General features: G+C 36.6%; 50 protein-coding genes and 1 tRNA gene (2 of these 51 running past the window's edge). 20 read left to right on the forward strand and 31 right to left on the reverse strand.

Annotation, left to right across the window (positions count from 1 at the left end):
- Window positions 1-798, reverse strand: the 5' portion of a protein-coding gene (locus ACMAYS_RS06590) for a CheR family methyltransferase (RefSeq protein WP_392990856.1). Its footprint begins 1062 nt before the window's first position; 798 of the gene's 1860 nt are visible here — the first part of the coding sequence; it begins with the start codon at window positions 796-798; its stop codon lies beyond the left edge, outside the window.
- A gap of 169 nt (window positions 799-967) precedes the next feature.
- A complete protein-coding gene (locus ACMAYS_RS06595; protein ID WP_412462967.1) occupies window positions 968-1600 on the reverse strand; it encodes an NAD-dependent epimerase/dehydratase family protein in 633 nt (210 codons plus the stop codon).
- A 92-nt stretch (window positions 1601-1692) separates the two neighbouring features.
- Between ACMAYS_RS06595 and ACMAYS_RS06600 the strand changes: the two genes are divergently transcribed.
- A complete protein-coding gene (locus ACMAYS_RS06600; RefSeq protein ID WP_412462968.1) occupies window positions 1693-4527 on the forward strand; it encodes a hypothetical protein in 2835 nt (944 codons plus the stop codon).
- A 36-nt stretch (window positions 4528-4563) separates the two neighbouring features.
- Here the strand turns inward: ACMAYS_RS06600 and ACMAYS_RS06605 are convergent, their stop codons facing one another.
- The gene (locus tag ACMAYS_RS06605; protein WP_392990850.1) at window positions 4564-5943 is read right to left on the reverse strand and encodes a M48 family metallopeptidase; all 1380 of its coding nucleotides are present in this window, start codon (window positions 5941-5943) and stop codon (window positions 4564-4566) included.
- Window positions 5944-6121: 178 nt separating this feature from the next.
- Here ACMAYS_RS06605 and ACMAYS_RS06610 point away from each other — a divergent pair, with 178 nt between their 5' ends.
- The 4 genes from ACMAYS_RS06610 to ACMAYS_RS06625 all read left to right on the forward strand — a co-directional run bounded on the left by ACMAYS_RS06610 (window position 6122) and on the right by ACMAYS_RS06625 (window position 15152).
- On the forward strand, window positions 6122-6598 hold the full coding sequence (locus ACMAYS_RS06610; protein WP_392990848.1) for a hypothetical protein: 477 nt from the start codon (window positions 6122-6124) through the stop codon (window positions 6596-6598).
- Window positions 6595-7392 (forward strand): hypothetical protein, encoded by a 798-nt coding sequence (locus ACMAYS_RS06615; RefSeq protein ID WP_392990846.1) that lies wholly within the window; start codon window positions 6595-6597, stop codon window positions 7390-7392. Before ACMAYS_RS06610 ends, ACMAYS_RS06615 begins: the two co-directional genes overlap by 4 nt.
- Window positions 7393-7530: 138 nt before the next feature.
- Window positions 7531-11583 carry a tail fiber domain-containing protein gene (locus tag ACMAYS_RS06620; protein WP_412462969.1) on the forward strand — a complete coding sequence of 1351 codons (4053 nt, stop codon included), beginning with the start codon at window positions 7531-7533 and terminating at the stop codon, window positions 11581-11583.
- Window positions 11580-15152 (forward strand): fibrinogen-like YCDxxxxGGGW domain-containing protein, encoded by a 3573-nt coding sequence (locus ACMAYS_RS06625; protein WP_412462970.1) that lies wholly within the window; start codon window positions 11580-11582, stop codon window positions 15150-15152. Before ACMAYS_RS06620 ends, ACMAYS_RS06625 begins: the two co-directional genes overlap by 4 nt.
- 1 nt (window position 15153) lies before the next feature.
- Here the strand turns inward: ACMAYS_RS06625 and ACMAYS_RS06630 are convergent, their stop codons facing one another.
- Window positions 15154-15897 carry an acyl-[acyl-carrier-protein] thioesterase gene (locus ACMAYS_RS06630; protein WP_392857330.1) on the reverse strand — a complete coding sequence of 248 codons (744 nt, stop codon included), beginning with the start codon at window positions 15895-15897 and terminating at the stop codon, window positions 15154-15156.
- Between the two features lie 144 nt (window positions 15898-16041).
- Here ACMAYS_RS06630 and ACMAYS_RS06635 point away from each other — a divergent pair, with 144 nt between their 5' ends.
- The 3 genes from ACMAYS_RS06635 (at window position 16042) to recJ (ending at window position 19544) form a co-directional block, all read left to right on the forward strand.
- Window positions 16042-17385 carry a hypothetical protein gene (locus ACMAYS_RS06635; RefSeq protein WP_412462971.1) on the forward strand — a complete coding sequence of 448 codons (1344 nt, stop codon included), beginning with the start codon at window positions 16042-16044 and terminating at the stop codon, window positions 17383-17385.
- A 145-nt stretch (window positions 17386-17530) separates the two neighbouring features.
- Entirely contained in the window at window positions 17531-17776 is a 246-nt protein-coding gene (locus ACMAYS_RS06640; RefSeq protein ID WP_021265840.1) for a hypothetical protein, read from the forward strand.
- A gap of 46 nt (window positions 17777-17822) precedes the next feature.
- Window positions 17823-19544 (forward strand): single-stranded-DNA-specific exonuclease RecJ, encoded by a 1722-nt coding sequence (gene recJ / locus ACMAYS_RS06645; RefSeq protein WP_412462972.1) that lies wholly within the window; start codon window positions 17823-17825, stop codon window positions 19542-19544.
- Window positions 19545-19575: 31 nt separating this feature from the next.
- Here recJ and ACMAYS_RS06650 read toward each other — a convergent pair whose 3' ends face one another.
- From ACMAYS_RS06650 to rsgA, 5 genes are all read right to left on the reverse strand, one after another.
- Complete coding sequence (locus tag ACMAYS_RS06650) at window positions 19576-20112, reverse strand: peptidylprolyl isomerase (RefSeq protein WP_103218989.1); 537 nt, start codon at window positions 20110-20112, stop codon at window positions 19576-19578.
- 9 nt (window positions 20113-20121) lie between these two features.
- Window positions 20122-20865, reverse strand: a complete 744-nt coding sequence (locus ACMAYS_RS06655; protein ID WP_103218988.1) for a hypothetical protein — start codon at window positions 20863-20865, stop codon at window positions 20122-20124.
- 19 nt (window positions 20866-20884) lie between these two features.
- Window positions 20885-21973 carry a hypothetical protein gene (locus ACMAYS_RS06660; RefSeq protein ID WP_392990836.1) on the reverse strand — a complete coding sequence of 363 codons (1089 nt, stop codon included), beginning with the start codon at window positions 21971-21973 and terminating at the stop codon, window positions 20885-20887.
- A 45-nt stretch (window positions 21974-22018) separates the two neighbouring features.
- The gene (locus ACMAYS_RS06665; protein ID WP_103218986.1) at window positions 22019-22480 is read right to left on the reverse strand and encodes a PilZ domain-containing protein; all 462 of its coding nucleotides are present in this window, start codon (window positions 22478-22480) and stop codon (window positions 22019-22021) included.
- A gap of 133 nt (window positions 22481-22613) precedes the next feature.
- Window positions 22614-23600 (reverse strand): ribosome small subunit-dependent GTPase A, encoded by a 987-nt coding sequence (gene rsgA, locus ACMAYS_RS06670; RefSeq protein ID WP_103218985.1) that lies wholly within the window; start codon window positions 23598-23600, stop codon window positions 22614-22616.
- A 115-nt stretch (window positions 23601-23715) separates the two neighbouring features.
- Between rsgA and ACMAYS_RS06675 the strand changes: the two genes are divergently transcribed.
- The 3 genes from ACMAYS_RS06675 to ACMAYS_RS06685 all read left to right on the forward strand — a co-directional run bounded on the left by ACMAYS_RS06675 (window position 23716) and on the right by ACMAYS_RS06685 (window position 24904).
- A tRNA-Arg gene (locus ACMAYS_RS06675) sits at window positions 23716-23792 on the forward strand.
- A gap of 19 nt (window positions 23793-23811) precedes the next feature.
- A complete protein-coding gene (locus ACMAYS_RS06680) occupies window positions 23812-24450 on the forward strand; it encodes a hypothetical protein (RefSeq protein WP_412462973.1) in 639 nt (212 codons plus the stop codon).
- An 82-nt stretch (window positions 24451-24532) separates the two neighbouring features.
- Entirely contained in the window at window positions 24533-24904 is a 372-nt protein-coding gene (locus ACMAYS_RS06685; protein WP_392990832.1) for a hypothetical protein, read from the forward strand.
- A 2-nt stretch (window positions 24905-24906) separates the two neighbouring features.
- Here ACMAYS_RS06685 and ACMAYS_RS06690 read toward each other — a convergent pair whose 3' ends face one another.
- The 5 genes from ACMAYS_RS06690 to ACMAYS_RS06710 form a co-directional block, all read right to left on the reverse strand.
- Entirely contained in the window at window positions 24907-27192 is a 2286-nt protein-coding gene (locus ACMAYS_RS06690) for a hypothetical protein (RefSeq protein ID WP_412462974.1), read from the reverse strand.
- A gap of 127 nt (window positions 27193-27319) precedes the next feature.
- Window positions 27320-28051: a tRNA-uridine aminocarboxypropyltransferase gene (locus ACMAYS_RS06695; RefSeq protein ID WP_103218981.1), complete on the reverse strand. Its 732-nt coding sequence runs from the start codon at window positions 28049-28051 to the stop codon at window positions 27320-27322.
- A 3-nt stretch (window positions 28052-28054) separates the two neighbouring features.
- The gene (locus tag ACMAYS_RS06700; RefSeq protein WP_233189733.1) at window positions 28055-28387 is read right to left on the reverse strand and encodes an arsenate reductase family protein; all 333 of its coding nucleotides are present in this window, start codon (window positions 28385-28387) and stop codon (window positions 28055-28057) included.
- Entirely contained in the window at window positions 28387-29025 is a 639-nt protein-coding gene (locus tag ACMAYS_RS06705; RefSeq protein ID WP_103218979.1) for a class I SAM-dependent methyltransferase, read from the reverse strand. The genes ACMAYS_RS06700 and ACMAYS_RS06705 overlap by 1 nt, the downstream gene beginning before the upstream one ends.
- Window positions 29026-29037: 12 nt before the next feature.
- Window positions 29038-29556 carry a YkgJ family cysteine cluster protein gene (locus ACMAYS_RS06710; RefSeq protein WP_412462975.1) on the reverse strand — a complete coding sequence of 173 codons (519 nt, stop codon included), beginning with the start codon at window positions 29554-29556 and terminating at the stop codon, window positions 29038-29040.
- Between the two features lie 392 nt (window positions 29557-29948).
- Between ACMAYS_RS06710 and ACMAYS_RS06715 the strand changes: the two genes are divergently transcribed.
- From ACMAYS_RS06715 to ACMAYS_RS06730, 4 genes are read left to right on the forward strand one after another with little or no spacing between them, the layout of a single operon-like run.
- Complete coding sequence (locus ACMAYS_RS06715; RefSeq protein ID WP_392990827.1) at window positions 29949-31433, forward strand: TolC family protein; 1485 nt, start codon at window positions 29949-29951, stop codon at window positions 31431-31433.
- Window positions 31430-34624: an efflux RND transporter permease subunit gene (locus ACMAYS_RS06720; RefSeq protein ID WP_412462976.1), complete on the forward strand. Its 3195-nt coding sequence runs from the start codon at window positions 31430-31432 to the stop codon at window positions 34622-34624. Before ACMAYS_RS06715 ends, ACMAYS_RS06720 begins: the two co-directional genes overlap by 4 nt.
- Window positions 34624-35232 (forward strand): TetR/AcrR family transcriptional regulator, encoded by a 609-nt coding sequence (locus ACMAYS_RS06725; RefSeq protein WP_103218975.1) that lies wholly within the window; start codon window positions 34624-34626, stop codon window positions 35230-35232. Before ACMAYS_RS06720 ends, ACMAYS_RS06725 begins: the two co-directional genes overlap by 1 nt.
- 32 nt (window positions 35233-35264) lie before the next feature.
- Entirely contained in the window at window positions 35265-36113 is an 849-nt protein-coding gene (locus ACMAYS_RS06730) for a class II glutamine amidotransferase (RefSeq protein WP_392990823.1), read from the forward strand.
- Here ACMAYS_RS06730 and ACMAYS_RS06735 read toward each other — a convergent pair.
- Both ACMAYS_RS06735 and ACMAYS_RS06740 read right to left on the reverse strand, forming a co-directional pair.
- Window positions 36106-37536, reverse strand: a complete 1431-nt coding sequence (locus ACMAYS_RS06735) for a hypothetical protein (RefSeq protein ID WP_412462977.1) — start codon at window positions 37534-37536, stop codon at window positions 36106-36108. The two genes, ACMAYS_RS06730 and ACMAYS_RS06735, sit on opposite strands and share 8 nt — an antisense overlap.
- Window positions 37533-38429 carry a YihY/virulence factor BrkB family protein gene (locus tag ACMAYS_RS06740; protein ID WP_412462978.1) on the reverse strand — a complete coding sequence of 299 codons (897 nt, stop codon included), beginning with the start codon at window positions 38427-38429 and terminating at the stop codon, window positions 37533-37535. Before ACMAYS_RS06740 ends, ACMAYS_RS06735 begins: the two co-directional genes overlap by 4 nt.
- Before the next feature lie 258 nt (window positions 38430-38687).
- On the opposite strand from ACMAYS_RS06740, the gene ACMAYS_RS06745 reads away from it, so the two are divergent.
- Entirely contained in the window at window positions 38688-39116 is a 429-nt protein-coding gene (locus tag ACMAYS_RS06745) for a hypothetical protein (protein ID WP_103218971.1), read from the forward strand.
- A 21-nt stretch (window positions 39117-39137) separates the two neighbouring features.
- On the opposite strand, the gene ACMAYS_RS06750 is transcribed toward ACMAYS_RS06745, so the two are convergent.
- The gene (locus ACMAYS_RS06750; RefSeq protein ID WP_412462979.1) at window positions 39138-39782 is read right to left on the reverse strand and encodes a hypothetical protein; all 645 of its coding nucleotides are present in this window, start codon (window positions 39780-39782) and stop codon (window positions 39138-39140) included.
- A gap of 163 nt (window positions 39783-39945) precedes the next feature.
- Between ACMAYS_RS06750 and ACMAYS_RS06755 the strand changes: the two genes are divergently transcribed.
- Window positions 39946-40692 carry a hypothetical protein gene (locus ACMAYS_RS06755; protein ID WP_103218969.1) on the forward strand — a complete coding sequence of 249 codons (747 nt, stop codon included), beginning with the start codon at window positions 39946-39948 and terminating at the stop codon, window positions 40690-40692.
- A 29-nt stretch (window positions 40693-40721) separates the two neighbouring features.
- On the opposite strand, the gene ACMAYS_RS06760 is transcribed toward ACMAYS_RS06755, so the two are convergent.
- The 4 genes from ACMAYS_RS06760 to ACMAYS_RS06775 form a co-directional block, all read right to left on the reverse strand.
- Window positions 40722-42644, reverse strand: a complete 1923-nt coding sequence (locus tag ACMAYS_RS06760; RefSeq protein ID WP_103218968.1) for a serine/threonine protein kinase — start codon at window positions 42642-42644, stop codon at window positions 40722-40724.
- A 61-nt stretch (window positions 42645-42705) separates the two neighbouring features.
- Window positions 42706-43227, reverse strand: a complete 522-nt coding sequence (locus ACMAYS_RS06765; RefSeq protein ID WP_103218967.1) for a hypothetical protein — start codon at window positions 43225-43227, stop codon at window positions 42706-42708.
- Window positions 43217-43945 (reverse strand): alpha/beta hydrolase, encoded by a 729-nt coding sequence (locus ACMAYS_RS06770; protein WP_103218966.1) that lies wholly within the window; start codon window positions 43943-43945, stop codon window positions 43217-43219. The genes ACMAYS_RS06765 and ACMAYS_RS06770 overlap by 11 nt, the downstream gene beginning before the upstream one ends.
- A gap of 6 nt (window positions 43946-43951) precedes the next feature.
- A complete protein-coding gene (locus tag ACMAYS_RS06775) occupies window positions 43952-44743 on the reverse strand; it encodes a GYF domain-containing protein (RefSeq protein WP_158246935.1) in 792 nt (263 codons plus the stop codon).
- Between the two features lie 164 nt (window positions 44744-44907).
- Between ACMAYS_RS06775 and ACMAYS_RS06780 the strand changes: the two genes are divergently transcribed.
- Window positions 44908-46503 (forward strand): hypothetical protein, encoded by a 1596-nt coding sequence (locus ACMAYS_RS06780; RefSeq protein WP_412462980.1) that lies wholly within the window; start codon window positions 44908-44910, stop codon window positions 46501-46503.
- On the opposite strand, the gene ACMAYS_RS06785 is transcribed toward ACMAYS_RS06780, so the two are convergent.
- Window positions 46500-47564 carry a Crp/Fnr family transcriptional regulator gene (locus tag ACMAYS_RS06785; protein WP_103218963.1) on the reverse strand — a complete coding sequence of 355 codons (1065 nt, stop codon included), beginning with the start codon at window positions 47562-47564 and terminating at the stop codon, window positions 46500-46502. The genes ACMAYS_RS06780 and ACMAYS_RS06785 overlap by 4 nt on opposite strands.
- Before the next feature lie 43 nt (window positions 47565-47607).
- Window positions 47608-48774, reverse strand: a complete 1167-nt coding sequence (locus ACMAYS_RS06790; protein WP_103218962.1) for a thiolase family protein — start codon at window positions 48772-48774, stop codon at window positions 47608-47610.
- 121 nt (window positions 48775-48895) lie between these two features.
- On the opposite strand from ACMAYS_RS06790, the gene ACMAYS_RS06795 reads away from it, so the two are divergent.
- The gene (locus tag ACMAYS_RS06795) at window positions 48896-49330 is read left to right on the forward strand and encodes a hypothetical protein (RefSeq protein ID WP_103218961.1); all 435 of its coding nucleotides are present in this window, start codon (window positions 48896-48898) and stop codon (window positions 49328-49330) included.
- Between the two features lie 94 nt (window positions 49331-49424).
- A complete protein-coding gene (locus ACMAYS_RS06800; protein ID WP_103218960.1) occupies window positions 49425-49766 on the forward strand; it encodes a hypothetical protein in 342 nt (113 codons plus the stop codon).
- A 38-nt stretch (window positions 49767-49804) separates the two neighbouring features.
- On the opposite strand, the gene aspA is transcribed toward ACMAYS_RS06800, so the two are convergent.
- The 8 genes from aspA to ACMAYS_RS06840 form a co-directional block, all read right to left on the reverse strand.
- Window positions 49805-51223, reverse strand: a complete 1419-nt coding sequence (aspA, locus tag ACMAYS_RS06805) for an aspartate ammonia-lyase (protein WP_103218959.1) — start codon at window positions 51221-51223, stop codon at window positions 49805-49807.
- Window positions 51224-51315: 92 nt separating this feature from the next.
- Window positions 51316-52596: a flagellar hook protein FlgE gene (locus ACMAYS_RS06810; RefSeq protein ID WP_103218958.1), complete on the reverse strand. Its 1281-nt coding sequence runs from the start codon at window positions 52594-52596 to the stop codon at window positions 51316-51318.
- A gap of 143 nt (window positions 52597-52739) precedes the next feature.
- Complete coding sequence (locus tag ACMAYS_RS06815) at window positions 52740-53204, reverse strand: TIGR02530 family flagellar biosynthesis protein (RefSeq protein ID WP_103218957.1); 465 nt, start codon at window positions 53202-53204, stop codon at window positions 52740-52742.
- Between the two features lie 10 nt (window positions 53205-53214).
- A complete protein-coding gene (locus ACMAYS_RS06820; RefSeq protein ID WP_412462981.1) occupies window positions 53215-54081 on the reverse strand; it encodes a flagellar hook assembly protein FlgD in 867 nt (288 codons plus the stop codon).
- On the reverse strand, window positions 54081-55643 hold the full coding sequence (locus tag ACMAYS_RS06825) for a hypothetical protein (RefSeq protein WP_412462982.1): 1563 nt from the start codon (window positions 55641-55643) through the stop codon (window positions 54081-54083). Before ACMAYS_RS06825 ends, ACMAYS_RS06820 begins: the two co-directional genes overlap by 1 nt.
- Before the next feature lie 79 nt (window positions 55644-55722).
- Window positions 55723-56256 carry a hypothetical protein gene (locus tag ACMAYS_RS06830; protein ID WP_103218954.1) on the reverse strand — a complete coding sequence of 178 codons (534 nt, stop codon included), beginning with the start codon at window positions 56254-56256 and terminating at the stop codon, window positions 55723-55725.
- Window positions 56257-56715, reverse strand: coding sequence for a flagellar FliJ family protein (locus ACMAYS_RS06835; protein WP_392990807.1), 459 nt, complete (start codon window positions 56713-56715; stop codon window positions 56257-56259).
- Between the two features lie 5 nt (window positions 56716-56720).
- Window positions 56721-57671, reverse strand: the 3' portion of a protein-coding gene (locus tag ACMAYS_RS06840; RefSeq protein WP_392990805.1) for a FliI/YscN family ATPase. 420 nt of this gene lie beyond the right edge of the window; only the last 951 of its 1371 coding nucleotides appear in the window; the start codon falls outside the window, past its right edge; it ends in the stop codon at window positions 56721-56723.

The following is a 57671-nucleotide window of genomic DNA, read 5'->3' on the forward strand; positions in this document are numbered from 1 at the left end:
CTTCAGTGACTCACTTATTCCAGTAACAAATAGCGCATCTTTATGTAGATATTTTTTGAAATTCATTACGATATTTTCAATAGATTTTTGATCAAAGTAGATGAAAACGTTACGACAAAAAATAATATCAAATTTTTTGCTACCTAGAAACTTTTCTGGTGCAAGTAAATTCATAACACCAAACTGACAGTTATCTTTAATATTTGCGTTAACTTTAGCAAATTTTGAAATTTCACCAGAGCCACGCATCCAGTTACCAGTTAAGTATACAGTTGGGATTGATTTTATTTCACGATAACGGTAAACACCATTCTTTGCAATCTTAACACTTTCAGGATCAATATCAGTTCCAACTATTTCGAAACGCATCCCAGGATAGTTTTTTAAATGATGATGAAAGAACATTCCAAGTGAGTAAACTTCTTGCCCACGACTACAAGCTGCCGAAAGAATTCTTATCGTAGAATCGCCACGCTTCTTTGCATTCGCAACAATACTATCAAGATTCTTTAATAAATATTCAAAATGAGAAAACTCTCTAAAGAAGTAAGTATGGTGAGTCGTTAGCATTGAAATTAAATGCGATGATTCTTTTGCATAATTTTTTGTTAAATAACTATAATAATCTTCCGGAGTCGAGCAACCTAAGGTCATCATTCTCTTCTTAAGACGACTTGTTACCATCGACTGTTGTGCCGGTCCTAGAATATTGCCACTTTCTTTTGAAACAATTTCTGACACATAATTAGCAAGACTGATAATATCCCACTCAATACCTTTCTTAAAAGCTTGGTTCACATAGTTCTCCGAAATATAAAAAATCCCAATAGATGAAAAATCTATATCTCGACTTATCGTCAACTGTTATAATTTCTTAACAATAATTTCAGATAGTTAAATGATAAAAAGTAATCGGAACAAAATTTATATAGATTGCTTAGTAAGGTACTGAAAAGTCGTTTTCAATTTACGTTAACCTGTCAGAGGTCATGATTTTTATCCCCGCTCTTTGCTCTATTGCCGCCTCTAGCATCACTTTTGCAATTGATGAAGCAGGGTTAATACGTAAGCTTTTTGGTAGGATATAGTGGAAAGTTTTCAATAAACATTTTCCAATAACCTCCCCTAATCGAAACTCATTCCTCTCTCCACCAATGAGTCCAGGCCTCACTAGACAAAGAGACTTAAATTTTAAGTTCATCAATGCATTTTCCAAATTCCCTTTGACTTGATTATAAAAGAAAATAGAATTCTCATTCGCTCCCATTGCCGAATTTAAGACAAAAGTTTCAACTCCAACTTCCTTTGCACATCTTGCAAAAGTAAGAGGATACACAAGATCTACTTTTTTAAATGCTTCTTTACTACCGGCCACTTTAATTGTTGTACCAAGAGCACAAATGACAGCATCAACATTCCACTCATTAAACATTGCTGAAGTTACCTGATCAAAATTAATGATGGGTGAATATAGTTTAGTGTGTGAATTAATTTCTCGACGTACAGGTGCAACAATATATTCGATTTCATCTCTTTCGATGGCCAGCTTTAACACATGACTGCCCACAAGGCCTGTTGCTCCTAGTATTAGTAATCTCATTCAATACTCCCTAACCAATTCATTTACATATTCACTACAATAAAGTTTAATTTTAATAAACAAAATTAGCTTTAACCACAGTGAGACAATTAATGACAAAGTTTGTTCTATATATTGCCTTTATATTATCAACTTCTTTTCACACATTGGCCCAACATAATTGGGTAAATACTCAAAGCCCACCACAAGATTGGTCAACTTTAGAGAATGATTTTGTGCAAGTTATCTACCCTAAAGGTTTTAAGAAGAATGCAATTTATATGGCCAATCTAATGGAGCACTACTCAAAATATGTAGGACTTTCTTATGGGCTAAAAAAGCCGGAGCAAGTTAGCTTGATCTATCGTCCAGAAATGGGTGATCCTAATGGATTTGTAACACTTGCTCCAAGACGTACAGAGTGGTTTGATTCAACCAATTTCTTTGCCCATGTAAGTACACTTGAGTGGCATGAAAATTTATCGATTCATGAATATCGCCACGTTATCCAGCAAGATATCTTTAATAAGAAAACTGTAAAGGCTTTTGATGTACTTATGGGTGATACTGGGCAAGCACTTCTAAGTTATTTAGCTAGAAAGCCTTGGTATATGGAAGGTGATGCTGTTTATGCTGAAACAAAATATACTCAATCAGGACGAGGTCGCTCTTCTCGCTTTATGGCAAGACTAAAAGCAATTTTACTTAAAGGCGAAACACCAACATACGATCAATTTGTTAATGGAACATATAATGATAGATTAGTGAGTTGGTATATTTATGGATACGTTCTAATATCTCATGGTTACAAAAAGTATGGTGACAACTTTTGGGATAATGTCATGGACAATGTTACAGCAAGGCCTTATCCAAACGGAATTGTTGGCGCAATTGAAAATGCATCAGGCATCGACTTTTATGACTTCTACTACGAAGCATTTGAAGATTTAAGAAAAAAGTGGAAAAAGGACAGCTTTCCAGAATTAAAAATAACAGATTTTAATATTAAGACTAATCAATACAAAAATGGCGCTGATCTATATTATCTAGAGTATGACCTTAATAACTTCTATCGCTTAATTAAAGAAACTAATGGTAAAAAAGAAGTTCTAACAGATTTAGCCTACAGTGAAGACATTACTCGATTAGACTATAGTAAAAATCATGCCGTACAATCTCATTTTTTACCGCACTGGCGATATGGGTTCAAAAGCTATTCTGATTTAAGCCTAATTGATTTAAAAAATGGTCATAAGAAGTATATTACTTCGGGAATGAGGCTTTATAATCCACACTTCAACGAAGATGGGACAAGGATCATTGCTATTAACTTTAATGACAAAAATGAATGGATAGTTCAAGAACTTGAATTAAATGGCAAACTCCTTAGAACAATCAAAAGCAATGAATACAAATTCTTAGAAGCTGTTTCAATCAATGAAGATGAGGTTATAGCACTTGTGACAAAGGCCAGTGGTGGAAAAGGTCTCGTACGTGCAAATTTAAGAAATAATAATATAACTAATCTAATTCCAGTAAGTTTTAACAATCTCTATTGGCTACAATCTGATTACAAAGATAATATTTTATTTGAAGCTCAATACAATGGTTCAGTTGAGGTTTTCAAATTCAACATAAACGCAAAAGAGCTACAAAAGTGTACGACTTCTAGAATTGCAGCCTACTCACCTACATTTTCAAATGATGAGATTTTATTCTCTGAACAAACAATAAATGGTAAGAGAATTAGCAATACTTCGATGTCAAACTGTCAGAAATTACCAATCGATAATTTAATTAATCCTGATAAGTTTTATTCCAAAGATAGCCCTAGTGATCGCTTAAATAACTTTGAAAAAATAGAATTTAAAGACCGTGATGAAGTAGCAAATAAAAACTTCAATCTATACAAAGAAAAAGATTACTCTGGTTTTGACTGGCGAGCTTTTACTCCACACTCTTGGAGCTTCTTTGTTGGTCAAGGTTATGGACTGTCATTGTGGGCAGATAATTACTTAAGAGACTTTGGATGGAATGTTAACCTAGGATATGAAGCGGCTGAGAATACTCCATATTCATCGCTACAAATTGATTTCAAAAGATATTGGCCAATTTTCAGCCTAATCGCCGATTTAAGAGAACGAGAAGTAAGTCGTCTAGGGACAGATAATGATGACTATGGCTGGGATGAAAATGCAGTAGGAGCAAAAGTACAACTACCATTCGTTTTCAGAAAAAATCTCTATAACTTAAATATAACTTTAGATTATAGTGCTGAGTTCGTTCAAACTAAGGATTACAATTCAAATGACGTTGACACAACAGGAGAATCGGATTTAATTCGTCAAAGTACGTCACTACTAGTCAATCTTTATAAAGACTATACGGCAAGATCGATTATCTCGCCATGGAGCTTTTCTCTTTTAGGAATGTACCAGGATGCAAGTACAGATGACACGACTGGATTAGTTGGTGATTATCGCTGGTTTGGAGATCTTACAATTACGACGCCTGGTTTTTTTAATAATAATGGCTTTAAATTTTCTGTTAATGGTGAAAAGTATGGAGATGGAACAAGCTATCGCTTTCAGCCAACTTCACAAGAAATTATGGGATACGTTTTTTCTCGTGGTTATAATTATTTCGCAACGAAGAGATATGTAAAAACCACTTCTAATTATTTATTTCCACTTTTCTATCCGGATTATAATATTTCAGCATTCATCTACTTTAAGCGAATTTATATGAATCTCTTCTACGATAACACTAAAGTATACGCTATATCAGCAGACAATGGATTTCATATTAGTAGTTATGGAGCGGAAGTGGTTTTTAATACATCGATCTTCAGGGCCATTCCTGTGGACTTTGGATACCGTTTTGTTAGAAAACACGAAACAGAAGAAAATGAAAGTGAAGTATTTTTAGGTATTGGAATTACATACTAGAAAAAAAAAGGCCCTCATATAAGGGCCTTCTTTTTGTTATCTTTCTTCTAATTTGTGATCTAGCTTAAGTTTTTTACGAACACTCTTTTTGATACTTGATTCAACAAGTGCACCCATTGAAACCATAAGTTGTCTTACAACATATGGAGGCATCGCCTGAAGATCATCAATTGACTCCTTCGCTGCTTCATACTCATCACTTGTTACGACAAGTGATGTATCATATGGGATATAATTAAAGATTAACTCTTCAATTTTTTCCACGCGAGTAGATGACTTTGGGTGACTTGAAGTAATTGCTTGAAAGAAAGTTTCATCATAATCAGGTACCGATGAGAAGTACTTTCCAAGTCCGTAAGGTGAATATCCTGCTTTATATGCATACTGAACACCTAGTTTATCCGCTTCAAGCTCTTGAATACGGCTAAATCCCATAAGTGGAATATCTTCTAATTTATCGTATACATAATAAGTAGCTGCACCACCTAGAATCCCAAAGTTGGCCCAAACAAAACCAGCTCCAACAAACTTAGTAGCAATAGACTTTAAGCTTCTTGTTACAGACTCTGTACCGTGTCTTTCAGTAACGTGTGCCCATTCGTGTCCTAATACACCAGCTAACTCAGCTTCAGTTTTAAGAGAATCAACTAGACCTCTAAAAACAAATACGTATCCACCTGGAAGAGCAAAAGCATTTTCAATTGGAGCATTAATAAAGAAAACCTTAGGTTCTACATCTGGCATATCTGATGCTTTAGCAATCTTAGTAATCATTGTCTTTAAGTACTCGGCCATTTCTCCATCTTGATAAATGTAGCGAGAGAAGTTATTTACGATTTCATAAGCAGCTTCTTTTCCAAACTGAGTATCAGTCGCAAATTTAAAAAAGTTACGTCCAAAACCATTGTGTAGACGGCCTTCTTCACCAATACGGTTATAGTTTTTGTACTTTCCTACGGCCTTACAAGAAGCAAGACTTTTAAATTTAGACATATCGACAACAAGCTCATTACCATTTACTTTGAAGTCAACTGTGTTTGTACAATTAGTAAGCTTAAGCTTATCACCTTGAAGTTTTACAGAACCTGCTTTTCTTAGATCAACACTTCCCTCTTCAGAATCGTAGTTACGCACTTCAAATTCCATATTAATTTCAGTAGCTGATAACTTGTTAAGCTCTGGCCCGTGATTATATTCGAGCTTTAGATTTAATTTTCTTGGGTACATTGGCTTTACTTCAAATGACTCTTCACTTGAACCAGTTAAATTTAATTCCTGGCCATTGATCTTCATTTCACCTGAAAGAGATTCACCCTCAAGAGCATGTACAAACTTAACCTTTGATATTTTTTCGGCATTACATGACACAAGAAGTGCTAATGTCATTAACGTCGCAATATTGACCATTTTCTTCATATGTTTCTCCCATTTTTGTAATAGGCATTACTACCAGTGAAAGCCTCTCTATGTCTTAAAGTGTGTAATAATGAACACAATACTTAGGCCAAATAATTATCCATGGGGAAATCTTGTCTCCCAAGAGCTCTAAACCCTTATAAAATGGTATAATTCGAGAGTTAATAAGAGGATAGGTATGATTAAGAATTCCACTATAAGTATCTGTAAATTGGTAGTAATTTTAGCACTACCAACAATGGCGTTGGCCGCTTCAGCGAATGACTTCATTTCTGCGATGAAAAAGCATGTGGGTGAATACAAAACCCTAGTGAGAAGCTCTGATTTTTGTGACGCTTCTGAAGTACAATTTATTGATGAAAAGTCTCCACAAAAAGGACTAAGAGTAGGACATCGTATTTTCCTCGGCCCATTTTCTGATAAGAAAAAAGTTGAAAAGTCGGATTGTACATATAGTTCAGTATTCACTTATACAAAGACAAAAGTTACCCAAGTAAGTGAAGTCAAAGATTGCAAGGCATCAGCGAATCAAAAGGATTCGATTAGTACTCAAATTCTCGAATTAAAAAATGATACCATCAACTACGAGTCGAAAGAGAGTGGAATTAAGTGTGTCTATCAAAAAGTACAAAAGAGTAAGGAGGCTAAAAAATGAAGTCACTTATTCTTGTATCTACATTAATTCTTAATTTTAATTCTTATAGCTCTGATCTTAATTCTCGAAAAACTGATTTCTTAAATGAGCTTAACAGCGTTATTAATAGTGTCACAAATCCGCCGGATGGTGGTTGTCATAACTGTCAGGTAGAGGACAATACAATTTCTCAGGGTGATCCCCTACCAACTGAACACAGAAGAGATGGAAAGTATTTTAATAAAGACTGCCAAATGTTTATTACTGAAGATGGTAAAGAAGGCGTTTGGGGACAAATGATTACAGAGTATATTGAAAATGAATCGGGCGCTTCTGAGATGTTTCTCTATGATGAAATCAAAGGGATGACAGCGGCTCCATATACTTGTCCCAATTGGTACAACCTAAATAATGAGCAAAGAAAGAGATTTTGGGTTTGGATGTTTGCTTCAATCGCACAAGTTGAGTCATCATGCGATCCTACAAAGGTAAACACTGGTCGTGTACCAGATGCTACAGATCGCCCTACTGGACTCTTTCAGCTAAACCGAAAAAAAGATGCACGTTATTGGCGAGGTAAGAACTGCCAATTTGCATCTGGATATGAAACGACAATAGAACCTAGAAACCAAGTTAGATGCAGTATGGATATTATGTACAATATTCTTCTTGGTAAAAAAGGTATGTATAAGGCAAATGGTAAGGTTTTTCCAACTAACTCTTATTGGGAAAAGCTAAGACCGAATCATAGCCAAACTGGTGGACCTATTGGCGAGCTTGCTCGTATGTATCCACCTTGTAATGCGACCCCTTAATCTAAGGGGTCAGCCACCTTTAATTGGCACATTTCTGCCCTAAACTGGAAATATTGTCCACTTAACTACCTAAATTTCATTTCTTTAATGATTCGTAATATTATGTCGATATGCCACTGTAAACACAGGGGAACTTTGTTGCACGTTAGTAGAATCTTTACATTCATTTTAGCGTTTAGTTTAAGCTTCTTATCCTTAAATCTATATGCTTCGACAAGTAAGCTTGGTTACTCAGGCAGACTTGTACTTAGTAACGGTACTCCTGTTACAGGAACTCCTAACTTAAAATTTGATATCTTCTATTCAAATGATCTTCCTACAATAATTGCAACTCAAACAATTAATAGCGTGCCACTATCTAATGGGATCTACACTGTTGAATTAGACTTTGATAACTTAGGGTCTTTTGATCCTCTCTATTCCAACATTGCAGATGTAATTGATAAAATACCCACAGGACAGACTCTTGTTATTCGCGTGACAGATGTGACTGATGTTGGAAATCCAATCGCCTATGATTATCAGAATATCTTGGCAAATCCAATTTCAGTTTACGCCAATCACGCAGCTCTATCGGATAATTTAGTTATCGCAGCAACTTGCTCTCCAGGACAAGTGGTTTCTGTAAACGCATCTAATGAACTTGAATGTGTGAATCAAACTGCTGCAGTATCTGTTGATTCAACGCTTGTTAACAATGCAGGGGTTATAGGTTTACCAAACCTTGTGACTGATAATACTACTTACTATTCTGTTGTTGTGGATGCGCAGGGACGTGTAAAAAGTGGTAACACAACACCTCCTTCAACAACGGCAAATGATATTCAAGACAACTTAATCGTTGATGCTGATATCAACACGAGTGCAGCAATTAGTTGGTCAAAGATTAATGCACCAACAATTGATAAAACTTATGTCGGGCTTGCAAATGTTGCCAACGTTGCACAAATTCCGGCAAGTGATCTTGATAACTCAGGAACTCTAGATTCAGCGACGCAAGTTCCAAGTGAGCTTGCAGTAAAAGGCTACGTCGATACGACGGCACAATCCATGGCCGATGCAAAAGTTATTAACTCAATGGCAGGAACACAAACGGATACTGCCCCTTCTGTTGATTCAGTAAAAAATTATGTAACGGCCCAAACTAGTGCTATTACGTCATCTCAGTGGACGACAACAGGAAGTGACCTTTATTACAACACAGGTAATATCGGAATTGGTACAACAACACCAACTTACCCACTACACATTCAGAGTGCCACATGGGCCGAGATTGGAATAGAAGGTACAACTTCAGCAGCAGGAGCAAGCCTGAACCTTCTTGGACACGAAGATAAGAAGAGTGCAATAAGAATGCAAACAGGAAACACTGCAAGTGCTTACTGGGATATTATGGCATTCGGCTTAAACTCAGCAGCAACAACAAGTCGCAATGAACTTCACTTTAACTTCTTTAATGGAAGTAATAATACAGCTCTAGTCTTAGATGGTGACACTGGAAATGTTGGTGTTGGTATGGATGAGCCTACTGAAAAACTTGATGTTGCTGGTAAAGTCAAAGCAACTGAGCTTTGTATCGCGGCCGATTGTCGAGCAGCATGGCCTACTGGAAATGCTGGAACAGTAACTGCAGTGACTGGTGGTACTGGACTTACAGGTGGAACAATTACTTCTTCTGGAACTCTTGCAGTTGACGTGGGAACAACAAATGGAAAAATTGCGCAAGTTGGAGCAGGTGATAAATTAGCAGATTCAATTATTAATTATAATCCTGCAATTGATGTTGCCTTAACGGGTTTTACAACAGGTGCAGCTTCAAGTGTATTAGCGACAGATACTGTTATTCAAGCATTTCAAAAAGTTCAAGGTCAACTTAATTCACACGCCTCTTCTCTTGCTGCTATTTCGGCATATGATACAGATGATATTGGAGAAGGTTCGACAAACCTCTATCATACAGATGCCCGTGCAAAGACTGCAGCAGTTGTTAACTCGACAGTAGGCAGTGAGACAGACCAGGCACCTTCAGTTGCTGCTATTAAATCATATGTTGATAATCGTGCAACTCAATGGACAACAGCAGGAAGTGATATTCACTATCCGACTGGAAATATTGGAATTGGTGTAACAACACCTTATTCGCTTCTTGATATTAACGGTGTGGATAAAACGGTTAGCCTTGCAGCAGCTAGAGACTTCCCTGCGATGCTACGTTTAAACTCAACTGATCCAGCGATTGGCGCTGAAACAAATATTCTTTTTACATCTAACTACTCTGGATCTTCAAAAGTTGCTAACGCATCTATTGCTTCAATCCAAGAAACTGATGGTGCGAATGCAGATTACGGACAAGCGGCTCTTGTTTTTAGAACAAGTGGGCCACTAATTGCAGATCTTAATAAAGAAAGAATGCGAATTGATGGTACAGGTAATGTTGGGATTGGTGTTGCATCTCCAGGCCACAAGCTTACCGTAAATGGTGGTGCAAACTTTGCAACAGCATCTGGTACACAACCATTCTATATTTCAAGAGCAGGTGCTACAGTAGAAGCCTTTTCTCTAACTGTTGGTGATACCGCATCTTTCTTTGATTTGATTGAAGATAATGGTGAACCTGACTTTCAAGATATGAATTTCCGCCTAATCTATGAAGGTGGTGCAACACATACCTATCTTAGAACTTTAGCATCAGGTCCTAATGCTGGTGATGTCGATGTTTATCTACAGTCTTCTGGTGGAAATGTAGCCATCGGAAATATTGCACCTACGCAAAAACTAACTGTTGATGGTGGCATGAATGTCACAACAGGCAATGATATCTGTATAGACGGTGCAGGTTGTTTATCAACAGTTGTTGCAGCAAGTGGAGAACAAAACACTGCTTCTAGTGCCGGTGGAACTTCTCTTTATAAGACAAAGACTGGAACTGACTTGGTATTCAAAGGCTTAACAGCTTCTAGTGATCTAACTCTAACGGCAAACACTGATGATGTGAATTTGGCCGTTAATACTTCAAATGGTGCCAATGAGCTTCTAAGACTCGATGCGAGTGGACGTGTTCCTTCTTCAGTTATCGATGGATCTACTGTCCTTAGTACACCTCTAACAGGATACTCTGTAGGTGCAAACTCAGCTTTAGTAGCAACAGATACGGTTCTCGATGCTTATGGAAAATTACAAGCACAAATCAATGCAAACTATACTGCAATTACAGGATTAGCAGACACTGATGATCTTGCGGAAGGTGCGACCAATTTATACTTCACAAATGGACGTGCCCAAACAGCAGCAGTTGTAAATTCGACAGCTGGAACAGAAACTCTACAAGCTCCATCAGTTAGCGCGATGAAAAGTTATGTAACGACTCAAATTGGTGGAGTTAATCAATCTCAGTGGACAACGACAGGTAGTGATATTTATTATAACACTGGAAAGGTGGGAATTGGAACAAGTGTACCAACATCTGATCTACTTATAGTTCATGGAGTTCGTCAACTTAGTTCAACAGGTTTAGGCGGTCTAGTTGTTCAATCTGGAAATGATCAAGTCGGTATGCAAGTTTTCGATATTGATGGAGATGGAGCAACAGGAGATGACAAGATTCCTTCTGTTACGTGGGGAGATAATCCTTCTGACCCGTTAGTTTTTGCAAGATACACTAGTGGGAGTAGCTATACTGAGTACATGAGGCTGACGGGGACAGGTGAGCTAGGTCTTGGTACAGATGCACCATCTGAAAGGCTTCATGTAGCAGGTAATGTTTTAGCTGCAGCTTACCTTTATACTTCAGATGAAAGATTCAAAGAAAACGTGGAAACGATAATTGATCCACTTCATAAGGTAAATTCTCTACGTGGGGTAACTTTTGATTGGAAAACAGATGAATTTCCAGAAAGAAATTTTCCAAAAGAGAAGACTGTAGGTTTTATCGCTCAGGAAGTTGAAAAAGTTCAACCAGAGTTAGTAAAGACTGGTCAAGATGGTTATAAATCAGTTCAGTACGGTAATATCACAGCGCTATTAGTAGAAGCAGTAAAATCAATTTCAAGTAAAATTGATAAGCTCTTTAATAATGATGAAGAAGTGAAAAGAGAGATTGCTTCACTTAAAGAAGAAAACGAGCAACTTAAAGCAGATATGCAAGAGATGCGCAAAGCAATTAAAGAGTTACAAAAAGCAAATAAGAAATGAAAATTCAAATAGGTTTTCTATTTACTCTACTCTTCTCGCAAGCTGTTCTTGCGATCAATACAGTTGATACTGGTTTTAAACTAGCAAGCAATGAACTTAAAACTATTGTGGCCCATAATACTTGTAAGAAAGTATGGAATACATCAACAACAAATGAACACTTTGTTTCAACAAAGACAAATCCAGAGTGGATGAATTTCTATGCCAATGCACCATCTGATATTGTCGTTCGCGACTGTCAGGTTTCTTGCTCGACTTTAAATAAAACAGGATCATATCCTAGTGGACTTTATACAATCGACATAGACGGCGCAGGACCACTTGCTGCTCTAAGTGTTTATTGTGATATGGATAATAATGGCGGTGGTTGGACGAGAATTTACAGACACGATGTAGCTGGAGGATACTTTCCAACAACGAATTCGGCCCTACTCTACAATCAAGCAGCACCTACAGGAAACCTCTACTCAATTGTTCAATATATTGATGAGCTCGAAAGTCTAAATCGTTTTACATTTTGGATTAATTATCCGAATGAAACGAAGAAAAATATTTGGTCACAATTTACAAATCCAATTTACGACACTCCTGTACGTGGCTATCGAGGAATTGATATTGAAATGAATAGTCAAAGATGGGGTGGCCTAGAGCTTGGGAACAATAGTTTTGGTTACTCAAATGGTGATGCTTCATTATTAGATGGCTCAGTTAATCATTCAAATTGGTACTTTGCAATCGGTTCAGATCAAGTTTATAAAACTGGAATTCCTTCAGATCATAATAATGACGTAGGGACACAATTAGTAGAGCTCTATCTTCATGATGAAGGGATGAGACCGATGTCATGCCAACATCTCGTTGAGCTTGGTGAATCGAAAGGCTCAGGTCTCTATACAGTATACCCAGATCAAGTAACAGCGACTCAAGTCTACTGTGAAATGGATATTGATAATGGCGGCTGGACTCTTTTCTATGCCAACGCTGCAGATCCTACAATGACGACAAAGAAGTCATATAATACGATGAAAAGCGAATTTGCTGGCATTAATATCACCAGCACAAATTACGCAGAAATTAATACCGTTGGTATGCATAATTTCTTTGATTTTTCAGCAACGCAAATGATGGCCCGTGATATCGGTAACTGGGGAGCGACAGATTTCTCGACAGTAGAATTTTTTAATCCTAATGACTTAAATCTTGTTCTCGACATCAAAGCAGGACCAAGTAGGACGACACCAGGAGATTGTGACATTATGACAGGTGGCTCACAATTTCGCTTTAGAAATAGCAATGGAACAAACTACTATTTAGATAGGCAAACTAATTGGGCCGGTGTTGGTTTTGGATGGGGAGACTGCTTCCCTACTTATACGCAAACACCAAATTCTGATGTACACGATTATCCACGACACTATATTTATCATACAAATGGTAGTGATGACCTTAACCGTGTTCGTGGCGTTGGTGGTTTCAACACAGGACAAGCAACTGTTAAGGCACGCTACTTTTTAAGAGAGAAATACGACCGTCCAAAGAACTGTATGGATATTCTTTTAAATGGTAAATCTCGAGGAAACGGTTCCTACACAATTTATCCTGAAGGGACGGCCGTCACAGTTGATTGTGATATGACCACAGAAGGTGGAGGTTGGACAAAAGTATGGCACGGCTACCCTACTCACGCTATTCGTGGCGATACTTCAGCGGAAGTTTACTCAAGATCAAATTCAATTGCCTTCAATCAAATGCGCGTTGAAGGTGTGAATACAGGTTTCAGTATCACTGACAATACTTGGGAGACGGCTTATTTAGACAAAACAATTCCTAATTATTTTCAACAAGTGGCCGCTCTTACAGATGCAAGTAAACCACAAGTAAAGTTTGCAGATATGGACGGTAATGAAAACGTAGGACTTGTTGGAAACTATTTCTTTCATGGCTACGGAAATAATTGGCGTGTTTTTTATTCATGCGTAAATGTTGACCCCAATACTACGGATCGAATTTTTATCGGTGGTGCCTATGGAAAAAGATGTACTCCAAGAGACTCCATGGCTAGAGCTGAAATCACAACTTGTACTTCAACCGGTAATAGTTACTGTACAAATGCTTACAATAGTACAGAGGTAGAATCAGGCCTTGGTCTAACATTAAAACAATACCAAGAAACACGCGTTTGGGTACGCTCTCTTCCTTCAATGAAGTCATGTCGAGAGTTTCTTGACCGTGGCTATTCAAGTGGCACAGGGGTTTACTTAATTGATCCAGATGGACCACGAGGTTCAAATCCGGCCTTCCCAACAGTTTGTGATATGACAACTCATGGTGGAGGCTGGACGCTTGTATGGGGAAATACTCGTGGTGGGACGAATAAGCCTACAACTGCTATTACATATGCTGATTCAATTTCAACTCTGCCAAAATGCTCTGCAGCCGCTGGAAGCGTAAGTGATACAACAGGAAAATGTAGTCTATTATCGACTACAAGTATTGCATCAAATAACACTAACGACTACCTAGACTACTTAAACTACTTCGTCGGTCTCTCTCATTGGGATAATATTGCTGGTAATGGAGATTTTCAACTACTCTATTCTTGGTCTTACGATTACGATCAGTCATTTTCACAACAGGCGATGATGACGGTGAAAAATTTTAATCCTGCGGATAAGTACCGTTTAAATATTGAATCCTATACTCAATTAATAGGTACAGTAAAAGCGGCAATTGCCACAAGTCATAATGGAATGATGTGGTCAACACTTGATCAAGATAACGATAATCATACTGGAAATTGTCCGTCATTCTATTCTGACACTCCATTTTGGTATGCAAACTGTTGGAACGGTAAGATCAATGGAGGAGGAGAAACTTCAGAAGGTGGTTATTTCAATGGTGCCTATTGGAATGGAACTGCTATGGAATTTGCTACTGACCCAGCAACTGCAATTGGTGCGGGGAACGGTTGGTTTATGATTCGAGAGTCAAACTCATACGGAGATTATAAGTCTTCATGCAAGCAGATCCTGGAAGAAAATCCAAATGCTCCATCAGGTAATTACACTATTAACTTCTATCCTGGTCAAAATGCTCTACGAAGCGTCTATTGTGATATGACAACAGATGGTGGTGGCTGGACATTAGTAGCACGCTCAAGTGGAGTTACAGATCTTGATAATTCAATCATGGTAAGCTCTATTGCCGATAACCTTATAACTGAAAGAACACTTCCTGCAACTAGAGCTTCAATTAATCCAGAATACTTCTCTCGTGCCAATGGAACAACTGATGCCATGTTCATTTCACCTTCATACAATGCAGGTGCTCCAATAATTGAAAATGGCAATGGAACTTGGGATTACGACTATGTGGACTGTACAGGAAATCTGCGCCATACAAGCCGAACAGCAGGATGTTCAGGCCAGAATGCCAATGATAACTATAATGGTGTTGATGCCTATAATATAACATTCAATGGTGGTAACGAAGGTGTCGTGCCAGCTTATGGAACAGAAGTCTGCTATTCAGGAAAAGGTGCATGTAGCTTTGAGTTCTACCTACGTTAATTTAGTCTGCTAAAAGCTTTGCTAAGAAACAGGTCTTGCCATCTGATTCCCTAATACCTTTATAGACAATATCGTGAGTAACCTCACCTTCCTCATTACGTGCTCGTAAGATATCAATTTTATCACCAAGGTGTGTTTCGGCCATAAAGTTAATTTCAAAGTCATTTAACTTTGCAGTTTTATGAAGCTCTATTGGAATTGAATCAAGAATCCACTGAGAATACTTCGTATTATTAACGTGCATATTTAAATCCAGATCACTATTTCGTACTGTAATGGTATTAACTTTTTCAAAGTTATCCCTCACCTCAACTTTATGAGCGATATAATCAAGATGATAATCTGTACGAGGATTAATTCTCTCCATTGGGAAATCAGGCTTTTTAACCTTTCTTGTCACACCGTCTAAAATCATCCATACAGTTGAGCAATCTCCAATCTTTTCACCATCAAGGAAAATCTCAAATTCGCGAAAGGCATACATACCTTCTGGCGGTCTCGACCACGTCTTAATCTCAATAATTTCGTTCCAATGAGGAAACCTGTCCATGCGAAGTTTTTGTCTAACTAGAACCCAAAATGATTGATCTCGAATCATATCTTCTAAACCAAAGCCCATCTCTTCGGCATGAACTGTTGCAATATCTTGCAGATAACCTAGCATTCCAAAGAGTCCAAGACGCTTGTTGATATTCACATTATTGATACTGACCTGATAAGTCTTTTGATAGATTGAATTTTTCATAGAGATATTAAAGCAAAAGCGCATTGGTTTTGGCCAGTGTCTAAAATATGAACAGTATCCATGGCATTTTTGCATGGTTTTTGGCCTTTTTCTTGGCATAGCAGTTGCATCTAATAAATTGAATCAAATTCTTGGGAGGAATTTATGAAAGCTTGTTACAAAAAGCTATTTATTATGAGTGCATTATTTCTATCGAGCACTTACGTGCAAAATGAAATGTCTATCACTGATAACTCATATCAAAATGGCCATTACCGCGAGATAGCTGGAGAAAAGCAAGTCTCTGTAACATCTTATCAAGTCCACCAAAAAGGTATCTTTGACCTTTGGTTCGATACTGCAAAGCTATTTGGAAAAGTAGAGAATATCGTTAAAATTGAAATTAAAGATGTTGATGAAAAGCTAGTAAAAGATTTTAAAGATCTTTCAAAAAGATATGAAGAGCTTCAAGGTAAGTCTAATACACTAACTGAAGAGCTTGCAAAAAGTAGTGAAGAAATCACAAGTCTAAAATCTCAACTTGCTAATGTACAATCATCAGATCCAGTTGATGATAATATTCGCCAAGAAAAAATTAAGGCACTTGAAGAACTAATCGAGCAAAGAACTTCTGAGCTAGATACGGCCAAAGAAGCAATTTCAAAATTTGATGAAACAAGAGAGAAACTTCAGGAAATTAGTGAAAAGTTATCTTCTCTAGAACTAGAGAATGAAGAGCTCAAGAAAGAAAATGCTGTTTTAGCCTGTGAACTAGAAAATGCTAAATCAAAAATAGATACTGACGAGATAAAAAAGCTTCAAGATGAACTTGCAAAAATTACGGCAGAACTTGAGGAATATAAGAACGAGTCAGAACAGAAAGAAGTTATCGCAGAAGCAGGTAGCGAAGAGATTGATAAAGATAAAATTAAAGCAAAGAAGAAGGATAAAAAAGAAGATAAAGAAGATAAAGACGATAAGTTTTCAGAAGCAGAGCTAGCTCTTATCGAATATATCAGAGAAATGAAAGAGCAAGCAGAGTACCAGCGCCAGCAACAACAAGAGGCCATGGCCATGCAACAATTTGTAAGCATGCTTACATCTCAATTTACGCAGCCACAAGTTAACTCTTACTTTGGAACATACGATGCGCTTAACCAGAGACAAGATAGTTTCTCAAGTATGGTACGCGACTTTAGAGAACAGTCTTTTATGATGCAAGATCTTAATCGACTAAACAACTGGAACTATAGTTATAATGATTACTACGGAGCAAATGCACCAATGCTAAGAGTAAGTGAATCGATGCCTTGGGGTAATTACTACACTCCAGAACAATCGATTCAAGTGCAAAACTTTGACTACTCTAAAAGTGGATATAATTGGGGAAGCAGTATTCCAAATCAAAACTTTAATATGGGAATCAATACTGCAAGCAGCTCTCCTATCTTAAATAATTTTACGACTGCTCTAGACGCTACTAATAGCGCTAATATAAAGCTTTTTTAATACCCTCCCCCCTTTAATTTGATACTGAAGGCCGAGTTTAACACTCGGCCTTTTGTTTTTTTCGGTAATTATTGCCGATTTTTCTAAACTTATTCATCTATGTTTCGAAGAGGTAGGTACTAAATCTAAAGGAATTAAGGTTAGAATGATGAAAGAAATAAATATGGAAGTTGCGAAGAAAAGAATTATCAAGAAATGTCATGTTTGTGGCCATGTGCACGATACCGCAACTGAAGTTCAAAAATGTCAGAGTTGTAAAAAGTCATTCTTACCAACAAAATACTTTGATAAAGTCCATGCAAAGAACTCTTCAGACTTTAAGCTATTGTTTTCAGATGTTAACGAGCTGCACGAAGAAGATATTATCAAAGGCATTACCGTACTTTGGTAAGACTTTATTAATTCTCGATCAAGTTCCAACGTGATATCGTTCTCTTATGGAGAACACTACACACGCTACTCAGAATTTTAATTTACATCCAGTTGTTCAAAGGCTCTTTGCTAAAAGAGAGATGGGACCTCAAGAGATTCAAGAATTCCTATCTTGGGATCTGAATTCCCTACCAAACTTTGGAGCACTCATTGATATTGATGTTGCCGCAGATGAAATAATTAAAGCTATTGATAATAATGAGAAAATTGCCATTTATGGTGATTATGATGTTGATGGAACGACTTCTTGTGCTCTCTTCTATCAATTTTTTCAAAAGCTAAATCTCGAAGTAGACCTCATTCAACCTTCCCGTTTTGTTGAAGGTTATGGACTTCATAATTGTTCAATTGATCGTGCAATAGAAGAAGGTATCGATCTAATGATCACAGTCGACTGTGGAATCTCAAACGTTGAGCAAGCCGCTTATGCAAAAGAGAAAGGTCTAAAATTAATTATCACCGACCACCACAAAGATGGACGCGAAACAATGCCGGAAGCAATCGCTGTTGTAAATCCTTCGCGCCGAGACGAGCCAGCAGATTCAGACATGAAACCACTTGCTGGTGTTGGTGTAGCATTTGCGATTTGTGTTGAAATTAGAAAGAAGCTCTTGGCCCGTGGACAAGATATCCCTTCAGTATATGATCTACTTCAATACGTAGCGATTGGTACAATTTGTGACCTTGCACCACTAAGTCCAATGAACTTAAAACTTGTTCGTCATGGAATGAGACTTATTAAGAACACTCAATATGAAGGAATTAAGGCTTTCTTTGATCCAACAGATCGTGGAAAAGATATTATCCCAAGCGAAAAACTATCTTTCAATGTTGGCCCGTTAATCAACTCTAAAGGGCGATTAGACCACCCAGAAGTAGCATTAAAACTTTTAATCTCAAAAGACTATAACGAAGCACGTGAGTACTATCACCAGCTTGTTAACTGTAATACAGAACGTAAGGCCATTCAAAAAGAAGTCTTTGAAGAGGCAAAAGAACAAGTCATAGACGAACTTAAAAGAGATGGCGAACTAGACATTGCAATTGTCTATGCTCCTCACTTTCATGAAGGTGTTATCGGAATTGTTGCTTCAAAGCTTGTTGAAACATTTAAAGTTCCGGCCATCGTATTCAGTGATGCCGAAGATGAAGGTGTGATTAAAGCATCAGCAAGGTCTGCAGGTGATCTCGATATTTATCACCTACTTAATGAGCATCGCGATCTGTTCTTAAAATTTGGAGGCCACAAGGCGGCCGCAGGGCTTTCAATGCCAGTTGAAAATCTGGAAAAATTTAAAACTTCGATGAATGCAATGTTAAAAGAAATTCCCTTGATCCAAAGAACGGTACAAGATTTTTATGATCTTGAAATAACTCCAGATGAAATTGATCCAAATCTTCTTAGAGGGCTAGATGCGCTTGAGCCTTTTGGAATGGGAAATGCAAAACCAATCTTTAAATTAAAAGGTGCAAAGCTTAAAAGTTTTGATCTTCTAAAAGATGTACACGTTAGATGGAATTTTACATCAATAACAAATCAGAAAATTAATCTTAAAGGGATTAGTTTTAATTATATGTCTAAGTGGGGAGCGCTTACACCGAACGAAATTTATGAGCGCCAAAATGATCCAAGTGTTGAACTTGATGTCTACTTCACACTTGCTCTAAACTACTTCAATGGAAATAAGTATATTCAGCTAATGGTTGAAAGAGTGGACCTTAACTAGAGTTAAGGTCCGTATCTAATTATCTTTCGAATTATCTTTCAATAGTCACTTTTTCCATAACTACATCTTGCATTGGACGGTCATGCATACCAGTGCGAACCTCACCGATCTTCTCAACAACATCCATACCTTCGATAACTTTACCAAACACTGTATGGCGTCCATCTAAGTGTGGAGTTGCACCAAGAGTGATGAAGAATTGAGAACCATTTGTTCCAGGGCCAGCATTTGCCATAGAAAGAATCCCTGCACTATCGTGGCGAAGGTCTGAGCGACATTCGTCTTCGAATTTATAACCTGGACCACCCATTCCTGTCCCATCTGGACATCCACCTTGAATAACGAAACCAGAAATAACTCTGTGGAAAATTAGACCATCATAGTAAGGACCTTCTTTTGCAGGAGTCTTTTGTCTCCCTTCAATAAGGTTAGCAAAGTTCCATACTGTTTCTGGACATTCTTTTGCGTAAAGCTCTACTTTGAAATTTCCCATATTAGTTTCAAAGTTTGCGTATAGACGATCAAGATCCTCTTTGTGGGCATCTTTCTTAGTTCCAAAACCGAACATAATTACTCCTTAATAATTTATATATTTAAAGCGTCCCTTAATAAAATTCGGGCGTTTCTTATGAGAATAAACACGGCGTACTTTTACACTTGCGCTTAAGTATTGATCTAAATAAAAACTTTCCTCTGAAGATAACTCTCCCTTAGGCGTATAGTAAGTTAGATAGCGATAGTCGACAAAGTAGGCACCTTCAAAATTTACATTAGCTTCTTTTAAAGAAGCCTTCACTTCAATATCATTCAGGCACAGGGAGACAAATACAGGTCTTCCTTCTAGCATTGATTTTGAGGACATTAATTTTTTTAACTGATCTAAATTCTCACGATAGCTATCAAACCAAATGATATTAACTCGATTAAATTTTGGAAGCTTGATATAGCCACCAGTGGCCGTTACAAAATCATTAGCGCTAAAAAAGATTTGCTCAACTTCTTTAAGAGTTGGGCTTCTCTCCATATTATGCGCACGTTCAGAGTACATACGATTAAAGGCAAATTGTATTTGCGAAGCGCTTTGATGATCTATTGAGAAACTATCCATTAGATTCAAAATATTTAAGTATCTCATATCTCTTGTGCGTTTACATTGTCCTTCTCCTGAAAAGTTTCTCCATTCAGGAAGAATTGGAAGCATATAAACGGCAGCACCCGAGTCACGATAGTATTCATCTGTTTGCACTCTTTTATACTCACGATCAACAGTCGTGGTACAAGAAAGAAGTGTTAATATGAATACGATATAAAGTAATCTCAATATAAAACCTATTTTTTAATTATTGCTTAGAGAAATATCTTAACATATTTTCTTTAATTTCATCTAACGTCATTGCATGAAGAGGATAGAAGCCTTCTTCATCCATTGCTAGGCCCCTAACTTTACTAGACTCAACACTTACACCCTGATCAACACAAATTCGATCACAAGCAAGAGTCTTAAGCTGTTCAGCTCCACCAAGTAGGTCACTGCCTTCAATCGTAACAAATAGACCCTTACGATCTAAAAGCTTATCAACAGAAGAAACGACTGCACTATTATAAATCATTAGCCTAGGCTTTGGTTCAGCCGGTGTAGGAGTTTTGGCCTTAATATGAGGCTCAAGAGATCTCCACTGCATAATCTTTTCTTCAAACTCTCTCTTCTCTTCGTCAAATTGCTGGCGATCCTTTGCTAAAAGGTCACTAAATTGAGAAATTTCATCTTTATATTCTTTAACCTGAGCTGAAGTTAGATTCCCGAAAGGAACTTCTTCAGCAGTGATTAGCTGGAGTGTTTTTGTTAGATCATTTAGATAATCTTCTTTTATTAGACTTAGAAGCCTTAGATTCTCAATACCAGTTCCAACTAAGCATAGATTTCTTGTCGCTTTAATATCTTCAAGACTAGCATGGTGTTCATTGTGATAAGTGATTCTTTCATCATCGGCAAGGGCAAGCTCATTAAGAGCATGAACTTGAGCTGCACCCATAGGATTTGCTATTGTTAATTCATTTGAGTAGCAGATAAAATCAAAGTCTTCAAAAGATTCAATCGAATTTTTTAATGATTCAAGAACATCTTTACCAAGCTTTTCAAAAACTTCAGGGTTTTCTAATTTTTGGCGTTCAATTTCAGTTGTAGCATTTACCTTAAAAACGACGCGAAAAGTATCGGCCATACGAGAGCGACTCTCCAAGACAGAGTTCGGCGATAAAAAGCGCTTATGAACGCGAATCACTTCCACATTACGGTGGGCGATTTCCCTAAACTCTGCTTGAGAGTCTGTTGGAATTTGACCAATAATTTTAACGTGGACACCTAAGTCTTCAAAAAAACGATAAGCGGCAAGGGCCTTCTTATCACTACCTAAAATCGCGATTTTCATGGCCCGATCTTATAAGCTTAAAGGCTTAATGACAATTAGATACCATTAAATAAAAAGAGATTTCATCTCTCCATTATCCACTACTGAATACTCAGAGAATGCATAAATAAAGTTGATGAATTGCTCCATGGCCTTGAACGAGTGCATCGATTTATCGAACTCACAACCATATTGCATATAAGTGACACCGTCAGCACCTTGAGTTAGTGCGCTGTGACGAATTTTAACGATAACAGGGATATATGATCCTTTTGTAAAATAGAATTTAAGCTTTAGCTCATCCCCTTCTTTTAGCTTTGCATCTGTTTTATCTGTCCACGGAACATTGAAAGAAAGTCCATCATGAGAGATATCAACCATATTGATTGCATAAGAATAACCATCTGACTCAATTACCGAGTAAGCTCCCATAAAGTTATTAAAGCAAATACGCTCAAAGCTTCTACGCTTCTTCTCGATATTCTCTTCTCTCTTTGCTTGGAAGTTGATTACTTTGTTATCAGACATTATTACCCCTTATTACAGATATTTTTGCTGTCTGACTTATCGTCAAAAAGGCATAAATCATGAGGTAAATAAGAGATAAAACTTGCGCTAGGCAAGAAGGTCCAAATATTAAAAACTAAATAAATTTAGATACTTATCGATATTTTTTCTTTTTCTGCCAAAATGGTGTCGAAGAAATCTCTGAGTGAATCAGTTGATAAGTTTCAAGCCTAGAGTGAACCATTAAACCCTCTTCAGTTTCAGGATCGTACTCTTCGCTAAAAAATGCACAACCTCGGTTCTCTGGCTCATGATTACAATTTGAATATTGGCAGTGACGAGCAATCTCTTCCAAATCAGGGAATAGCTCCATTAGATCATCTGGGTCAATATCATCTAGTGAAAATGATCGAATTCCTGGAGAATCAATAAGATAGAAGTCCCCAAGATCCACAATCTCAGACCAAGTAGTCGTATGTGAACCCTTTCCAACTTTTCCAACCTGCTTAGTCTTTAGCTCAACTTCGCCATCTGATAAACAAGAAATCGTTTGTGATTTCCCAACACCAGACTGGCCAACAAAAAGGGCCGTCTTCCCCTTTAGGGCCTCTTTAAACTCACTCATCCCACCTTTAAGATATTGAGTCTCATAGTCCTTATCAAGGGCGCAAATCTCGAAATACTTCACACCGAGCTCTTTCAAACGCAGGATTTCATATTGAATATCAAATTCTTCTGGGTCATAGCCATCCATCTTATTGAAGACAATAATCGGCTCAACACCCCACTGAAAAGCACGCACAAGAAAGCGATCGATAATTCCTCGTTTAAATCTTGGCTTAGCAGCGGATGAAACAATAACCAAGTAGTCACAATTGGCCGCAGTAACTTTTCTTTTTGACGTTCTGACTAGAATTCTAAAGATCTCATTTTTACGAGGCATGGCCTCCTTGATGATATATTCACCAGTTTCAGCTATCGTATCTAAACAAACATTATCGCCAACAACTAGAGTTTCTCCTTTTTTTAGGAGATTACCAAGTGCCGTCGCCTTCACTACTTCCTTTGTTTCATCGATGAGACAATCGAAGTCGCGCTGGTGAGAGCGAATGATTTTAGCTTTTAATACGTTATCTGACATAGAATTCCACTGTGTAAACTTTCTATAAACTTTACCATCTCTTCAACATTTTTACATCTTATATTGACAAATGTGGCGAGTGCCATTATTTTAACTGAACACAAAGTCACTGTACGCACTCGTAGCTCAGCTGGATAGAGCATTCGCCTTCTAAGCGAACGGTCTCAGGTTCGAATCCTGACGAGTGCGCCATTTATTTCGACGACTTTCTATGAAACAACAATCTCTTAAATTTACTATTATCGTGGGATGCTTTTGGATCCTAATCATGGGTATTATTAATCTAGTCTTTAAACCATATGGAATTGACTATGATTCAGGTTGGGCCGCCACTTCGGCATTCTTCATTGCAAGTGCCCTGATCTTCAATTACTTAACGAATTCAATTCAAATTTCGAAAGATCACGTAAAGTCTTACTTGCTAGTAATCATAGTCTTCTTGGCCATGGCGCTTTCAATTAACTACATCTTTCCAATTTCAATTATTAAGAAATTTGAAATCATTAATTCGAAAATAATCTTTCCACTTTTTAGTTGGAATGTTTTTGTTTCAAAATCAGCAGATATTATTTTTCAGCAATTACTAATCAATATTCTCATTGAACATTATCTAAAATTCTATAATCGAAGAGATAGTGTAAAATATTTTGGGATATTCTTTGCAGTAATCCACCTGCCTCTATTCTATGTATTTGGACTTAAGGCCTTGTACTTTATCTTGCCGTCAATTGCAGGAGGAGTGCTCTTTGCCTACCTTATTTCATATTTCTATCGCGGCTATCTGCTATCGCTAGGGTTTCACTTCACTTTTTATTTAGGTCTGGGTGTCTTTTTAAGATATTTAAATTAATTTAATCGTCTAAACCATTAAATTTACTTAATTGAAACTTTGACAGTTAAAGGAATTTTCATGAGCTGACGATAAGTAGTGCATGAAACGAATCACTCTAGCATTACTTTCAATTTCTTTCTTTATTTCGTGCTCACCTAGCTATCATGTGGCATATGATGTTGATACGTGTGTAGAGGAATTAGATAATCGCTACACAGGAACAAATCGTTCTCCAAGCTCAATCTATAGAGTGGATGATGTCGTTATTAATCAAAAGAGTAAAGAAGCAGAAATCAAAGTAAGTTCGTGGTCTCATTCCCAATGGTTTTATGAAGGAAAGAAACCACATTACTTTTTCCAAGATACGAAATTGTTTTCTTATCAGGAAGTCGATTGTCCAAAGAAATTCGGTGAAGAATATCGTAAGAAAAATCTAGGTATTGATAAGCGAATCAAAAAAATTGACCTCTAGCCTTATTCAATTCGCTTTAATAATCTATCGTAAGCTGTTTTCTTATAACGAACAGAGATTGCCTGCCAAATATCGACATTTGAATCTTCAATAATTTCACCTTCACCATCTTCTTCCATTGCAGCAACGGCATCAGCATTGGCAGCAAATTCAGAATTCTTCTGAAGCGCATATTGATCTGCAGCTCCCTCTCCAAAGTCAAATTTAAAACCACCATTATTGGCCGCGCCAGCTGCATCAAGACCTTTCCCACCTTTTGCATCAACTGCTAGCCCATCTTGTAGCTCTTCCTCTTCATCATCATTACCAAAGTTAGAACCTTGGTTTGGTTGAGAAAGATATGGAAGTGCAGACATCAGGCCACCTGTTCCACCTGCTCTCTTATTTAAGCCTCCAAACTTTCTTCCAAAAGAAGCTAATAAGTTCTTAGCAACAGGCTTCTTCTTATTCGCCTTCTGTGCACGCTCTAGTGTTTTCTTCATAACTGCATTTGCTTTCTTATTTAGAGCGTTGGCAGATGAACCAAGAGCATCAAAAGCCTCTTGCGTAGTTGGAGAAACAGATGAAGTATCTTGAATACCGTTTGCAGCATTTACAAGTGATCCCACTAAGCTATCAGGCATACTAAATCCAGCAGTATTTAACTTATCTGTTCCACTTACAATATACTTTTTAGCGTTTGGACACGCCTTTGAACCGTTATTAGTCGCGATTTTTGGAAGACCACCAATACATTCAACTTGTTCACCAATTTGCTGAGGAGTATAAGCACTTAGCATTGTCGTTTTCTTTTGTAGAGTCTTTGCTTGAGCACTAGTCACAGAATCAGCAGATCTAAACTTTGCTAAGATAGCATCGATCTTATCAATATTCTTTTGTATCGCATCCGCTTCACTCTCCATTGCTTTTGCTGAAGCTAGAGAAGTACCACTCATTGCAATCCAAAGAGTCCCTCTTTTTATACTTGAAAGCATAAACGTATCCATTGCAGTACCTACAGGTAATTTATAAGCAGCAATTAATCCACCAAGGGCACCAATTAGACTTCCATAGTTACCGGCTTGAGCTTTACTAATTAACAGGGAAAGAAGAGATGCGTAGAAACCTGCTTTTGCACTAGATGACAGTTCTGTTAGAGTTTTAACTTCAGAAGATTCACCTGAATTCTTCACTGTTTCTTCTGTGTGCTTAACACAAGCTGACTCAATTGCAGCTTTAGTTCCAACAAGCGCACTTGATGCCGCCGAAATTTTCCCTAAAGCAACAGAGTACTTTGTAACCAGTGCGGCTGAAACTGGCGATGCAGATTGAGCGGCATTTAAGTTAGCCTGACATACCGTTTTCGCTTGCTTAGACTTTGCATCCGCCCCTAAGTCACAAGTATTCTTACTTGCTTCTTTCGTTTTAATTAACTCCACTAACATTGAATACTGAATTTTTGTTTCACCTGGAGTTAACTTCAATGCCTCAATTGCCTCTGTAGTAACGGCCGTTGCTTCACATGCAGTTGTATAGACTTGAGTATCAGTAGCTGATGGATCCATACAAGCAACAGAGCCTGCCTGAAGGGCAATAAGTGACTTGGCTCTAGCATTTACAGCAGCAGCACAAGCTTGTGCCTGGATTTGCTCACTATTTCCTTGAACAAATGCGATACCAGATGCTACAGCAAATGCCGCAGCAGCTGCTTTTTGATATTTTGACTTATCTTCTGCTGTCCCCTTGATTTCCTCTAGGGCCGCTTTCTCTTCTTCAAGCATTTGTTTTTGTGAAACATCAACTTGTCCATCTTCATCAAGTCCTTCATATTCAATTCGATCTTTTCGGTCTTTAAGAGAAGTATTTTGTTTGAAGGCACTCATTAGTTCATTCACTAATAAAATACCTGCACCTAAAGCGGCAGCATAAACATCATAAGGCTTACTTGGTTTAAAGAATAACCAGATTTTTGAAACTAAGAATGCAATCGTAAGCATAATAAGAGGAGCAAAAAGTTGATTGTTGAAAATTCCAAGTCCACCGCTTGCTTCTTCTTTCGTATAGGTCCCACTATTTTGCTGACGCTTGCGGGCCATACTATCGTTATCTGATTCTTGTGCATTCTTTAATTTGAATGAACCATCACCTGACATCGAACGATCTTCTTTCGGAAGTGTACTTTGTGCCATCGCCTGTTGGCCCGTGATATTAAAGCGCGCTTGCTCGATATCAATTGCAATATTGAGATTAATCATCGTGAAGATGATGGTCGCCGTTAATAATTTATTGAGTACGTTTAAGCTTCTCATAAGAATCCCTCTTTAATAATTTATATTTTATTATAGGGCCTTAAGAGTTCCTAAAAAAGCGGGAACTTAAGTGCATTCTCTTTAATATTAGCCACTTAGCTAAGATTAGGAATGCCAAAAAATTGAGTTATTTGAGAATAAATGAACGGTTTTTCTTCTCTCTCACAAGAGCGACCCTCTGCTTGTCCATCTTACGTCCACGATAAGTGGGAACATTAGGATCTGAGGCAATATCGATTTGTTTTTGAACCATAACCTTAAAGGCATCAATCATCGTATCCTCATTACCATCAAGCTCCTCGACTCCATACTTACCTAATTCTTTCACTAGGACGTGTACAGACTCAACAGTTGAAAGTGCTTGCTTATGAGGCTGGTGCTTAATGAGGAATGCTGATTCTTTATCAGAAGAAAAAGAAATTCGAGGAAGCTCATTGATATTTGTTGAAAGCTTCATCATTTTCTTAGCACATGGCCAAGTCCCATCGATCACAAAGATCAAAGGAATTTTATTCTTTAGTAATTCAATGTCTTTGTTTGAAGGTGCAGAAATATTAAGAGCATCTTCACCTGGATAGAGAACCATTGGATAATATCTTTCATCACTTAAAAGATCATTCACCTTCTTATCATTAGTAAAATCAATCCCCATGATTAGTTCACTATTAGCTAATCCAGTATGAGTTATACGACCTGTACCCAGCTTCTCTTTCTTTGCTTCCATAGGATGAATAAGAATGACAATCTTAGAGCGAATTTGAGATGTTTTGATAAGGCTACATACACAAAGTGTTTTGGGCCTTGAACAGCCCATACACTTTATGCGATATGAATTTGTGTCTTTTAAATCTTTAAGCATATATTAGAATAACTGATCCCACTCTTCCTGTGAGAATCCTCTTAGAGTTTTCTTACCTTTTTCTAGAATAGGTCTTTTTATTGCAGATGAATTTTCAACAAGAAGAGAAATTTGCTTTGCCTTTGTTGCTCCTTCAAATTCTTCTTTAATTTTTCTAAAAGTTGGTCCACGCTTATTAGCAGGTAGCTCTCCAAAAGCTTCATCCCATCTCTTTAAATCATCTTTTGTTGGTGGTGTTTTTTTATAATCAATAAACTCGTACGATACACCCTTTGCATCAAGGTACTTAAGAGCTTTTTTTACAGTATCGCAATTTTTTATTCCGTAAACTTTCATCATAAATCCTTTTTTAGAATAACAACCTGGCGACTTAAAATCTCTAAGCTCGCCCCAAGTTCCTTAGCAATATATCGAAAGACTTCTTCGTTGTAAAAACCAACATGAGTCTCGTCACGTAGATACCACCAGTTAGAGAACTTCTCTTTTTCTTCAGGGATAAAGTAAGTCATCACTCCTAAGTGACCACCTGGTTTTACAAGATCCCAGCACTTCTTAATATCTTTTGCTGGCTCATAGAAATGCTCCCACACTTCTGTAGAAGTAACAAAGTCGTACTGTTTTTCCAAAAGCTCAGGTCTATTTGCATAGTAAATGTCGTAGTCTTCAACATGATGCCCACGCTTTTTCATTTCTTTAGAAATCGTAGGCCCTGGTCCACAGCCAAAGTCTAATCCACGACTATTTTCAGATAATCTTTCACTTAAAGGCAGGATTAATCGATTCAAGAAATCAATATATCCTTGATCTTCACAATTATTTTCATGAGTATCGTAGCGAGATTTTTCAATTTCACTATTAAGCAATTTAGAACGATCTTTAAAAACGTAAGAACAATTCTTACATTCAAAATAATCACTACCTAAAGTATTCGCGTATAAATGAATTGAGTTACTATGACATAATGGACAGTGCATGAAATATTTTTATTACATCGCACCACTAATGAAAAGCTCTTTTAGCCTTTTAAAGCTATTCTTCTTGAAGTTCTTCTTCATTGATTTAGATAATTTTTGTTCCCCTAATTTATTTAGAGACTCAACAAGCATTTGAGGTAATGCGCCACCTTGCGAACTGAGATTAAAAGCCGCCATCGTTACAAAATCGGCCTTACTAGTCTTGAGGATTCTAATCGTAGCAAACTCACCATTTGATGTATCACAATGTTTTGCATCACTTATGACATAATTCGTGCGACACACACTAGGTCGATCTGAGTAAACACGGCAAGTACCCTTATCATCTAAGAATACACAGCCCCTTTGCTTATAAGGAATTGAAAACCAAGCAGCAGAATCATTTCCTGCAGCATATTGGATCGCCAGTAATTCAACATCAACCCTTATTCCATCTTCCAAAATTCGCGTGGCCAACAGCTCCGCCTCATCTTTATTTACGGATACTTGAGTATGGCAACAGGCAGAGCAACCCTTCCGACAAGAAATCATTGCTGCGGCAACAGGATCTGACTTAGCTTCATTCGTATAATGATCAATGATTTCATGAGAAAGCTGAACCCTCTCAATTGGGCCCGCCCTCTTTTGTAGGCGCCTATAGACAGAAATATAAAACTCTCTAAACTCATTTAATTGTGAGTATTTCTTAAAAGTTTCAAGGGCTCTTTGTGGATAATTCAGCTCGACCTCCTGGTCACGGCTAACTCTCTATCACCATTATATCCTAAAGCTCAACTTAAGCTTATCGCTAGGCAACAATGTTCATTTATAAAGTGAAAATGTTCGGCCATAAAAGTGTTTGGCAGTTAAACCAAATTATAGTAAATTTCAAACAAGCGTTTGAATCAAACAATTGTTTGAATATATAAGGGAGTAATTTTATTATGAAAGAGTACTTACGCCACGGACTCAACTTCTCAGTCCTCATGGTACTGATTACTGGCACTTCATTTAGTTGGGCCAATTCCCTTCCTGTCCTGCTCAGTGAGGATAAGCTCATTGCCTGGGCCGAGGAAGAAAACTTTAATCAATTAAGGATCTCATTAGAGGAACTTGCCAAGAAACAAGAAAGAGCAAAGTATGATGAAAACTTTGGTTTCAAATTAGATGCTCAAGCTAATTATCAAGAAACGAAAGAGAAATCTTTTGCACAGTTTATTCCGGTAACCTCTCCACTAGCAGATTTCCAAATGAAATTAAGTAAGAATTCTAAATACGGTCTTTCTTACGGAGTCTTGGTTAATGCAAATCAATACTCAAATAATTTCGTAAAAGATGGAACGACTTCTTCTGCAGGTGCATTCTTAGCTTTAGATATCTACAAGGATTTCCTAGGTTCAACTTCAAGAGCACAGGACGCAAGCCTTATGGTTCAAGAAGAGATTGCAAAGAGACAAAGAACAATTTCTTCACATGCATTTATTCAGGAAGTAAGAAAGCTATATTGGAAAATTGTAGCAAATAACGAATCAACTAAGATTGCTAAGGCACTTCTAAAAACAACAAAAGAGCTAGAAAAAGACACAAAGAAGAGATACCGCAGTAATATCGCTGACAAAGGTGATCTTTCACGTATTAGCTCTCAAGTTGAAGCTCGTAATGGCCAGCTATATCTACTTGAGTTTGAAAGAAATGAATTACTTAAAACACTTAAGTCTCTCTTTCCTGAAAAGCTAGGTGGTAAGACAGTACAATTAGAATCTTATGATCTTGATAGTACGGTTGAAGAAGTTATGGGTTGTACTCAAACTATTGCTCAACACTCGTCTTCCCTACCTCTTGAGTACACTGAATATGATGAAGTTCTTGGACTTCTTCAAAAAGACTTAGAACTTTCTCAAAAAGTTAATAATAACTACGACAAATCGGATCTAAAACTAACGACTCAATTTGAAGTTGTTGGAAAAGAGTATAGTTACTCAAATAGTTTTCAAGAAATGACTGACAATGGAGATAATCGTTTTTCAGTTGGTATTCAATGGACTATGCCGATTGGTGGAGAAAAGGATAAGACAAGAGAGATTCAAGACAAAATTATCAAACGTCAAAACCTTGCTCAAGCACAAGAAGTGAAAGGAAAGCTCGATGCGTTCCATGCACAAACACTTCGATCAGTACTAACACTACAAAATGTTATTAGAGCTCAAAAAAGAAATGAAGTTCACCTAAGAGAAACATTAAAAGACTCTAAGAGAAAGTTTAAACAGGCCCGTGTTACATCACAAGACCTCTTGATCGATGAGAACCAACTTTTAAACTCAAATCTTGATGAAGTTAGTACAAAGTATCAAGTAATAGAAACTATTATCAATTACTTCACAGTTTTCAACCAAACACCGTGTAAGTTAAATAGAAGAGTTAAGCTATGAATCAATTATCAAAATTCTTTATAGAGAATCATAAGTTTACGATCGTTGTTACGTTTTTCCTTTTAATCTATGGATTAATGGGATTAAACAAAATGACATCAGAATCATACCCAACAGTTTCTTTTGCTACAGCAGTCGTAACGACAATTTATGATGGTGCTTCAGCAAATGATATTGAAATTAAAATTACAAAACCGATTGAAGATGAAATTAGAACTGTTTCTGGAGTAAAGGACGTTAAGTCAACTTCTCAAGCAGGTTTATCTAAAATTATCATCCGCGTTGATATGGATAATGTTGACAGTGTTGATGATGTAATGAGTGATCTACAAAAGGCAGTCGATCGTGTATCTGATCTTCCACAAGATCTACAAGATGCACCGCTCTTCCAAGAAATTGCTTCGGATGAAATTCCAGTTTATCAAATTGCTCTTGTTGGACCAAACAACGTAAGAGAAAGAGATGAAGTAGCAGATATTCTTAAAGAAGATATTGAAGATATCAAGGCCGTAAAAGGCGTAACACTTGATGGCTTTGCAAAGAGAAAATTTGAAATCATTCTTGATCTTCAAAAACTTGAAAGACAACACATTGGTATCGACGAGGTTTTAAATAAACTACGTCTTAGAAATGTGAACGTTCCAGGTGGTACACTTAAAACTGACAATGACCAAAAACTTGTTCGTATTGAAGCAAAAGTTAGAAATGTTGAAGAGCTTAAAAATATTCTTATTCGTTCGAACTTTTCTGGGGCAAATATCTTTTTAGAAGATGTTGCTCAAGTAATCGATGGAAAAGAAGAAAAGAAAGTAATCACTTCATACAATGGTGAAGAAGCGACTCTTATCACAATCTCTAAAAAATCAGGTGAAGACACAATCGCGATGGTTGAAGAGATTAAAGCTCATATGGAGAAGTTTGAAAAACGCTATCCTGAGTACAAGTTCTATGTATACAACAACGAAGAATTAAAAGTTGTTAACAAACTTGAAGTACTAGCTTCCAACGCAGTTTCAGGTCTACTGCTTGTAATCTTCTTCTTATTTATCTTTCTTCCTGGACGTATTGGACTTCTAGCAAGTATGTCTCTACCACTTGCTGTATTCGGTACTCTTGGATTTATGCCAGATTATGGACTGACACTAAATGCGATGACAGTTCTAGCGCTAGTTATTGCTCTAGGTATGCTTGTTGATAACAGTGTTGTTATCAGTGAAAACTTCACTCGTCTAATGAATGAAGAAGGATATAGTGCTAAAGAAGCAGCCCTTTCAAGTGTTAAGTCTCTTTGGCTTCCAATTACGGGAACAGCGATGACAACGATTGCGGCCTTCATCCCAATGCTAGTAACGAAAGGGATCATGGGACAATTTATTATGGCGATTCCAATCATCGTAACTGTTTCTCTGATTCTTTCATTAGTTGAATCATTCTTCTTACTTCCAATGAGACTTGCAAAGTACTCAGGTTCAGCAAAGAAGACTGGTACAGAAAAGAAAGCAGACTGGTTTACTAAGTTTCAAGCAAAGTTTGAATCGTTAATGACTATCGCGATTAGACACCGCTATATTTCAGCATTTTTCTTTACAACTATTATTATCGGCTCACTTGTTTTCATGGCCGTTGGTAATAAATTTATTCTCTTTCCAGCAGATCAAACAGAAATTTACCTTTCTCGCTTTGAAGCTAAAAGAGGAACTCCTGTTGAGAAGACAGAAGAATATATGCTTGAAGTAAGTCGTAAGATCAAAGAAAAGATCGGTGACCAAGCTAAGCATATCGTTGGTTTCTCGGGGAAAGCTGCTATTGGTTTCTCTGATCCAAAAGATAAAGAAGGTAATAACGTAGGTCTACTATTCATTTACGTAAATGATTATGCTAAATTTAATATTGCTGAAACGCAGATGCTTAAGAAACTTCGTGAAATTAAAGTTGAAGGACTTAAGTCATTAACATTTGAATCTCAAGTTAACGGTCCACCTGTTGGTGAAGATATTCAAGGTACATTCAGAGCAAATAGTTTTGATCAACTTGATGCAATCATTGGTGAGATTTCAGGAGAGCTAGGAAAGATCGATGGAATTCTTGATCTAAAAACTGATGATGTATACGGTGATGAAGAAGTTTACGTAGATATCGACTATGTTCGTGCAGATCAGCTAGGTGTATCAGCTTCTCAAATTGGTACGGCCATTAGAGCAGCTATCGCAGGAAGTATTGCAAGTACTGTTACATTAGATAATAAGGATGTAGACCTTGAAGTACGCTTTAAGAAAGCACTTAGAGGTAAACCAAATGATATCCTTAACATTCAAGTTATGGATAATCGTGGAAACCTTATTCCACTAAAGTCATTTGCCAAAATTCGTAAAGAGAATGGTACTCCAAATGTTAAGCGTTATGACTTCAAAAGGTCTAAAACACTAATTGGCTCTGTTGATAATATTAATGCGACATCTGCAATGGCAAATATCAAGCTAAAGCAGATCTTTGATAAGGTTTCAGCTAAATATCCAGGTGTTTCACTACGCTTTGGTGGTGCCGCAGAAAGTACGAAAGAATCACTGGAGTCACTCGCTCAAGCAGGTGTCCTTGCAATTATTGCTATTTTTGCAATTCTTGTATTCCTGTTTAAGAGTTTTCTTCGTCCAATGATTATTATGATGACAATCCCTCTTGGATTTATTGGTTTCTCAATTGCCTTTGCGACGCCAATCCTTAGTGGTTACCCTGATCGTTCACGTCCAATCAGCTTCCTTGCCTTAATTGGTATTATTGGTCTAGCTGGGATTATCGTAAACTCAGGTATTGTTCTAATCAGCTTCATTGATGAGTTAAGAGCAGAAGGAAAACTTAGTTTAAATGAAATTCTTGTTAAAGCTTCTGGCTTACGTTTGAGAGCTGTACTTGTTACTTCTCTTACGACTGTATCGGGACTATTACCGACAGCTTACGGAATTGGTGGTTCAGATGCCATGCTTGTTCCAATGACGATGTCGATGGCATGGGGTCTAACTTCGGGAACAATTATGACTCTTATCTTCATTCCATGTGCTTACGCAATTATTGAAGACTTTGTTGAGTTTACGGATAGAATTTCGAATAAGATTTTCAAGAAAGGAAACACAGCTCAATCAAATAATGAAGAAGCTCCTACTGAGATCGTAGAGACGAAAGAGGTAGAAGTATAATGAGCAAGACAACTAGAGATTTAATTTTAGCAACTGCGAGTCGGCTTTTTGCCGACCGCGGTTATGATAATACTTCAATTCGTGACATTGCAAAGGAAGCAGATGCGAATGTTTCTGCAATAAATTACCACTTTAAATCAAAAGCTGGACTTTATGCAGAAGTATTAAATGAAAACGTTTTACGTATGCGTGATAAGCTAGACGAGATCAAAGGACAGATTTCTTCAACTGAAGACCTGGCCATTGAAATCTACAAATACTTCATGGATGAAAGTAATACTTTCTTTAATTCCATGAAACTCTTTCTTATGAATACACTTCCACTGGATGAAGCAATTATGCCTCCAACATGCCTAGAGGAACCAATGGGGCCTCCTGGGACACATGTTTTAATGGAACTGATTCAGAAAGAAATTAATTATTCTGGTGATGAAGAAAAGCTCATCTGGGCCGCTAGAAATATCATGCATAATATCATCATTATCTCTCTTGTTGCCCAGTCTTCTTTTATCAAACTCATGAAAGAAAAGGTCTGCAATTTCTCTGAAGAGGAAAAAATTGAGTCTATTAAAAGAAATGTTCGTTCAACTTTAAATTTTATTAGATAAATCCGATCAGACACATAGAAGGAATTTTTTCTATGTGTCGATTATTTGGATTTAGATCAGTTATATTAAGTCAAGTTCACCAAAGCCTTGTTCAGGCTGACAATGCCCTTGAGGTACAAAGTAGAGAACACCCACATGGTTGGGGCGTTGCCTACTATGTAAGAAACTCACCGCATATTATCAAATCTACTTGTGCTGCACTCGAAGATAAGATTTTCAAAAAGGTTTCTGGTGTAGTTTCATCACAAACCGTACTTGGACATATTCGAAAGGCCACCATTGGAGAGACTAATATTCTTAACACTCACCCATTTCAATATGGGCATTGGACCTTCGCACACAATGGAAATATTAAAAATTTTGATGAGTGTCGTGACAAGATTCTTTCACATATCCCAGAGTATTTTCAAAAATTTATTTTAGGGACAACTGACAGTGAGGTTCTCTTCTACTTTCTCCTTTCAAAGATCTCAAAAGAGATCAACTTAAGTGAAGAAGAAATTGATATCGAATTTGTCACAAATATTATCAACAGTGCAATTGATGAGCTTATTGAAATTATTGGCGAATTGAACTTTGATCCAAAAGCTCCACCAACAGATAACTTCATTTCATTTATCTTAACAAATGGAAACCTTATGCTTGCCTTTAATGGTGGTAAAAAGCTTTACTATTCTACATATAAGAATAAATGTCTCGATCGAGATACCTGCAGTAGTTTTTCCCCAGAATGTGAGGCACCAACTAAGACAGGTTTTGTAAACCATCTAATCTTTTCAAGTGAGCCACTATCTGGTGACAATATTTGGATTGATCTTAAGCCTATGGAAATTATGGGTGTAGATTTTAAAATGAGATTATTTAACAAAAGCCTTAGATAGCTCGATAGAATTTCCCCGAGTTTAAGTACTCATGGTAATCATCCATTTTATATACCTTCATTCTACTGATCGAGTAATCATAAATAACAGATTGGAGCATCTGAGGGTTTAATCGCGATGTAGCAAATGCTTCCCAAAGGGCCTTGTACTCATTCCCATCAATAGTTTCATCAGCAAATAAGATATGGCAAATTGCAAGATACTTAAGCTTTGAATCTTCTTTCTTAATACCTTTGAAAACCCTTTCAATGTACTTCTTATTTAAAAAGCCATTGATTTTTTCAAGGTCATAACGATCATTTAAAACAAGATTAATTATCAGAAGAATCTCTTCTTCTACGACCTTACCTGATAAGATTTCATCGATACCCTCAACAATCCCTTTCTTTCTTCCAGATTTAATAAAATCAGAAAAAGTCGTCAGTCTATTCTCATCTAATCTTAAGAAGTGTTTCGCAAAAGTTAGAAAGAGCATATTGGCCATATCGTAAAGCGGTTTCTCTTCGTGCCATATTTTACGTATAAATTTACGATTTTTCTTAAAGACAGTTGGTACTTGAATAAGGACACTAAAGAGCCAAAATACCTGTTCTATATTATTAACGACGAAGTTCGCATCGTAGTTATCAAAAAACCACTCTTCTTCTTTTTCAGTTAATTCGTGATCTGCGAGAAGGACAATCAAAGAAATAAATGGAGAAACAACTTTCCAGCTATCGTCGTGAAACTCACCGAGATGCATCTTCTTAATAACTGATTTAACAGCTGCAATTTCCTTTTTATTTACTTCGCCATCAGACTTTACAGCGGCAATGACTTCATTACGCATCTTTAGAATTTCATCTTTAGAATATGCATTTACTGCCAAAACATTCTTAATATCAAATGAATGGATTGGAACCTTTGGCATGTGTCCACTAATATGACGTAAAATATTTCGAAGGCTTTCAAATTCAGCTTGATCCAAAACACCATCATTAGAATATGAGATCATTAATGAGAACAATAAGGCATTTGAGTAATCTCTAAGTCCTGCTCTATTAAAGTAATGGGTACGATAAAATCCATCTCTGATATATTCAAGATCTTCTTCTTTAATCTCTAGATGTTCATAAGCTTCACGTAATACATTTGGCGCTTTCTTATTTCTAATCTTCGTACTAAATACGTCAAAAAGGCGAAAGAAAATCTGCTTCTTTTCCTCATAAGTAAACTTAGCATTGATATATTTGAATGAGCTTTTCCATCGATTGTAAAAGGATTGATCTTCATCAATTTCATTAATAATTTTTTCAACTTGATTATAGGAGCTAAAAGACCATGAATAGAAATAAGCAAAGAAATTCTTTCGAAGTACCTTATCAATATGTAAATCCTCACATATTTCATGGCACATCAATAGAATGACATCTTCTTTAATCAACGCTTACCTCTTTTCTTGCCATCGAAAATCTTAATCTTAGGCACATAAGTATAACAGGCCCCTAAATAGAAGGAACATATAATATAATAAACCCAAATCATTGCTACGAGTAGGTTATAAAAACTTCCGTAGTCACTAACTAAATCATCTTTAAAATACTTAAGATAAACCCAATAAGTCGATTTGCCGATGAAGAAGCACATAACAAATACGCATGCACCACAGAGCGCATCTTTATAGCTAACCTTGATTTGTGCTGAGACCTTATATACAAGAGCAAAGGTTGTAATTGTAAATGGTAACAAGAGTAATTCAATAAGATAATAAAGTTCATTTGAGTGTTTTGTTACATTTGATAACAAACCAACAATCACATTCTTTTCCATCAAAAATGAAACGATTAGAAAAAAGAGAGCTAAGACAACACCAAAAATAGCAGATCTTAGATCATCTTGAATCATTCCTCCGTCAATATCCACTTTTGAAAGAGTATTAATTCCAAAAATAAATGAAGTACTAATACCTAAACAAGCAAAGAACCAAAGACCAAGCTGATGCCAGTCCACAAATGAGCCCTTTACCTGCTCTTCTACTAGATGCTTAATAGCATTTAAGACAGAAGTATCAATTTGTGGAAAATTTGAAAAGATCATTGAAATGATATGTTCTTTTGCCGTATCACTATCACCTAGATAAGCACCAATAATTGAGATAAGAATCATGATCGCCGGGCCAAAACTTAAGATCGTAAAGAAAGTTGTTGCACCGGCCAGTACTTCTCCTTTTCTCTTTTTAAATAAAAAAATTGAGGCAATTAAGCGAAGTACGAATGTCTTACAAAATTCAAGAAAGTCTTTTTCAATTTTGTCAGGATCGAGCCTAACGGCGTTCATATATTTTTTCATTTGCTATTCAGGTACGAATACCTGACTCCCTTTCTCTTCTTTTCATCGATTCCTATATATATTCATCGGTTATAAATCCCTGAATTTTAGTTTGTTCATTCTTTTTTTTTCCGCAATTTTAAGTACCTACAAAAGTTAGCCGATAAGTATGATTAGCTGATGGTCAAAGATTACCATCTCAAACTGCTTTTAAAATGGTGGTAAAATACTAAGGTGGCCCTGGTCACTTCTAGGATGGAGAAAATAATGAGTAAGTTAATTATCGCAATTTCATTAATGTATTTATCGTCACAATTTTCTTTTGCAAGAAAACCAGCGGTAGAAGATACATATACTTCTTCAATCGAAGAATATAAAGAAGTTGAACCTTCAAAAGCAAAAGGATATGACTTCTCTCCAACGAGAAAACCCTCTACAGCAAAAACAGAAAGAGTACATAGCCCAGAACTTTTAAAAGTAGAAAGTTATACAGAAAGTAATGCCTCAGAAAGCTTACTTTACCTTTTCTTTATTCTACTTCCAATTGCAGTTAGTGCTTATACATTCTTCAGAGCGAACAAAGATTCTTACGCTAATAACCTAAAGCGTGAAGAGACTACTGATCATTCAAATGTAACTCACCTCTCAGATAAGAGAAGTACAAAAGAGAAAGACGAAGTTAAGAAAGCTTCGTAAAAATCCTAAAAAAGAACCAATTTATTTTTTATATGTTTGAGACCACTTACTCCCATTAACATGGGAGTAAGCCTTATAGACTGAACCACTAGAGATAACGACATCTAGTTGTCCATCATTATTAACATCCATAAAGTTAACTAAATGTGCCCTCTTATAAAGGCCATAATTATCTTTGTTCTCTTGCCAAATTTGTCCGAAGTTATGAATTTTAATATTATCTAATTTTCCATTCTCAACTACGATACCCCATAAATTGGAAGAACCATATGTATTGATATAGTTAGTATTACCATTAAATTGGTAGAAGAGTGTTGCTGTTTTATTTTCTGAAATCTTTCTTCTTTTAATTCGATAGATGTGAGAATTAAATCCTGAAATTGGAAATCGATAACTAAAAATTAATCTTTTTTGAACATCATAAATCTGTAAAGTCGGGATACCATCAACAATTGAGGTTCCAATATACTCTCTTACAATGTCGCCATTTATATCAATTTGGTAAAGTGCGGAATTTTTCTTGTAATGAGTTTTAGCTCTCTTCTTCTCTTCCTTTTTGCTACCTTGTGTATAAAAATCATCGAGAAGCCAGGCATCCTGAGCAATACTATTTGTTGAAAATAATAAGATCGGACATAGGCCAATCATCAATTTTAATGACAACATATGTTAATTATATCATCGAGTTCAAATTCCAACATCCCCATGCTCTTTTATTCCCCTATTTCGTCAAAAACAGCGACAAACAATATCCTCGAGGGCCTAGAAGATTGACGTATGCTCGACTAATTCGATAATATTTTGCAATAGGACACACAGAGGGGACATAATGCAACGCCAGATTGGTTTTATTAAAAATCAGAATCAAATTATTATCAGAGATTTAAATAGCAACACAAAAAGCAAGATTGCTGACGTGTCAGAAGTATCTGAAGAGAAATTTGACTGCATCTTTTATTCTCCTGAATTATTAGAAGAAGAGGTTGTCCATAACTTTCTAAAGAAAGAATCAAAGTACACACCACTACATGAAGGAAATAATTTTTTTGAAAGCTCTGAACAATTTGAAGCAGAATCAAACGATAAACTAAAACAAGTATTTGATAAGATTTCAAGTAACTGGATTTTGCAAAATAATATTGTTCTACTAGAAGAGCTATTCGAAGTAGTGGATCACCTAAAAGCTCTTTGGCCAAATGATAGAACTGCCTTTTTCGAAGAACTGTGGCATATTTTCAAAATCAACCTAGGTGCTAATAATCTAAAGCTTATCTATAATGATATCGAAGACGTTTCAAAAAATAGCGATAAAAAGGCACTCGTTCACATAACGATTGATGGGGACAAAAAACCAAACCCAGTTAAGGGAAAAGAGTTTGAAGCAAAATTAATGAAACACTTTGAAGAAGAATTCGTAAATGCTTTTCAAATTGTAGAATACAGTGAAGAAAAGGGTGAATTAACTATTTGTGGAAATATTCTAAAGAGTCCATTTATTATTATGGCCAATATTGGTCAAATAACAAAGCTTCAAGAGTCAGTTCTTGCAACACTAATTAAAGCATTATCAAGATAAAAAAAGGCCCGCTAAGCGGGCTTTTTTTTTTATAATAATTTACAAAGATCGACGACCTTGGAATTTTGAATTTCGAAACTTACCTTATGTGGTACAGAGCTCTTTGCATCCTTAATAATGACTTCATATTCCTTTGGAACACTATCACCTTGTGGACTTATTCCAGTTGCAAATGGAATCCCTGGAACAAAGCGGATAGGTAATCTCTCTTCTCTTTGCTCTCCAAAAAGTTCAAAACTGATCGTTCCCTTTAAACAAGCAGAACTTGTTTGTAGATATCCAAAGTATGCTTTTGGCATCGATTCAACTTGAATATTACGAGACTCTCCATCCTGAATTGAAATATCTTGGACAATGAAGTGCTCACGCCCTGTCTTCTCTACACGAACAGTTAATAGTTCATTTGCATTTACTTTTATACGATTTAAAACATCAACACTTTGTTCAGATCCATTGATATAAAGTTTATCTTTATTTCGACTGAAGTTCTTAAGCGTTATCGTTCCACGCTGGTTACTTGTAGGCTCACGCTTTGTTTTAGCCTTTGGCTCTACTGTCGTTGCAACCTCAGTTGGAGTTGTTGATGAATTTTTCAAGAAAGGAATATGATCCTTAGCAAAGTAAACTCCAGCAGCAATTGCTGCCACAGAGGCAACATGAATGAAGTAGTTCTTTTTCTTTGCTTCAACTTTCTTCTTTTTCTTAATTCGCTTGATCTTAGTACTAGCACTAGTCTTATTAGAGCGAATATCAATCTTATTAATTTTTGTTTTTGATGACTTTGAGGCCATATCAAGTTTAGGTAATGAACCTTCTACTTGAATATCTGTTTGTTCATCAATATCAAGTTCAAAAAGTGCCTCTTTTTCTTTTCTCTTCTTAGCTACAGATGGTTGAGTTGCATCAACACTATCATCACTACTGTAAGGCTTACCTTCTGTTTCATTTTTATAATCTTTAATATATGGGCCAAGCTCAATCTGACCAAATTCATACATTCTTTCACGGTCAACTTTAATCTCATCTTTGAATAACTCTTTAGCAAAGTATGAAAGATCTGAAGAGTTGAAGTCTGGATAAGTTGAGTATAAGAACTTATTTAAAGCTCGAGCAAACTCTTCAAGAGATTGGTAACGCTTGTTACGATCTTTATGAAGAGCCTTTAAAATAATCTTATCAAGTTCTTTTGGAACCATTGGGTTAATTGATGAAGGTACAGGAATTTTACATTCTTGAATCTTCTTTAATACCGCTAGATCATTTGAAGCTTTGAAAAGCTTTCTAGAACATAGCATTTCCCATAATGTAATTGCTGTAGCAAATAGATCGTAACGTGGATCAAGATCTAAACCATCTAAGTATTCAGGAGCAAGGTATGATAACTTACCTTTAATAGTTCCCGCCTGAGTCGCTTCAGAGTTAGTTTCAGACTTTGCAATACCAAAGTCGATTACCTTTACTGAGCCATCAAAAGTTAACATGATATTATGAGGTGAAATATCACGGTGAATAATATTTGCAGGTTTCCCTGTTAGTTTATCAGTGAATGTGTGAGCGTAGTGAAGGCCTTGGGCTGCTTGAATCGTAATAAAAGCTGAGATTTCAACAGGAAAGACATAGTTATGTTCTTTAAGTTTATCGATATATTGCTTTAAGTTTCTACCATCACAATATTCCATCGCAACAAAAAGCTGACCATTATGAAAACCATAGTCATAGGTCTGAACGATATTTGGATGTAATAATCCAAATGTCGTCTTAATCTCATCCATGAACATAGTTTGAAATGCTTCGTCAGATGAAAATTGTGGCTGAACCATTTTGATTGCTACAATTTTATCGGCTTGCTCCCCCAGAAAGCGAGCTCGACAAATTTTGGCCATACCACCATCAACTAGGTGATCTAGAATAAGGTATCGACCAAATCTATCAAATTTCTTTTCTTCACTCATTACTAAAGCTCCTCGAATTTTTATCGGAACTTCAGAGTGCAAACTTTAGATAAGTTTTTGACTAAAAATGCAGAGTTTTCACTCTATAATTTGGAAAATGAATCTTTAAGTCACCGATATCAGATGTAGCACAAAGTGTTTTACTCTTGTATAACGACAAAAAGAATTTATTGAAGTCTGGATGGTTTGCAATGGCAAGATCAAAGTCATTAGTTACGACAGGCTGAAGCTCTTTCGATAAAACTTGATTATAAAACATTGCATGAGAAATTCGGTCAGAGTCTAAACTAAATGTGATAGCAACATAGACATCCTTACACTCTTTAAGGCGTCTTGACTCACCTTCAGAAAACCATTGCCAAAACGGAGAGCTTGGCTCGATTTTAGTTAAGAAAACATCATACATTAAATTAAGCTCTGAATACCAAGAGAGGCGTTGAAACTTCAAAGGATCATTCCAAGGCTTACCACCAGCAGTACCACCCTTGATAATAGATTCTCCGCCTTTGACAAAGTTCTTTGTCATATTTCCGCAAGAAGTTAATAAAACCAGGGCAAAAAGAGCTAAAATTTTAGTTTTCATGTATCCAATTATAAGTTTCTTTGAAAATAATGTCTTGTTTTTTTATGGTCTTTACAGAATTAAACTCAGGGATTTCAACCTCTTCTCTAAATTCACTCATGATTGTCTCAAAGATAATACTGTCTTTATTACTACTAAAGATTAAGTTTCGACATTGCATGAAATAGACGTTCAATTGAACTTTTTTCAAGATTTGGTTAAGAACAACTAGAGTCTTCTTTGTTACAAAGTTATTGGCCGTTAAGTCATTGCTTTGCTTTGATAGCTTAATATGAGAGCGTGACAAGAAATTTGGTTGCCATGGTATTTTAGATATTAATTCATTTTTTAAGTTCTTATTATATTCAGTTCTAATTTTAGGATTTAAGAATATATTACCTTTTACATTATCAAATAGCGTGGAATAAAAAAGAGAGATCAATGCACCTTGATTAACGGCCAGAGTATAAATCTCCTCACCTTGCGCAAGTTTACTATGTTGATATAGTTCATTTAAAAAATTCTTAACGTGATTAATACTTTCAAAGTGTCCACGTGTGCCAGAACTTAGGCCATGGCCAATATAATCAAAACAAACAACATTCACCCCTTCTTCCACAAGCAAGGGAATTAAACTATCGTAAGTATAGTGGCCTCCGCCAATATCATGAAAAAGAATGAGGGTTTTTGCTTCCTCATTACCTGAATGATACTCACGAATATAGATCGAAGTATCCATCTTAAATTAACCGATATAGCTTTTAATCGAGCTTTCAGCTTCGTCTGAGAGATTAACAAATCGGAGAGCAAAACCTTGGTTCTCATTAAGATGTCTTACTACTAGGCCCGAGGCAATAAAGTGGTAATCAGTATTTTCAGGGTGAACATTTAATGTGACCTCATCACCTACATTAAATGGAAAATTCGAAACGAGAACTTGCATTCCACCGATTGAGATATCGCGACAAACTCCTTCAAATACCTGTTGAGAATCATGAAAGAACATACGAGCAACAAATGGCTTTCTTTGATTTAATCTTCTTTCATCATCTGTAATTAATGGAGGAACAGTCCCCATTACCTTCTTAGCAATTGGTGTTTCTGCTAAGAAAACCCATTCGTTTTCACCAGGAATATAAGCAAGAGTTTTTTCATTAATACGATTTTGCTGATAAGCCTTTTGTAAATCAATTACACTAAACGGCCCATACTCAACTTCTTCCATTCCTCGATCAAGACCAATTTTAATCGTAATTATTTTTTCATCATCTTTGATATCATCCCATGAATAAAGGACGACGTGCTGATCATCAATGACAGGAGGCATATCGAGCTCTGGAGGAAGTTCATCCATTACACGCTTATTTAATAAGTGTCCTAGCTCAGTTGCTTCTGAAATAAGTTTCCAATTATCAAATCCTTTAGTCCAAACATAGCTATCAGGTGTCAGCTTTCCTTTTCCAAATAGGACTTCAACCTCTTCCAATTCAACAGGTCCTACTCTTTCACCTTTTTCAACGTAATACCATTGTGCCATATTCTTCTCCATTTGATTTGCACTTCCTATTTTAACCTGTTGATATCATTAACAAAATTAATGAAAAATATTGCCCCTAAGAAGCATCAAATGGGAATAATACTTTAGTAAAAAAGGCTGAATTATATTTAAGTTTTAGTTTTTCTTAACCGAAGAGTTAATTGATGAAAAAGATCTTACTTGTTTTGACATTATTATTCATGGCCTCTTGTGCGAAAGAAGAATTTGCAACACGCAAGAATTCTAACTCATTTGGGACAGACCCTACTCAGACAGTAAACAGTGAAATGTGTTCTAAGTTTACTTATATTAGGCCACCTGTTGACCTACTCTTTGTTTGGGATAACTCAAGAAGTACCAGCTTTATTAGTAGCCAGACTAAAACGGCGCTAAATAATGTTGTAAACAATATTGCGGATCGATTCGATTACCAGGTTCTGATAGCGCCTCTTATTGGTTCGGGAAATAGTGGAACATATTTCTTTTCTCGTGCGGGAATCAGCCCTTCAGGGGTGACGACAATTTCTCGCGCTACTGCTTCAAGTGTCATCTCAAATTTCAGCTCTAGTTCAGGAACAAAAGAAAGTGGTCTTTCACGTATTAACGAATTAGTAAAACTTAATCAATTAAATGGTGCTCTTAGAAAGAATTCCCATACAATTATTGTCATTATGTCTAATGAAGATGATAACTCTTGGAACACAACTGGTTACAGCTTACCAAATAATAGCCGCCTAGCCGAAAAATATCGTAAGGCCATGGCCCATGACCTTCTTTGTATGCGTGGTAATTATAATGGCGCACTCTACTCTGATTCAACTTATGAGGAGATAGACAAGCAAATGCTAGGAACAACTCGCAATACAGCGGCAACTTTTAATGAATCATGTAGTAATGTAGGAAGCTATAAGCTTAACTCATCAATGCTAAGACTGATTTCACTTGCCCCAAATAAAGATCCAAGACAAGATGAATGTTATCAAATTACTGACGGTCAGAAAAATTATAATTATCATGGTGCTAGTGACCTGATCTATAACCAGCCTTATGAAAATCTAAGTGGAAGTAATCCATATCCTTTCCCACGCGCTATGTATACAGGATACAATGATAAGGTTTATCTATGCGAGCAAAGAAACTTCAGTAATATTTTTAGTCATGTTTATAGCTCAATTAATGACTCAATAGAAAAACACAAATACAACTACTGGAAAGTAGCAGAACCAGGTGCTCTTATCGATACTAGTTCTCTAATTATCACAAAGTATGTAAGAGGAAGCTCTCAAGCTGGAACACCAATTCTCGAAGGAATGAGCAATGGCTATACTTATATTGGTGAGAGAGGAAACTTTGCAACAAGATACTCTCCTTCAGTTGGAGAAGAACACTCTGGCCACATCATTCGCTTAAATGGAAATGCAATTGTGGAATATCCAGAATGTTTAGTTGTAAGCTATCAAACACCACAAAACTTTTATGGTTACGTAAAACTTAATAGTAAGCCTGTTGAAAGTTCGATTACTCTTAAGATTAATGGGCAGACTATTAATAAGAGTTCGACAAATGGATGGCAATTAATGAAATCAGGATCTAATCCTGCTTATTATTCAAACTTCAATATTAAGGTGACAAGTCCAACAGATGACACTCCAGCGACACCTGTTATGAACGAAACTGGTTACTTCTTAAAACTTTATGGAAATGCTATTTATAGTGATGGTGCCAACGTTGAAGTAAACTTCTATCCAACTGGAAACTAATAACTATTACCGGCCTTTTCTTCATTTAAACGTTGCCAAGCAACTTGAAAGATTAGGCCCGGTAAAATTTTAATCAATTTATCCATATCAACAACATTAGTCATATTACCTTTGTCATCCACGAAAATATCTTCCACAATTCCCGCTAATATTGCAGGACGAATATCTTCAGCGTTAACAATCGCTTCACCTTCCTTAAGCTCAGCAATAACTGCAGATAAATCGGCGGAAGACTTTCCTTTAGTAATACCTTTTGCAAGAAGTTGATTCTTCATACGAGAAAGAATTAGATTGCACTTCTTCGTTGTTTTTATTTTCTTATCATCTGTTTTTATTTTTTCAGCATTAACAAAAGCTACAATACTTCGAAGATTTTCAAGATTAGGTATTTTGACAAGCTTTGGTTGCCCATCCTTGTCATCTTCCATAACAATTAAACCTTCTCTTTTTAAAAGTTCTATCATCTCTTCAAATTTAATTTCAGAAACACCAAAGATATCGAATAGGTAATAACGAATTGAACTTATATGAATTCGATGAGCACCATCCTCACCTTTTTGTGCGTGTACTTTTGATGATAGATAAATCCCTGCAAGAATTCTTAGTACATCTGTTGTGTGAAAGAAGACATACTCGCCAACTTTACCATCTTTACCGAAACCAACAGAATTAGTCTCAAGTGCTTTTACACGATCATTCGTCTTTCTCAAACGTTCAGCAAGAGTATTAACGATTGTTTTAAACCATGGATTAAGACCCTGCATTGTTTTATCGAATGCAGAAAATGTAACGCGAACAACATCTGTAGGAACAATGGCAGCAGCAGAACAACTTCTTCTTGATCCCTTATCATCAAAATAGGCCATCTCACCAATAACTTCACCAGCACGAAGGATTGCAATTTCAACAAAGCCCTGTCCTTTTGGAATATAGAGTCTTATCTGTCCTTTTTGAATAATATAAAGAGAATCCGCTGGATCGTTTTGGTTGAAAAGAACTTCACCTGCTTTGAATCGAACGATACCAGATTTGTGTTGTTTTTGTGTTTGAGCTTGGGCCATCCATAGTCCTACTAAAAAGCAGGACTACGAAAGTCCTGCAAATTTATTTAATTTTTTCTAATATCAATGATAACGCCTCACCGCCACCGATGCAAATAGAGGCCAAACCGTACTTTGCATTTTGGTTTTTCATAGCAGTCATAAGTGTTACCACAATACGAGTACCAGAAGTTCCAATTGGGTGACCAAGTGATACACCAGAACCATAGATATTAAGTTTTGCGTGATCAATTCCCATTTCTGCCATCGCTGCCATTGGAACAGCTGCGAAAGCTTCATTGATTTCAAAAACATCAATATCTGAAAGTTTTAGTCCAGTTTTCTCAAGGTTCTTCTTCATTGCTTCAATTGGAGCAGTTGTAAACCAAGTTGGCGCTTGAGCGTGAGATGCCCAACCAACGATTTTAAATTCTGCTTGGTCTTTATATTCTTCACCTGCAAGAACAACAGCAGCAGCACCATCATTAATAGTTGATGCGTTAGCAGCAGTAATTGTTCCATCTTTTTTGAAAGCTGGTCTTAGACCAGGAATCTTATCAAACTTAGCCTTGAATGGTCCTTCGTCTTCAGAAACAACAACGTCACCTTTGCGACCTTTGATTGTTACTGGAGCGATTTCATCTTTAAAAATCCCAGCTTCGATTGCAGCTTGAGCTCTTTTAAAAGACTCAATTGAATAAGCATCTTGTGCTTCTCTTGTTAGGTTATATTTTTCAGTACACTCTTCTGCACAATTTCCCATTGCTTGGTCAGAATAAACATCCCAAAGTCCATCCCATTGCATAGCATCTTTAACTTCTGCTGCACCAAATTTTGCAACACCAGTTCTAGAGTTCATAAGCAAGTGAGGAGCTTGTGACATATTTTCCATACCACCAGCAACAACAACTTGATTGTCACCTGTCATAATTGACTGAGCACCAGAGATAATTGTCTTCATCCCCGATCCACAAACTTTATTAATTGTTGTACATGGAGTCGCTTCGCTTAGACCTGCAAAGATTGCGGCCTGACGAGCTGGAGCTTGTCCAACACCTGCCTGAACAACGTTCCCCATAAATACTTCATCAACCTTATCTTTTGCGATTCCCGCTTTTTCAACTGCAGCTTCAATTGCCGTTGCACCTAAGCGAGTTGCTCCAACTTCTGCAAGTGAGCTTAAGAAACTTCCACTTGGTGTTCTAGCACCAGAAAGAATATAAACACTCATTATTTACTCCTTTTTATTTAGTCTTATTTAAAGTCCAGATATATTGACACACAAACAGTGGCTTGTTAATTATCTTCTACTTCTATATAGATTTTCGTAGCGTTAAAAAAGGATATTGCGAATGCTTTCAAGAACAAACGGGCCATTTTTAATTGATCTTCCAAATGAGTGGGCAGATTCTGTACTTGAACTTCTTCAAGATACGTATCGCAACGAGTTATTTGATGCTAATAAAGTTTTTGAAGTCTATGGAAGATTGCACAAAGGTGAAGTTCTAGTAATTGCTTCTCTTGTGGACACATCAAACCAAGCAGCTGCTGCTACAACATACTTTGCCTCAATGGATCTAGAAGAAAACGGTGACCACACTAAGCTTCTAGAAGGATTAGTGGATTCAATCGGTGCCTTCTTTGATCAATTCTTTGCAGACGAAAACTGGGATGATTACCAGGATATGTGGAAAGAAGAAACTTTCAAAGGTACACAACTATACTGCAAAGTGACAAGAGAGAATGTTGGCCTAACAATCCAGGCCGATAGACTACTAAACCAGTAACACGTCGCACCTATAGCTTTACCCTCGTTAACTTGCCAGAGCCTCTAATCTCTAATAGCATTTTTATATAAATATTCATTAGAGAGGGATTTTTATGAAAAAGCTATTATGTTTAGCGCTGCTACTTTTTTTAACTCAAAAGATTTGGGCACAAGAAGAAAGACACCGCACAGTGGAAGGCCAAATTAATTGGGGACCTTTTGTTAATTGTGAAATTTATAATAATTCACATAGGTTTATGACTGTTCTTGATTATCAATACACGATTACATACACGAATGGATTTCAAAGAACTTTTAACTACCGTTGCCAACATGGTTGCAACGTTAGAAGCTTTGACTTCACAAGGTTCTCAGGGCCAACAAATCATCCAAATATCATGGCCGCAACTTGCCGAGCTCATGTATTTAAAGAAAGAAGAAATCGTCGTAATTAATATAGCGAAAAAGAAAGCCTCCGAAATGGAGGCTTTTTTTATTTGAATAATTTTGCTCTGTACTTAGGCTTAATTAAATTTTCAACTGAAAGAATCTCATCTAATTCTTCTTCAGAAAGTAACTTCTTCTCAAGAACTAATTCTCGAATTGATTTCCCCGTCTTTACGGCCTCTTTTCCAATAACGTCACCCATGTGGTGGCCAATAAATGGATTTAAATATGTAATGATTCCAACTGAGTTTAAAACCATATTTGTCGTATGCTCTTCATTAGCTGTAATACCTTCAACGCACTTCTCTTTTAAAGTTGTTGCCGCATGACTAAGAAGATCAACTGATTCAAATAGAGATTGAGCAATAACTGGCTCCATTACATTAAGTTGCAGTTGTCCTGCTTCAGCGGCCATTGTAATAGTCATATCATTTCCAATAACTTTGAAACAAACCTGATTTACAACTTCTGGAATAACTGGGTTTACCTTTGCTGGCATAATAGATGATCCGGCCTGGAGCTCAGGAAGATTGATTTCATTAAACCCACAACGTGGACCTGAAGAAAGAAGTCTTAGATCATTACAAATCTTTGAAAGTTTAACCGCTGTTCTTTTTAAAGACCCAGAGATCATAACATAAGCTCCACAATCTGATGTTGCCTCAATTAAGTTTTCCGATTTTACAAAACTTTCTTCTGTAAATTTTGAAAGAAAACCGATGGCAAGATCAGAATAACGATCGTGAGCATTTAGTCCTGTTCCAATTGCTGTCGCACCTAAGTTAACTTCTAAAACAAGGTCACGACAACGGGAAAGAGAGCGCACTTCTTCACGAAGATTAACTGCCCATGAGTGAAACTCATCTCCTAATGACATAGGAACAGCATCCTGTAATTGTGTTCTCCCCATTTTTAAAACTTTTTCAAACTCAACGCCCTTCTTTTCAAAACTATCTGATAGCTCTTGAATTCGCTCAATTACTTTAGTCATATAAAAGAAAACTGCGACACGAAAACCAGTTGGATAAGCATCGTTTGTTGATTGAGATTTATTTACGTGATCGTTTGGATTTAAGACACTATAATCGCCACGTTTATGTCCATTCATTTCAAGAGCAACATTAGCAATAACCTCGTTAGTATTCATATTTACCGAAGTACCAGCTCCGCCTTGAAAGACATCTGATGGAAAGTATTTTAAGTAATCATCAAGGTTTGCTAGGATTTCATCACAAGCGCTAATAATCATATCGCACTTATCATCTTCCATTGTACCAATTTCTTTATTAGCAGCTGCAGCTGCCTTTTTAGTAAGAACCATCCCCTTAACAAAATTAGGGTAGTCTCCAATTTTTGCATTTGATATTTGAAAATTATTTAGGGCCCTTTGCGTATGGATTCCATAAAGCATTTCATTATCTATTTCTAATTGTCCGAGTAAATCTTCTTCAATTCTTGTCTTCATAAAATTCTCCAATAATAGAAGTATTTAAGCACAAGAACATAAAAAAGGCCCTCAAAAGAGGGCCTTAAAAGCATAGGAGTATGAGTTATTTATTAACCCTTGATTCTGAAGACCTCTTGCATCATTTTATCTGCTGTAGAGATCGTCTTAGCATTAGCTTGGAAGTTTCTTTGAGACGTCATTAGGTTAACGAACTCATTTGCAATATCAACGTTTGAAAGTTCGATCGACTTTGAAAGAACTTGTCCACGTCCTGCTTCACCTGGTTTCCCCATTGCTGGTTGACCAGAGTTTTTAGATTCTTTAAAAAGGTTTTTCCCCATTTTGAAAAGACCTTCGTTATTATCAAATTTTGCAATAGCGATTTGAGCGATATCTCTTGTTTCACCATTGTCATAAACTGCAGTAAGGATACCATCATCGTTGAACGATAGAGATCCAAGAGTAGCAGCTGATGCACCATCTTGAGTGTGTCTAGCAACTGCAGACCCTGAACCATACTGAGTTGAAGCATCAGTACCATCTCCACCTTCAGAGATTGATTCACCCCATGAGAATTCAATTTTTTGACCTTGTTGTGCACCTTTATTGAAGTTGAAAGCATTTGAAGACTCTACTTCTTCTTGAAGCTGACCTTTGTCGTTGAAGATAAGTTGACCTTGTGCCATTTCAACCATAGTTCCAGCTTCACCACCTTGAGCATCAGCACCGTCAACCATTGCACGGTAAGTCCAGTTATTATCAGCAGTCTTATTATAATAAACAGTAATTAATCTAGCTGTACCTACGTTATCGTATACAGTCATTGAAGAAGAAAAGTTTGAAGTTTCTTCTGGATTATTTGGATCAAATTGCTTAACAGAAGCTCTTGAGTCTAAGTTCATAGAAAGCTTAACTTTTTCCGTTGCTTGAGCTGGAATCGTTGTGTTTCCTAACTTAATCTCACCTTCTTTATTTGTAAGTGTTCCATCTTCATTTGATTTGAAACCAATTACTTTATATCCATCACCGTTAACAAGCTCACCGTCTTTGTTAAAGTGCATTGAACCATCTCTAGAGTATCCATTTCCGAATGGAGCTTTTACCTTGAAGAAACCATCACCTTGAATAGCAAGGTCAGTGATCGACTCAGTTCTTGCAACATCACCTTGAGTCATGATTGGCTTAATGTGAGCTAGCTTTGTACCAGCACCGAACTGATCTCCACCTTCGATCCCTTTTAGAGAGACTGCAAGTACATCTTGAAATTCAGCTCTAGAAGCTTTAAAACCATGTGTCCCAGCGTTTGAAATGTTGTCTGAAACAACGTTCATTCCCGCTCCAGAAGCGCTTAAACCAGATACACCAATGTTAAATGACCTTAAAATACTCATTCGTCCCTCCTAGACTAAAACTAAATCTAAACTGCTCTGTTAGATCCAGATCTAAAAACGACTAAATGGAATAAAGATTTTAAAAGATGTGTTTACAACGACAGGCAAACACGAAGCTTCCGTTAGGACCAGCTAATTAAATCTTAAACCAATACAGTCGAATCAATTTTTGTAAATACGTTACTCTCTATACTTCCCTTATCAATGGCCGTTACCACCTTCTTGGCCGGTACATCCACGATATAGGCTGCTTTATCTGTAATTACTAAAGAATCCTTTCCACCCTTACTTTGAAGTTTTTGAAAAGCATCCTTAAGTTTAAAAAACTCGTTACTATCAATATCAATATTTCGCTCTTGCAATCTCTTCGCTGCATGAGTCGAAAGTTGAATTCCGTGTTCTCTTTGAGTTTGCGCTAACTGATCTAACTGATGCGCTTTATTGATCTTCTCATTTGAGATCTGCTCATTTAAAAGATTTTTAAATTCTGATTGAGCAGCTTCGTTTCCACCAACATTACCAAGACGGTTACGAAGATCAACTTTCTTCGAACCAGGAATCTGGCTTACATTTGGAATATGAAAATTTGAAATATCTTTAGTTCCCATTTATTTCCAATTATTGGTTAGCGGAATTGTTAATATTATTATAGTTTTGTGCCGCCTTTTTCTGCAATGCGGCAATATTTTTATCGTTCACTTCTGAACCTGTATTAGAAGCTAGTTTGAAGCTATCAACATCACGTAAGAAAACTTTTTTTCCATTTTCTAATGTGAAAATTGTCTCTCCATTTTCAAAATCAACACCATTAACAACACCAGTCGATTTTGTTTCACCCTTAAATTTATTCATGTCCTTATCAAAGGCCCAAACTTCAAGTGTGTAATCACCTTTTGCAGCTCTTGTATTATCAAGTTGACGGCCATTCCAAGCAAGAGTGTGTTGTCCTCTTCCAAGATTTTCTGCTTCAACCTTTCCAATTAACTGGCGATTTTTATCATAGATATTAACCATAACATTCTTAGCTTCTTTATCTAAGAAAAATGGAACATCTTTTTTATACGATTGGCCATCATAACTAACTGAGGCACCTTTCGTTAAAATTTCTTTTCCTAAGAAACTAGCACCGAAAAACTTGAGCTCTTGAGGGTCATTCTTACCCATTTTATCGAGCTTAGCATTCATATTTGTCATCTGCTCTAATTGAGAGAATTGTGCAAGGTCAGCAGATAGCTGTTTTTGATCCATCGGCTTCATTGGATCTTGATTTGTAAGCTGGTGAGAAAGAAGCTTTAAGAAACCATCTTGGCCCATTTTATTGTGCTCTTTTTCATCAACAAACTTTTGATCAACAATATCATTACCAGCAATACGGTTTAGTTGCTCACCAACCGATTCACCTCGACTATTGCCCTTCGTTTGACGTGGGCCCATACCGATTTGTGAAAATGAATTTCTCTGTTGTGGTTTTCCAATTTCTGGCATTATGCACCTATGCGTTCGCTATACTCTTGCCATCTTCTTTGACGGCCTTCTCTTGCATCTTGAAAACTATCAAATGCAAAAGAATCTTCACTATCTAATTGTCTCGCATATTCAGACTCATTTCCACTCATTTTTGAAGAGGAGATTTTGTCCGCTTGCCTTTCACTATTACGCTTTTCATTCTTAAAGCTTTCAGATTGTGAAGCAGTATCGCTCATTTGACCAGACGTGGCCGTATGGATCTTAAAGTCAGCTACTCTGATTCCTTTCATATCAAGATTTTTAAGTAGCTTAACTTCGTTTTCCTTAAAGAATTCTTTCGCTTCAATTGTTGAAGCTTCAATATTTAATGCAATCATACCATTAGCGTCTTTATTGGCCGTTACATTAAAATGTCCAAGTTCATTATGCTTTACAAGAACTTGTAGAGACTTACTATTTTCAATTCGATTCATTTCGATATAGTTAGTCACTTCTTTAATCATTTGATCAGCATTCGTTACGTTTGAAAGATCAAGAACTTCTGGTGCTTTCGCAAGATTGATTTCAGCTTTAAAATCATTTGCTGTATTCGAATTTCCAAGTGCACCAATTAAATTATTTTGAACCTGTTGTGGTGCTCTTCTATCACCTTTTGCTGTAATATCTGATGAAAAGTCTTCAACCTTAGCTTCATTTTTCACACGAATAATTGAGTTATTCTTCTGTGATGCTTCTTTTGTAAACTTATTCATATGTAAGCTATTTGAAGCTTTCATTTCATTTGCAGGTTGATTATTTAATACTTGGCGATTAGCAATAAAATCTGCACTACTCGTCAACTGATTACTTTGTAAACTAGGTGCTTTCTTACCTTTAAGTAGGTTTGTTGGTGCCATTCTTAAAAGATTCGTGTTTTCACGAGGAGCTTCAACTTCTCTATCTGGTGAAACTTGCGCTGTTTCAATAATTGCTTGTGTGTGCTTACCTAGTAGAGCATTAGTCTTAACACCATTTGAAGCTAGTTTTGGTGCTTGCTTGTTTTCAGTTGAATTTTCTAATTTTGAGTTAACAAGTGTTGTTTTTGCTTTTTGTAATTCAACAATATTCTTTGTTCCAAGAATATTATCAATATCACTGTGCTTACCAACTGGTCTATTCTCTGCTGTACTTGCTGAGCTTAAAGTTGAAATTAAAGATGTCGGTGTTGAGTGTTTGGCCATGGCCTTTGCAATCTTTGGACTATTTGAATCTTTAATTAGCGAGCTAGTATTTGCTTTTCCCTCTTTAAGAAGCTCTCTTACTTCTTGATGAGTGATTTTTTCGTTAACTGGATTTTTAAGATTATGCTTTTGCGATTTTGACACTAATCCCTTGGCCACATTCGTAGTCAGAAGTGATTCTTGTCCTTTGGACTCCCCACCATGAAGAAGTTTACTAAACTCTTCTTTTTGTCCTTTAGAAAGCTTCTTATTGGCATGACTAGAAAGCAGGTTATCGAGAGAAACAGTTTTCGCACTAGTCTGCGACTGCTCCTTCATCCCCTTTGCTTTTAAGTTATGTCCAAGTAAGTTTTTAAGCATTATTCTTTGTCCCTTTTTTAACGCCTTGCAACATCTTTACATAAATTCACAAAAAAAATAACCATGGAAAAGTTTACCCCTACTTCTTCATCGTCATGTATTGCTTTTGTAAACGCGCTGAAACTTCTTTATCCATCATATTAAAGATCTTCGAAACCTTTACAGGATCGAGCTCTCCGAGAATCTTGATTGAGATAGAAGGATCTTGCTGAGAAAGTAGATTTGCCGCTGTCTGAGGCCTCATATTAGAAACAACATCAACCATGTGAATAACACGCTTTTGTTCATCAGAATCTTTCTTATCAAGACATGATAGGAAATTTGTTTGGTAAGTTTTAAATTCCTTAATTCGACCTTCAAGTTCTTTTTGATTAACAACAACTTGTTCTTGTTGATTCTTTAAGGCCTTTTCACGAATTGCCAACTCTTCTTCCTTTTTAAGAAGCTCTTTTGAGAATTCAATCAACTTTGAACGCCCTATTTTTTTCATTTTCTTCTCTAAGGCAACTTCAAGTGCCTTATCAAACTCTTCTTGTGAATATATTTTCTTCTCTTCTGCAATAGCTGAAAGTGAAGATGAAATAATCAAAACTAAAAGTAATAACCTTTTCATTTAAGCTTCCCCGGCCAATTTTTGAGCATGCCTTTTTGCCATCATTAATTCATCAATCGCTTCTTGGCGCTTCTTCTCAATGACCCTATTTTGTTCTGTTTCAAATTCATTTTTTAAATTATCAATTACTTTAACTTCACCTTTTGCAACAGAAAGCTCTTTTACTTTCTCTTGATACTGTCTTTCAACTGCGTGTAATTGATTTTCTAAGACTTTTATTTCGTCTCTTTTTGATTGGATAAACATTGGAAAAAATTGAGCATTCCTTCCCGATGTATATGTATCAAAGAAAGCCTCTTGGGCCTTATAAGTTTCTTCAATATCGAGGTTACATTTTGCAATAGCTTCGTTTAAACGTCCTTTTTCGATATTAATCTGCCCTAACTCAAGTTTAATTTTTTGTTCCTTGAATTCTCTTAGTTTTAATAAGCCTTGTAGTTTAAACTTTTCTCTACGCAATTATATTACTCCTCATATGAGTTATAAGCTTCTTCTGCATACTTTGCGAGTCCAACCATCGAATCATATAGTTCATCAATTGATTGATAATGGTCCTCACCTTGCATTTGTTTTAGTAGATCATTTAGTTGATCAATGATAATCATCGCCTTATCAACCTTAGGGTTTGAACCTTTTGAATAAGCTCCAACGTTAATTAGATCTTCGTTATCTCGATAAGCTGACATAAGATCTCGCATATGTCCTGCGACTACTCTATGTTCGCTAGAAACAACTTTATTCATTACCCTTGATAATGACTGTAAAACATCAATTGCAGGGAATTGGTTTTTTGATGCAAGAGCACGAGATAAAATAATGTGTCCATCACTGATCCCCCTTACGGCATCAGCAATCGGCTCATCCATATCTCCCCCTTCAACAAGAACAGTATAGATCCCAGTAATGGTACCAGCGTCAGCTTTTGTTCCCGCGCGCTCCATTAATTTTGGAAGCTGTGCAAATACAGTTGGAGTGTAACCCTTTTGACCTGGAGGATCTCCAGCACTTAAAGAAATTTCACGTGAGGCCATAGCAAAACGTGTAATCGAATCCATCATTAAGAGAACATCTTGATTTTGATCTCTAAAATATTCTGCAAATGTTGTAGCAACATAAGCGGCCTTCATACGAATAAGTGCAGAAGTATCAGAAGTTGCAACTACAACGATTGATTTCTTTAAACCTTCTTCACCTAAGTCATGTTCGATAAATTCACGAACCTCACGGCCACGCTCTCCAATTAGAGCGATAATATTAACATCAGCTGATGACTTTTGCGCAACCATACCAAGTGTTACTGACTTACCAACACCAGAACCGGCCATAATAGCTAAACGTTGTCCTTTTCCAGCTGTCATAAAAGCATTAATTGCATTAACACCAGTATCTAGCATTTCACAAATTGGTGGACGCTC

Source organism: Halobacteriovorax sp. RT-2-6, from assembly GCF_047085025.1.
Classification (GTDB): Bacteria; Bdellovibrionota; Bacteriovoracia; order Bacteriovoracales; family Bacteriovoracaceae; genus Halobacteriovorax_A.

What these genes read in the sequence shown, in the direction of transcription:
- ACMAYS_RS06640 (WP_021265840.1), top strand. Translation starts at nt 17,531, where the DNA reads ATGATGAAAGAAATAAATATGGAAGTTGCGAAGAAAAGAATTATCAAG.
- ACMAYS_RS06790 (WP_103218962.1), bottom strand. Translation starts at nt 48,774, where the DNA reads ATGAGTGTTTATATTCTTTCTGGTGCTAGAACACCAAGTGGAAGTTTC.
- ACMAYS_RS06745 (WP_103218971.1), top strand. Translation starts at nt 38,688, where the DNA reads ATGAGTAAGTTAATTATCGCAATTTCATTAATGTATTTATCGTCACAA.
- ACMAYS_RS06690 (WP_412462974.1), bottom strand. Translation starts at nt 27,192, where the DNA reads ATGAGAAGCTTAAACGTACTCAATAAATTATTAACGGCGACCATCATC.
- rsgA (WP_103218985.1), bottom strand. Translation starts at nt 23,600, where the DNA reads ATGTCAGATAACGTATTAAAAGCTAAAATCATTCGCTCTCACCAGCGC.
- aspA (WP_103218959.1), bottom strand. Translation starts at nt 51,223, where the DNA reads ATGAAGACAAGAATTGAAGAAGATTTACTCGGACAATTAGAAATAGAT.
- recJ (WP_412462972.1), top strand. Translation starts at nt 17,823, where the DNA reads ATGGAGAACACTACACACGCTACTCAGAATTTTAATTTACATCCAGTT.
- ACMAYS_RS06760 (WP_103218968.1), bottom strand. Translation starts at nt 42,644, where the DNA reads ATGAGTGAAGAAAAGAAATTTGATAGATTTGGTCGATACCTTATTCTA.
- ACMAYS_RS06650 (WP_103218989.1), bottom strand. Translation starts at nt 20,112, where the DNA reads ATGTTCGGTTTTGGAACTAAGAAAGATGCCCACAAAGAGGATCTTGAT.
- ACMAYS_RS06755 (WP_103218969.1), top strand. Translation starts at nt 39,946, where the DNA reads ATGCAACGCCAGATTGGTTTTATTAAAAATCAGAATCAAATTATTATC.
- ACMAYS_RS06740 (WP_412462978.1), bottom strand. Translation starts at nt 38,429, where the DNA reads ATGAACGCCGTTAGGCTCGATCCTGACAAAATTGAAAAAGACTTTCTT.
- ACMAYS_RS06630 (WP_392857330.1), bottom strand. Translation starts at nt 15,897, where the DNA reads ATGAAAAATTCAATCTATCAAAAGACTTATCAGGTCAGTATCAATAAT.
- ACMAYS_RS06780 (WP_412462980.1), top strand. Translation starts at nt 44,908, where the DNA reads ATGAAAAAGATCTTACTTGTTTTGACATTATTATTCATGGCCTCTTGT.
- ACMAYS_RS06660 (WP_392990836.1), bottom strand. Translation starts at nt 21,973, where the DNA reads ATGAAAATCGCGATTTTAGGTAGTGATAAGAAGGCCCTTGCCGCTTAT.
- ACMAYS_RS06635 (WP_412462971.1), top strand. Translation starts at nt 16,042, where the DNA reads ATGAAAGCTTGTTACAAAAAGCTATTTATTATGAGTGCATTATTTCTA.
- ACMAYS_RS06725 (WP_103218975.1), top strand. Translation starts at nt 34,624, where the DNA reads ATGAGCAAGACAACTAGAGATTTAATTTTAGCAACTGCGAGTCGGCTT.
- ACMAYS_RS06770 (WP_103218966.1), bottom strand. Translation starts at nt 43,945, where the DNA reads ATGGATACTTCGATCTATATTCGTGAGTATCATTCAGGTAATGAGGAA.
- ACMAYS_RS06715 (WP_392990827.1), top strand. Translation starts at nt 29,949, where the DNA reads ATGAAAGAGTACTTACGCCACGGACTCAACTTCTCAGTCCTCATGGTA.
- ACMAYS_RS06625 (WP_412462970.1), top strand. Translation starts at nt 11,580, where the DNA reads ATGAAAATTCAAATAGGTTTTCTATTTACTCTACTCTTCTCGCAAGCT.
- ACMAYS_RS06610 (WP_392990848.1), top strand. Translation starts at nt 6,122, where the DNA reads ATGATTAAGAATTCCACTATAAGTATCTGTAAATTGGTAGTAATTTTA.
- ACMAYS_RS06615 (WP_392990846.1), top strand. Translation starts at nt 6,595, where the DNA reads ATGAAGTCACTTATTCTTGTATCTACATTAATTCTTAATTTTAATTCT.
- ACMAYS_RS06800 (WP_103218960.1), top strand. Translation starts at nt 49,425, where the DNA reads ATGAAAAAGCTATTATGTTTAGCGCTGCTACTTTTTTTAACTCAAAAG.
- ACMAYS_RS06685 (WP_392990832.1), top strand. Translation starts at nt 24,533, where the DNA reads ATGAAACGAATCACTCTAGCATTACTTTCAATTTCTTTCTTTATTTCG.
- ACMAYS_RS06830 (WP_103218954.1), bottom strand. Translation starts at nt 56,256, where the DNA reads ATGAAAAGGTTATTACTTTTAGTTTTGATTATTTCATCTTCACTTTCA.
- ACMAYS_RS06595 (WP_412462967.1), bottom strand. Translation starts at nt 1,600, where the DNA reads ATGAGATTACTAATACTAGGAGCAACAGGCCTTGTGGGCAGTCATGTG.
- ACMAYS_RS06720 (WP_412462976.1), top strand. Translation starts at nt 31,430, where the DNA reads ATGAATCAATTATCAAAATTCTTTATAGAGAATCATAAGTTTACGATC.
- ACMAYS_RS06605 (WP_392990850.1), bottom strand. Translation starts at nt 5,943, where the DNA reads ATGAAGAAAATGGTCAATATTGCGACGTTAATGACATTAGCACTTCTT.
- ACMAYS_RS06730 (WP_392990823.1), top strand. Translation starts at nt 35,265, where the DNA reads ATGTGTCGATTATTTGGATTTAGATCAGTTATATTAAGTCAAGTTCAC.
- ACMAYS_RS06705 (WP_103218979.1), bottom strand. Translation starts at nt 29,025, where the DNA reads ATGCACTGTCCATTATGTCATAGTAACTCAATTCATTTATACGCGAAT.
- ACMAYS_RS06710 (WP_412462975.1), bottom strand. Translation starts at nt 29,556, where the DNA reads ATGATTTCTTGTCGGAAGGGTTGCTCTGCCTGTTGCCATACTCAAGTA.
- ACMAYS_RS06785 (WP_103218963.1), bottom strand. Translation starts at nt 47,564, where the DNA reads ATGGCCCAAGCTCAAACACAAAAACAACACAAATCTGGTATCGTTCGA.
- ACMAYS_RS06825 (WP_412462982.1), bottom strand. Translation starts at nt 55,643, where the DNA reads ATGCTTAAAAACTTACTTGGACATAACTTAAAAGCAAAGGGGATGAAG.
- ACMAYS_RS06695 (WP_103218981.1), bottom strand. Translation starts at nt 28,051, where the DNA reads ATGCTTAAAGATTTAAAAGACACAAATTCATATCGCATAAAGTGTATG.
- ACMAYS_RS06750 (WP_412462979.1), bottom strand. Translation starts at nt 39,782, where the DNA reads ATGTTGTCATTAAAATTGATGATTGGCCTATGTCCGATCTTATTATTT.
- ACMAYS_RS06820 (WP_412462981.1), bottom strand. Translation starts at nt 54,081, where the DNA reads ATGCCAGAAATTGGAAAACCACAACAGAGAAATTCATTTTCACAAATC.
- ACMAYS_RS06700 (WP_233189733.1), bottom strand. Translation starts at nt 28,387, where the DNA reads ATGAAAGTTTACGGAATAAAAAATTGCGATACTGTAAAAAAAGCTCTT.
- ACMAYS_RS06815 (WP_103218957.1), bottom strand. Translation starts at nt 53,204, where the DNA reads ATGGGAACTAAAGATATTTCAAATTTTCATATTCCAAATGTAAGCCAG.
- ACMAYS_RS06795 (WP_103218961.1), top strand. Translation starts at nt 48,896, where the DNA reads ATGCTTTCAAGAACAAACGGGCCATTTTTAATTGATCTTCCAAATGAG.
- ACMAYS_RS06600 (WP_412462968.1), top strand. Translation starts at nt 1,693, where the DNA reads ATGACAAAGTTTGTTCTATATATTGCCTTTATATTATCAACTTCTTTT.
- ACMAYS_RS06810 (WP_103218958.1), bottom strand. Translation starts at nt 52,596, where the DNA reads ATGAGTATTTTAAGGTCATTTAACATTGGTGTATCTGGTTTAAGCGCT.
- ACMAYS_RS06665 (WP_103218986.1), bottom strand. Translation starts at nt 22,480, where the DNA reads ATGTCTGATAACAAAGTAATCAACTTCCAAGCAAAGAGAGAAGAGAAT.
- ACMAYS_RS06765 (WP_103218967.1), bottom strand. Translation starts at nt 43,227, where the DNA reads ATGAAAACTAAAATTTTAGCTCTTTTTGCCCTGGTTTTATTAACTTCT.
- ACMAYS_RS06680 (WP_412462973.1), top strand. Translation starts at nt 23,812, where the DNA reads ATGAAACAACAATCTCTTAAATTTACTATTATCGTGGGATGCTTTTGG.
- ACMAYS_RS06775 (WP_158246935.1), bottom strand. Translation starts at nt 44,743, where the DNA reads ATGGCACAATGGTATTACGTTGAAAAAGGTGAAAGAGTAGGACCTGTT.